The organism is Psychrobacter sp. Rd 27.2, assembly GCF_001921755.1.
In the GTDB taxonomy this organism is placed as follows: Bacteria; Pseudomonadota; Gammaproteobacteria; order Pseudomonadales; family Moraxellaceae; genus Psychrobacter; species Psychrobacter celer.
Window position 1 is genome coordinate 519,042 of sequence record NZ_MRYB01000001.1, and the last position, 57,671, is coordinate 576,712.

A 57,671-nucleotide genomic window follows, 5' to 3' on the forward strand; every position below is an offset into this window, starting at 1 on the left:
TCCATGGCTGACGTCCTGTTTCGGTGACAAACCAACCAGCCAGCAATGCGATAAAACCAAGCGGCGTCATCATCATCCACGCACGGTGAAACCAGACACTTTGTGGATCATACTGTTGTTTTTTAAAGTATTTATACAGACTAAATAAGCCGACCAACACCATGAGCATGCCAATACCGACCATAATACGAAACGCCCAAAATACAATAGCCACAGGGGGCTGATCTTCAGGTGCCCAGTTTTTGAGACCCTTAACTTCACCATCAAACGAATGGGTGAGAATCAAGCCTGAAACATAAGGGATGGCTACCTCGTACTTATTGGTTTGGTTTTCTTGATCAGGCAGCGCAAACAAGCGCAGAGCCGCGCCGCGCTCATCTTCCCAGATACCTTCCATAGCAGCGATTTTGGCTGGCTGATGCTCTAAGGTGTTAAGACCGTGCTCATCACCAATCAACACCTGTGCTGGCGCGACAAATATTGCCATAATCATCGCCATACCTAACATGACACGGCCATGCTGACGGTGCTCTTTGTGCTTTTTAGATTGCAGATAGTAAGCACCGATACCGCCAACGACGAAGGCGGTGGTCAAAAACGCCGCCGTCATCATATGGGCATAACGGTAAGGAAAGGATGGGTTAAAAATAATCTCAAACCAGTTGGTAGGATACAAGATGCCATCCGCGCCCAGCATAAAGCCCTGCGGCGTCTGCATAAAGCTGTTGGCAGACAAAATCCAAAATCCTGAAATTAGCGTACCGATGGCAACGATGGCTGTCGAAGCAAAGTGCATCCGCTTACTCACGCGGCCCCAGCCAAACAGCATAATCCCCAAAAAGGACGCCTCTAAGAAAAACGCAGTCAATACCTCATAGGCAAGTAGAGGGCCTAAAACGTTACCGGCTTTGTCCGAAAACACCGCCCAGTTGGTACCGAACTGGTAGGACATCACCACGCCCGAGACCACCCCCATACCAAAGACCACGGCAAATATTTTGACCCAATGCTTATAGACTTCAGCATAAATAGGCTCGCCGGTCTTTAACCAACGGAACTCAAGCACCGTCAGCCAGCTGGCCAGACCAATAGAAAAGGCGGGAAAAACAATATGAAATGAGATAACAAAAGCGAATTGGATACGCGCAAGCATCAGCGCATCGAGCTGGTCAATCATAAACGTAGCGAACATAAACGGTTACCCTTATCTGTTAGCTGAATAGCGCAGGCTTCCCTCACACGCTCAAATAACAGTCTGCATACTGTCTTTATTTATATATAGGCAATAGGCAGATTGTGTCTCAGTATGGATTAGCGCGCGACCTAAATGATACATGGTGGCTAAGCTAACGACTGTTTAGCTGAATTAAGTAATTTACATCCTTATAAATTAATACATGACTGTTATGTGCTGTCAATATATTATGCGCCTCCCTCGGTACACACGCAAGCGATGCAGCACCCTGACGACCTACCTAGTAGTCACGAATATTTGGGGTAAAAAAACAGATAGATTCTTTAAAAACAACAATAAAAACAATGATTTATTTAAAAAAATCTGCGCTGCTATCAGGGCGGCTATCATGCCTATCTGTCACCGAGTGGGGTACAAATAAGCAACATGTTATCAGTTTGTAGCGTTTCTACTTTTCCTTACAGTCAGCTGCTCATTATCTGCGGCAACGGCTTGAGTATTATTCTTGTAATTGCTTGTGCAAGATCCGCCGTAGCGTCAAGATAGTCTGGGGGTTGCTCTGAATACTATGACCCCCATTTATAATGGTCTCAGAAGCTGCACCGTCTAAGTGCGCACTGGTATAAGGCACGATGCCGTCTGATAGACGTTCAGTCAACGCTTGGCTGATGTTTTTATCGACGGTGACTGCGGCCACCAGCGGCTGTGTCGATGCTTTATTGTTAGCAGTATTGGCGGTGTCAGTAGCGCTAGTGCTGGTAGCGTGACTGTCTTTTTCTTCTTTTATGGCTTGTGATAAGTCGATTTTGGCATTGCCTGGCTGCATCTGTGCCAGCCCTTTGGTGATATCTGAATCGTTATTGGCGATGATGGAGTGATAAGTAATACGGTCATTGATGGAGATATCTCGGGTCAATTGAATAAATGAGGATTTGTCACTCAATTGGCTGGCACCGTTTTGTAGGTATAAAGCGCCAAGTGGGTTTTGTGCCAAGTCGCCTTGGGTGGCAATGGTCGCCAGATTGTCTGTGACCGTCTTGACCAGCCCAACGGGCAGATACACAATGCGGCGCAGCGCACGGGTAAACCAGCGGTCTGCATAATCGGTGCCGCGAAACGGCGCTGATAAAAACACCGCTGTATCCACTTGCGGTAAGGTTATGAGCTCAAAGCGCTCTTTGAGCTCGGTCTCACCAAATGAGGCTTTAAGAGCATCGCGAATTTGCCGCTTTTCGCTATTAGAGAGCAGGTTTTGATCGTCTAAGCTGTCTAAATCCTCGACCAGATTGTCGTCTGATAGCATCATACGGGCGATGACAGCGCCCATGCTGTGGCTGATAATCACGCTGTTTTTGCTGGCGCGGTTCTGTCCTTGTGGGTCGGTTTGGGCATAAGTGCTATTGATCAGGCGCTGGATTTGATAGCGGTTTTCTAAAATCGGTAGATTGGTGGGATAAAATATCTGCCAGACTTGATAGTTATCGCGCAGCTTATCATCGTTTAAGATATCGTTGGTCAAGTTGACCCACGTTGCAGGACTAGAGGCGAGGCCGTGCAGCATAATCAGCACGCGCTTATCAGGGTCATAGGGCTCGAGCATAAACAGCTTGGGCAGTCGGGCGTCAGGCTGGCGAGTGATGAGATTAAGATAACCGACACCGTCCAGCTGGTTTTCTGCCAACCAAAGACCATAGCCTGCCGAAAAATTGGCCGCGATGGGGTAGTTATCACCCAAGATATTGACATGCTCTGTTTGATACGGGTTATAGAGGTGGATATCGAGCGTGCGGCTGCTCAGCGCGTCTAAAACGCTATCGCCGCTGGGCTTGATAAGGCCGGTCAATAACAAATGGCCTGTAGGATAGATACGCGAGCTTGGATTACTCTCATTCTCATTGACGCTGTCGCTGTTTTGCTCATAGGACAAGCGCCCCGCCAACGACGACGCCAATAGTTGCCGAATCGTTGTGGTATAACGATCATCTAACGATGCCACTAGGCTGATGCCGAGCCCCGGGCGTTTGCTGATAGAGTTTAGGCCAGAGAGGCGCAGCTCGTAAGTGGAGACTAGGTCGGCAAGTGCTGAGGCTTGCTTGTGCGCATTTTGTAAGTAGCTGTTTTCGTTTGGCAGATAGACGCCAAGCTGATAGTCATCAACGGCTATTTTCATCACTTTGATTTGGTCAGTGGGTTTGCCTGTGATCGGTGATAAATTGGCGATGGCTGCTTGCTCGCTGCTATCACGCTTGCTTGAGGTGATGGGGAGGTATTCTATCTGTGCCTCGCCCATCAGTTTGTCCGTGCCATCAGCGGACTTATACAGCTGAGTGATGATATCGTTGCTGGCCGCGTTATATATGTCTTGGGTCTGAATATCTGTATCATTGGGAATACGGTTTTGTTGCTGCGACTGCCCGCTGGCCTTATCCGCTCCCTCAAAATCGTGTACGAGCGCGTCATAAAATAAATAGGTGTAGCTCGATTTTACCGCATCAAATAGCCGCTCTTGATAGTCATTGAGACAGCGACTGGTGTTTTGTTGCTGGACTTTGGCGTCTTCTGCACTTAGCGGCGCATTGGCATAATAGGGATCAAGCGGCGGACGAGACAAGGCGTCGCGGCAGGCTTGCGAGCGTGCCAGCTGACGGGCTTTGGCATAGTGTAGCTCGGCAAAAATCGCTAAAGCAGGGCGGTAGTGTTTATTTAGTATGCTATCGGTCAGCTGCGTCAAGCACAGATCAAACTGCTGCATACAGGCTTGCTCGTTTAGCCCTGCAGATAGCAGCGCTGAGGCGGTGTCGCTACTCAGTTTTTTATCAGTGACGATATTGCCGCGCTGGTCGGCGATGGTTTTTGCGGAGGTTTGTTTGTTGACAGACACCGTGCTACAGGCAGGCAGTAGCGCTACTGCGGCAAGCAAGACTGCTAGGGTCATCGACCGCGTTTTTTGATTGGTGTGCATCATCGGTTTGATAAGGCTAAGCGGCGTCATAAGTCAATCCCAAAAACGAGTATCAAAAAGGCGAAGGAGTGCCGGCAGGCGTGCAGATAAGTGTAGCGTAACTTTTGCGATTAGACTATTTATTATCCAGCAAAAAAACACCTTCATTTTTAGTGAGAAAATGAAGGCGCTATAAGGGCTATCGGTCAAACAAGCTGATGTACAGCAGATTAGACGCTTGGTTTGACATTGATGTCAGGGGCAGGGATGTCCCAGATATAAAACTTACCTTCTTCGATAAGTTTGATTTGCTGAGGAATAATGTCGTTGTCGGGGTTCTGACTTTCGAGGCGACGCAGACGCTCCAAGGCTTTGTCACGGCGATCGCTAAGAAGGTCTGATTGTGCCAAGCTTTGCTCTGCTTCGGTGTAGCCCAACGAGACGGCACGGTCTAAGTACTTTTGACCTTCTTTAAACCCGCCACCTTCTGAGAGCATCATGCCATACAAGAAGTTGGCTTCGCCGCTGTCTGGCTGAATTTTGATGGCGCGATCCACATACTGCCCACCGCGGATAGTATAGTCCGAGCCCAAATCTAGGTTGCGGCCCATGCCATTGAGCTTCGCTGCCCGAATCAGTACATCATAAGACGCGTTCGGCGCTTTGGCATAAGGCTCAATCCACTCTGCCAACACCTTGATTTTTTCGCGGGTGTAGTGACGCTGTGAGCGATTAGGGAAGTTGGGTGGGTAATGACGAGCGTTGGGTGAGACATCTTTGATAAAGTCATCGAGTAGGCTGACATCAAGCTTGTCATTATTATCGCCCGTCTGCTGCGGAATCAGTACCGTTGGTACAAAGCTGATATCAGACAGTTGTACTTGCGGAGTGGGGATGTTGGTCAGCTGACCACTACGAAGGTCGATGCCAGTGGCATTCATCGGACCTGGATCGTAGACACGTGTGGTACCAGTGAATTCAGGCGTCGCTGGTGGCCTGACGTCTTGTGGCTGCAACGTACTCATCGGCGGGCGGTTTTGTACGGTGGGTGGCTGCGGTGCGGTGACGGTTTGCGGCGCGGCAGCTTGAGAGGCTGGTGCATTGTTTGTGTTAGCCGCGTTATCCGCCTTTGGCTGAGCCAGACGAATGATACGTTTGCTTGAGTCGATGGGGCTCGGTACAGAGGCGGCGTTAGTGGCATCAGTCGCGCTGCTAGCAGCTTGTGCTTCGGCTGCATGAGCAGGCGCAGAGAGCATCATGGCGCAAGCGGCAGCAACGGCTGTCAGAGTTGCCAGCGCTGGCGCTTTGGGAGATACGCTGGTCGATAACGTAGTGGTTTTCATAAAAATAGATACCTTATTAGTAAGTCAATATTAGTAAGTTAGTGTTTATTAGTATTCATAGGTCGGTTGTTGTATGATTTTATAATGTAGCTGATGAGCAGTATTTACTCATCTGAAGATACCAGATACCAGATATCTGAGACATCTCAGGGCAAAATCGTACAAATTTTTCATACCCTAGCAAATTAAACTGAGCGCTATCAGTAGTAGGATTGTTAATACGATAGCTTTTATAAGTGGTAAGCGGTGGCCTTCATACGGTTGGCCATCCAGCGCATCGTCTGGCGTACAGCGGGTGACAGCGTTGCACCCCCATTTGCGAGCGCCAGCTCACGGTGATGCAGCTCTTCGATATCCATTTGTGCCAATATCTCTTTTGAGCGCTGGTCTTGCTCTGGTAGCTGGGTGATATGATCTTGTAAATGCTCGCTGACTTGCGCTTCTGTCTCGGCGACAAACCCCAAGCTAAACTCATTGGAAATAGCACCTGCCACCGCACCCAGACTAAAAGACATGCCGTACCACAGCGGCGTAAAAATACTGGCATGGCTACCCAGCTCGTCTAGCCGAGTCTCACACCATACCAGATGGTCGACTTCTTCTTCGGCAGACTGCTGCATGGCTTGTTTGACGCCGTCGTCTTTTGCGCTAAAGGCTTGACCGTGATACAGGCCTTGCGCGCATACTTCGCCTGTGTGATTGATGCGCATCAGCCCTGCGACATGACGCGCCTCAGTGATGCTCAGCTCAGGAATCTCATCACTACTCACTGGTAAGGGGCGCGTGCTAGGATTTGAATGTGGGACGACAGCTCGTAACGCCTTATCGACCCCAACTAACAACTGGTCGACTTTGGACAAAGGACGTGGGGCCATAATTCACTCCTCATGACTTATAATCAAAAACAACAAACATTACTATAGCAAACAATCCAAAATATCAGCACCACTATTTATTATGCACGTGCCTACATATCGTCTGCGAAATGTATTATAAAACGCTCGCATCATGGGTTTGGATGACCGCCGCTTTGATATGTTTATGCAGCTTGATGTACAAAAACACGCCAAAGGCGATATTTAGCAGGCTTGTCACCAAAAACAACTGCGGTAGCGTCAAACCCAAGGTGTTTAAAATAACAATCGAAAAAATCGCTGAGGTGACCATAAATATCGCATTAAAGATATTGTTGGCACCCACGATACGAGCACGATGGCTTTTTGGCGCATATGCCTGCATCGACGCATACAGTGGTACGATGTACAAGCCGCCACTAAAACCCAAAAAGAATAAATCGGCAAAGACGCGCCACGTGCCTCTCATCCCAACCAACTCACCAATACCCAGCAGTGTGCCATCAGCGACAGCCATATTTAGGCTAGATAAGGACCAATATAAGTCGACAGCAAAAATACTCAAACCTGCGATACCAAACGGCAGTAGCCGCAAGCTGACTTGGTTTTTGGTCAGTGACTTACATAGCAGCGAACCGATCGATACGCCAACTGAAAACAGCGTTAATAAAAAAATCACCACCGACTCATCACCGTGCAAGATGACCTTGCTAAACTCTGGCGTCTGCGTCAAAAACGTCGCTCCATAAAACCAAAACCAGCTGTTGCCAAGAATGACAAAAAACAAAAAAGGCAAGGAGTATAGATAGCGTACTGTACTCAAACTGGTGGTGAAGATATTCCAGTTGATTGTCAGCGCCGGCTGCATTGCAGGCATCAGCGGGATAAAGCGTGCGGCCAAATAGCCGAGCATAGCCACTAGCAGCACCGTCGCACTGATCCAATAAAGCGATGCGGAGAGCTGCGCCAATACCCCAGCGACTATCATCCCCAGTAAAATCGCCAGTGAAGTGCCCATCTGAAACAAGCCATTAGCGCCGACCAGCTCATTTTCTTTCATCGCTTGTGGTAGATAAGCGTACTTGATCGGCCCAAAAAACGTCGAATGCGTGCCCATCAAAAACAGCGCCACAAACAGCAAGCCATACCATTCAAAGACAAAGCCCACGGCTGCCACCGCCATAATCACCAGCTCAAGCAATTTAATAAACTGCGTCAGCTTGGACTTTTCAAACTTATCAGCGATTTGGCCTGCCAATGCCGAAAATAAAAAATAAGGCAAAATAAACAGCATGGCGGCCAAGTTATTTAAGATACTGACTTCCATACCCAGCTTGCTTGCCGCCGTATACGTCAGTACCAATATCAGCGCTTGCTTAAAAATATTGTCATTAAAGGCGCCCAAAAACTGCGTAAAAAACATGGCACTAAAACGGCGATGCTTAAATAATTGAAACTGATTGGCCATGAAAATTCCTACCGATGGGTCGCGGTTGGTGAGTAAAAAACCGTCAAATAAAACAGTCGGGTGATTATGATTGTTATTAATATCAATAACTTATAAAAATACAGCATGGGGCTTGTAGCCATTAAGCCGTATAATAGCAAGGCTTTGCCAAAAATACATGCGTACAACGCTATGATTTCATAATTATCTAAGTTATGATTTGTAAATTTATATGGCTATATTGCCAAATATAGTGATAATTCAGACCACTGCGATAAGTTTATTCACCGGTAATGCTGAACAATGGCCATCGTTGTTGATACGGTACCGCGTGAGCTGATAGGAATCAATTATGAAGCACCAGCCATCAACTCTAACGCACAACGTATCGCTGACGCCGCAGGATACCTGTGGTCATAGTGCGATTGCCCGTAGTATTATCCGTTCTGATGACAGCGCTCGACCTCACGCCGTGTGCGCGCACGTTACGCGCTCAGCATTATTTACCGCGCTGACGACCAGCTTGGTGGGTTTTGGGGTAGCGCCTACGGTATGGGCTGATGCGCCGCCTACGGTCATGGTCAAAGTTCCTGCCACTCAGTCTGCTAATAGTCTTTCAAGTGCTAGCTCAGCGCCGCGTGAGCCGTTAGAGGACGGCTCGCAAGTAGATGCTGCACTAGACGCGCTACGCCTAAAAAAAGCGGTGGAGCAAGGTATTATCGATCAATCTGTGCTCGATGAGTATAGTGAGCAAAGTCTAGGCCTCAAAAAGTCAGACGTTAAAAAATCAAACACTGAAACATCAAATGCTGTAAATAGTAACTCTTCAATTAACGACCCTTCAAACCGATCGAATAACCAGACGAATAACACAAACGGCGCTGATCGTCATCAAAAAGATCAGACCAGCATGATAGATGGTGTCGATAACGATGCGCTGAATAACAGTTCACTTAATGACAATTCACCTAACGACAATTCACCTAACGACAATGCCCTAAACAATGATGCGCTGGCTAGTGATATGTCTAATACAGGCGCGAACGACAATCTGTTGCAGCAGGCCGCTGAGGTACAGCAGCAGGGTTATCAGATGATGACGCCTGCGCAGATAGAGCGTGAGCTGGCAGCTATTAATCGTCAAAATAATGACATGCTAGAGAGTAATAGTACGGTGACTGGCAATAGCAATGTCAGCACCATTGACGGTGCTGGCCGCTATGACAGAGACTTTGACGCGCCGATTGCCAGTTTGGACGATACCACTCCGCCCGTGGGTTTGGATGTGGCACTGGATGCCACCAATTTGCCAATCCCAAGTAACTTGGAGACGCTGGGTAAAAATGAGAAAGATGAGCGCGCGGCAACACAAGCGCAGACAGACGAAGTGATGTCACGTCCGATCGATGTTAGTGATTCGGTCAGCAGTGGCCGCACTAATGAAGCGACTGATAGCGAGATTGTGGCCAATACCAGCGCCGCTAATGGAGAAAGTGCCGCAGCACAAAACATCAATCCTGATGACTATTTGCCAGATTATCAAACCGATACGCAGGCAGTCAGCCAAAGTATCGAGCAAGCTGATGAAACAAGACCGCTAGCCCGTAACAATGGTAATATCATCAAGCGCCTTTATAATCGCCTGTTTAATGGGGGGGTGAGGGCGTTGCCGCATGTCGACACCACTGTCTATCTACAGCAGGCAGCGGGTACAGACGATGGCAAACCAAAGCTCAAAAAAGCCGATGACGATACCCAACCGATAAAAAACATCAAAGCGGCGCTGGATGATACGACGGTTCAGTCAGTCGTTGACTTTACTGCAGCTTTGCCTCGCCTGCGTCAGACGGCATTAGATGCGGCAAAAGCGGTGGGGTATTATGATGTGACTTTGCGCTTGCGTCAGTCTAACAGCGATAGGATTGATGTCATCATCGAAAATCTGGGAGAGCCTGTGCGTGTGGATAGCCGCATCGTCGAGATTCGCGGCGAAGGGGGTGAGCAGCCGGAGTTTGCTGCGCTCGAAACGGACTTGCCACCACAAGAGGGCGATATCTTTAACCACCGCGTCTACAAAAACAGCAAAGCGGCTTTGGAGTCGTTGAGTAACACTTATGGTTATTTTGATGAGTATTGGCTAAACAAATCGGTCGATATCATCTTGCCAGACAACACCGCCGACGTCGCTTTGGTTTATAACACAGGCGATCGTTACGAGTTTGATGACGTGGTGTTTTTTACTTATGATGAAGCGACCAATACTCTGACACGAGACCCTGACAAGCTGCCAGTTGAGATGTCATTGTTACAGCAGCTCATCGGCTTTGAGCCGGGCGACAAGTTTTATCGGCCAGCGGTGACCAAGTTTAGTAACGATTTGTCGGCGACCCGTTATTTTAACACCGTCAACGTAGAGTCCATCTTGCCACCTGATGAGAGCAGTGAGGCGAGCACTTTGGCTTTTGACAATGCGCCTACTGCCAATACTGCGCCTACCGCCAATGGTAATGAGATATTGGACAGTGATGTCAATAATGGTGCGACCAACAATGCCGCTACGGCAGCCAGCACAGCCAGTAATGATGGGCGTATGAGTGCAGAAAGCGGCGGTGTCGCAAGCGAAAGCTCGGCCAGTAATAGCGGCGCGACAGTCGACCCTGCCGATATCGCGGCCATCGAGTTTGAGGCAGATGAAGCCACGCTGGATAAACTACAAGCCATCAAACAAAAAGCTGAGCGTTTAAGCCGCTTGCCAAACGATCGCGTACTTGATGAAAAAGACCAAGAGGCGGACAGCATCTTGGGTAAAATCAGTGACTCCATCAGTAATGTGGCGCAAAAGATATTTCCAGACGAAAAAAACTTACTGGCCGACGAAAACTTTGTGCCGCCCACGCTGGCAGGACGTAAAACCCCGCAAGACGTGGCTGAAAGCAAAAAAGTACCGCTGTATGTTTTTGTGTCCTCCAACAAGCCGCGTGATGCCCAAGTCGGTCTAGGTTATGGGACAGATACAGGTGTCAGGGCCACTGCCAAAATAGATTATAATTTGCTCAATCGTCAAGGCTATCAAGCAGGGGTAGAGACTGAAGTTTCGAGAATCACGAAAAATGTCGCTGTCTATGGCAGCAGGCCTTGGAAACATCCGCTCAATGATAAGTTAGATGGGCGTCTGACCTATGAAGAAGAGGTCATTGATCAAGGCGAAGGTAACTTTGATTTGTCCACCAAAACGCTAAAAGCGGCCATTGCCCGTAACATCCGCCGTGACAGTGGCTGGAACCGCAGCTACTCTATGCGTTATCGCTTAGATGAGCTAGAGACGGGCGTAGATGAGACAGAGCTTGATGACCTGCCCATTCGCTTTACGTCTTCTAAGCCCAAGCAGCAAGCATTACTGTTTGGCTATGGCATGAACAAAACTGACGTGGACAGTACGACCAACCCGACTCGCGGTATCCGCCAGTATTACTCGCTCGAAGCTGGGACTGACAAAGCGCTGAGCGACACCGATTTGGCCATCGTTCGCGCTGGTGTCAGTGGTATTTATAGTTTTGGTGACGATAAAAAACATCAGGTATTAGGCAGTCTCAATACAGGCTATATTTGGGCAGATGATTTTTATGATGTGCCTTATAAGCTGCGTTTTTTTGCAGGCGGCGACCAAAGCATTCGCGGCTACGACTATGAGAGTTTATCCCCGCTAGATAAGGGCTACTTGACAGGCGGGCAGGTGCTGGCAGTCGGTAGCGCTGAGTATAACTATGAGTTTAGACCAGGGTTTCGCGGTGCTTTCTTTACGGATGTGGGCAATGCCTACGACAAAGACTTTGAGACAGATACCAAGGTCGGCGTCGGTGTCGGTATCCGCTGGGCTTCCCCTGTCGGTGTGGTACGGGTGGATGTCGCCGCGGGTGTGACAGAGGAGAGTATTCCGGTTAGACTGCACTTCTTTATTGGTTCGCCCTTATAGCTTTATTGTCATTTTTCGTATTTATCGCGCCGATTGCTGGTCATCATTCTTTAACGTAGTTGAGTGTCATGCTGACAAAAAACACCCCGCCCAATAACGCACCAGATGAAGATCCAGCACAGCGCGATGCTCGTGCTGTCAGGCGTTGGTATCCACTGTCTTTTTTGCTCAAACTGCTGGTGCTCATCACCATCGTCTTGGCGATTATGTTTGTGGCGTTTTTTTATGCTGCAGGTACCGAGTCGGGCACGAAGTTTATTTTAGAAAAAGTCAGCGCTGAGACAGGCATTGATTTTAAATATGGCCGTGGCAATCTGCGCGATGGTATTTGGGTTAGCGATATCGATATCAACGCGACTGACGACCTTGAGGTTTTGGTCGATAAGGCGTATGTCAAAATAGGCTGGCGTGCGGTGTTTGCTAAAGAAGTGCATCTGCGCGATGCAGACATTCATACCATCGAGATCATCAATAACCAGCCGCCAACGGGCGAGCCATTTGATTATAAAACCCTGCAACTACCAGTGAACCTGCGTTTTGATCAGGCCAAAATAAAAAACATTATTTATAAACAAGTGACCAAAGAGCCTATCGTGGTGCATGATATCGCCGCCCGTGATTTGACATGGGTTGGTACTCAGGTCACCGTGGGTCGTGGCGACTTGCAGTATGCTGATATCGTCAACGTCAGTGCATTGCAAGGTGAGATTGAGCTGCAGGGTGATTACCCGCTAGATTTGAGCGCTATCGTAGAGGTCAGCGCGCTAGAAAAAGCCTATGTTGATCCGCTCGATGTCACGGCCACAGGTACGCTAAAACGCACCGTTGGTAAAGTGCGTAGCCGCTATAACGACAGCGATGTCAGCGGTAGTTTTGTCGCTCAGGGTTTAGATGACGGCTCGCCGTTTCAGGCAAAGCTGCAATGGGATGATATTTTGATTCCGTATGCTGAGAGCCAAAACATCCGTCTACAAAGCGGTACAGCGACAGCCACAGGCGTCATCTCCGAGATACGCCTGCGTATCAATACCGAGCTGACTGCCAAAGACATCCCATCAGGACATTATCAAGGCCGCGGTATCATTGCCAATAGTCAGCTGCGCGTCGATCGCTTAGATGCTCAAGTACCCGCGGGTCATCTTGTGTTACAAGGTATCTTAGACTGGCAAGACAGCTTTGATGCCAAAGTGCGCGCCACTGGCAGTAACTTTGATATTCGCCGTGCCATTCCAGATGACTACGCCGACTTTAAAGCATATGCACCGCAAAAACTAAATGGCAGACTGTCAGTCCATTATCAGCATCAAGACAGTAATGGTAATCTACAGATAGATGCTGATTTGCGCCAGCGTGATGGCGAGCACGTCAACGCCAATATCGCTCGTGGCAAAGCATCGGCCAAATCCACACAGGCCGCGCCTTGGTATATCGATGCCAATTGGCAAAGCCTTATCCGCCGTGATGTACCAAGCATCGGCAATATCGACAGCCCACGTGGGCAAGCAGACGTCATCATCCGCGGCTCGCGCCTGTCGGTCGATGCCGATGCCAACATCAATGAGTTAAACGCTGCCCCTAAAGGCAACTATGATGTACGCGTACGTAAAGTCGGCGACGTCATTGATATCAATCGCCTCAACTACAATGGCGTGGTGGGCGACTTGTCTGGTACCGGCCAGATCCAATTGGCGCGCAAAAACCGTCCGCTGACATGGCAGATAGATGCACGTACCAATGGCTTGCTACCAAAAGCGTATCGTAGCGATTTGCCGCTAGAGCGCCTGACTGGCAGTATCAGCGCGCGCGGTCGTTTGCTCAATATCAATAAGGGCGGCGCGCGCGGCCAGCGTCATATCGTCACCCTAAACAATACTGACTTACAAGCAGCGCTTGATACCACACAAGACGGCCGTCGTATTGGGCTGACAGGCACAGGCGATGCCAGTGTCGATATCGTCGGAGGTGAGCTGTCGGTGTTTGACGCTCGTTTTGCTGGTCAAGTCGATACCGCTGATGTGCCAAAAGGTCGCCTCTCAATTGACGCAGCGGGCACGCCAAAACTCATCAGCATTCGAAACGTAACCTATAACGGTGAAGCAGGGGCGGTCAATGCCAAAGGTGTCGTCGACCTGCGCAACCATATCGGCTGGACAGTAGATGGTCGTTTTGACAAGTTTAATGTGGGGTATTTTTTACCCAATAACCCAGCGATTATCACAGGCGACTTGACCACCAGTGGTGCGTGGCAAACGGCTGCCAAAAACACCCCCAACGCCTCAGGAAAGCTGCAGCGTTTTGCCTTAAACTTCGATGGCGTGTTAGACGCCGAGCAGCTACCAGCGGGTAAGCTGACGATAGATGCCAGCGGCGATGCTCAGTTGATTCGTATCAAGCGTCTGCGTCATATAGGCGCTGCGGGTAGTATCGATGCGACAGGTACGGTTGATGTACGTCAAGGCATCGCGTGGGATATCAAGGCGGTCATGGATCGTTTTAATATCGGATACTTCCTAAAAGATACGCCAAGCCTCATCACTGGCACGATCGATACGGATGGCCGCTGGGGCGACAATCAGCAAACCGTCAATATCAGACAGGTAAATTTAAGTGGTCGACTAAAAGGCCAGCCGCTCAGTGCCAAAGGCAGCTTGACGGCGAAAATGCGGTTGCCAAAAGATATAGCAAGCTACTTTAAGCGTTTACAAACGCAGGATGCGCAAGCGCAATATAAACAAGTCAATGCGCTAATCGATAGCTTAAATGCCGATAATTTGGTGCTACGCTGGGGCGACAACTACGTCACTGCTGATGGCAACGCCCAGCAGCTACAAACCAAAATCAATATCACAAGCCTTGATCAGCTATCAGACAAACTTGCGGGTAAAGTCACAGGCGGCGCAACCTTATCGCAGCCAGCAGGACAGGCACTGCCCACCATTTATATCGATTTGGTCGGTGAGCGCATCGCGCTGCCAGGATTTATCCTGCGTCAAGGCCGCGTGCGCGGCAAGCTTGTCAATTTAGCAAACAGTCCAAGCCAGCTTATCGTGACAGCAGAAGGTTTGGATGCGGCAGGGCAAAGCTTTAAAAGTGTCAAAGCGTCCTTTAATGGCACCGAGCAAGCTCATGTGGTCGATCTGGAGGTGGCTAATGAGCAGCTCGATATTGGTGCTAGACTCAAAGGCGGCTTTAATCGTGACAATCTCGTCTGGTCAGGGGTCATCGGTAAAGGGCGTATAAAGTCTAAATACGCCACCCTAAACCAGCTGCAGCCTGCTCAGCTGATTGTCAACTTGCCTCATGAGCAAAACGGCAGTCGCAACGACTTTAAAGTACAGCTGGCCGCACATTGCTGGCAAGCGTCTGACCAAAGTGGCAAGCTGTGCCTACGCGACAACTTAATTGCCTCACCAGACAAAGGCGAAGTCAATATCGCCTTACAAAACCTTGATACCACGCTGTTTTCAGTATTTTTGCCCAAAGATATTGACTGGCATGGCAAGATAAATGGTAAGGCCATCGTCGGCTGGCAGCGTGGTCGTCCACCGACTATCAATACCACGCTATACTCGGACAATGGCAAAATCGGCTTGATTCAGGATGGTGATAGTGCGCCAGTGACATTACCGTACAAACGCGTGTCCCTGATTGCACTGTCGGTGCCTGAAGGTATCAAGCTACGCACAGATATCAATACAGGGCGCGGCGCCCGTGGCTATGCTGAGGTGGTTGTAGACCCCTATAAGACCCCCAAGCCAATCTCTGGCGCGCTGGTACTCAATGAGCTAAATTTAGCGATATTTAAGCCATTTTTCCCCGGCATGCGAGTATTGGAGGGCAATGTCACGATGGCAGGTGGTTTAGGCGGTACATTGGATAAACCGCAGTTTTATGGTGATGTCAAATTGGCAGATGGCCGTATTGCCATGCTTGATTTGCCCGTCAATCTGACCAATGTCAATACTGAGGCCAAAATCCGCGGCACCCAGGCGACCATCGATGGTACCTTTAATAGTGGCTCAGGCACAGGTACCTTGACAGGCACGGTGAATTGGCAGCAAAAACTGCAAGCCAAGCTCAGTGTCGTCGGTGAGCGCTTGGTCATCACCCAGCCGCCTTTGCTCGTCGCTGAGATCAACCCTGACATCGATATCATCGTGCGCCCAGGCGATCGTTATGTCGATATCAAAGGGGCGGTGAGCGTGCCGTCAGCGACCATCCGTCCGCCAGAAGCCAGCGAAGATATCATCACTCAGACAGAAGATGCCGTCGTTCTTGACCGCCGCTTGATTGGCAATATCGATGAGGTATTAGCAGTCTCCAAGCCTTGGTCGATCAATGCCGATATCGGTGTCGACTTGGGTGACGATATCAACTTCCGTGGCTTTGGTGCGGTCATTCCTTTGGCTGGGGCGATTAACATCAATCAAAATGGCACTGGTATCATGCGCGCAAAAGGGGTAGTGCAGGTGTCACGTCGCACCAATATCAACGCTTTTGGTCAAAGTCTGGAGCTAAATTATGGGCAAGTACGCTTTAATGGCGATGTGATGAAGCCCAACCTTAGTATCGAGGCGGTCAAAACCATCAGTGGTAAGACAGTGGGCTTACGGGTTAAGGGTAATACAGAAAACCCAAATATCATCGTCTTTAATAATGCAGGACTCACCCAGCAGCAAGCGATGAATGCTCTAGTCACCGGTAGAATCAATAACAAGAGCGCCACCCAAATCAGTGAGCAAGGCTTTAAGTCGCAGGTCACCAACAACTTGGCGGCGGCTGGCTTGAGCTTTGGCCTTAGCGGCACACGCAGCTTGACCAACCAGATAGGTCAGGTGTTTGGTTTGCAAAGTCTGACCGTAGATGCCTCAGGCAGCAGTGAAGACACTAATGTCAATGTCACAGGTTATGTGACGCCGGATCTGTATATTCGCTATGGCGTGGGGGTGTTTAATGCCCAAAACAGCCTGTCTATTCGTTATCAGCTGACACGGCGCATCTACGTCGAGGCTACCTCAGCTGCAGAAAACGCGGTGGATGTGGTATATAGTTGGCAGTTCTAAAATGGATGTAGTTAATTGAACATAAAACAGTTATAGATTGAGAGTCGCGACTGGTATAAATCTTCCTTATTTGGCTGCAATCTATCTCACTGCTATCCCTATTTTTAAAATAGGGACACGCTGCAATAAAAAACGCCTTTGATACAAGGCGTTTTTTATTATCGGGGATGTCTGATAACAGGCAGATGTCAATTTATTTGGTCAAAATCAAACGGTTATTACGAGTTAGGCGCAGGCGATACTCTTCGCCTTCATGTTCGATACGGACTTCTTTGGTTAAGGCAAATAGGTGCTGCGACTGCAAAGTAGGCAGACGATTTTCGCGACAGTTTAAGTAACGAGAGATGACCATGCTCATAATAAATTCCTTTTGATAAAGTGATAAAACAATAAGTGGCAATAGAACTACTACCTTTAACGATAATAATTATCATTTAGATTTAATGATTTTGCAAGCCAATTGATAAAATAAAATGCAGTTATTATGTAAACTTATATAAATCCCTTGTCATCAACCACTTTTTTGTGTTCGCAGAATATAGAAAACCAGCCGTTTGCTAAAATCAGTGCACCGCTAAAGGCAGTCAGATCGCAGTCAGTATTTCGTCATCAATATCATCCATCACTACTATTATTACTATTTTTAAGTAGCTATTAATGCCCTCAAGGACCCTCATGACCCACACAAACCATCCTTCGCTCATTACCAACACTGCCCACATGCCTGCCAGCACCAAAGCCAATGCTAGCGCCAACGTTGTCAATGTCGCCGTGGCTGTCATTTATTATAAAAACTGCTATCTCCTTGGGTTTCGTCATGCCGCGCAGCATCAGGGCAATCTTTATGAGTTTGTCGGTGGCAAGATCGAAGCACAGGAGGGTGCCGAGCGGGCGTTAATACGGGAAGTCGCCGAAGAGACAGGCATCGACGTCGCTGACAACCTGATGGTCAAGCTTGGCCGTATCCATCACGACTATGGTGATAAGCAGGTCAGCTTGCAGGTATATCAAGTTGAGCTGACAGCAGAGCAATACGAGCAGCATAAACTGGCTGAGTATGGTCTAGAAGGGCAGGCGCTCAAGTGGGTGGATAGGCGAGCGTTACTGGCAGGTGAGTACCCGTTGCCAGCGGCCAATCGTACGATTCTACAGTGGCTGCAGCTGCCACCTGCCATCACCACCACTTATCCTTTAGCGCATTTTGGCGGCCACACCGATCCAGCGGCAGCATGGCTGGCCTACCACGAGCAGCATCTTTTGCCCAGCGCATGGGTGTATGTACGGCTCAAAGACGCAAGTGTGTCGCGCGCTGACCGCACAATTACCCAGCTTATGCAGCAGCGACCAGATATTCAGGTTATTTTGCCATTAACTGATGGTAGCCTTAGTAGCGCTGAGATTAGGGATACGCCCACTTCTCAGGTGCTAATGGTACACCAGTCCATCAGCGCATACCATCTGACTCACACGGAGCTGCTGCACTGGCAACATAGCCAATATGGTCAGGCGGCAGCTGCCGACTCAATACCCGCAGGGCAGCCACTTATCGTCAGCTGTCATGATGCCGAGAGCATCGCCGCCGCCAATCAGCTGGCACGCATGCGCATTCAGCAGCAACTGCCGCCCATCATCGGTATTTTTGTATCGCCCGTCCTGTTTACCCAAACCCATCCTGATACTGCGCCACTTGGCTGGCAGGCATGGTCTGCACTGACCAAACTGGCTGACATGCCCGTCATTGGTTTGGGCGGATTGTCGCCGTCAATGATCGATAAGGCCAAGCAATACGGCGGCGTCAGTGTGGCGGGTATTCGTCAGTTTTTATAGGCCCAAAACAGCAAAAACACAACAAATATTAAGTCGGCTAAACCACTGATTTTTTTAGCGTATTTATCTGCTTGGTAAACATGTATTTATATTGCATCATAAACACATATTTACTTACAAACCGTTGCGTTTCCCTACATTGCGACACTGTTTTTGTGGGGTGGCTGGTCTTAATATATACCGTCTAACAAAGTCAATTAAATACCGATTAAAACGCGTCTAGGCAGCTGATTGTTCATCGCTTATCCAAACGATACCTTATTATAAAAACAGTATGGCAGACACAGCATTTAGTAAATAGTATTTAATAAAAAGGCGCGTTGATGCTTACCTAAATTTTCAGGCATTTAGCTTAATCATACATAGAAAGCCGGGCGATAGAGAACAACGCCTTTATAAGCTCAGGGTAAGACCACGGTTACACCCATTAGGTGTTATCTATAATGTATAAAATTGACAGTGTATCAAGCACATTTAACAGACATAATAAATACGGTATATCTATGAAAACCAATAAGTTACCTAAATCAGCTTGGTCTGATTCACAGGAAGCTGGTTCTCAATCTCAGCAGAGCAGTTCATTTAGTGACTGCTATTTACACAGTGAATTGACCAAAAGCAGCGCACAGCAAACAGACAATGTCAGTCATGCTGCCAGCAATGATGCCAGCTATCGTGATGATCTGGTAGATGAGATAGCGAGCAGCAGGTATTCGCAGCCAGCGCCTACTCAGGTGTCTTTACAAGACAGTTATTTTGGTTATAAAAAGGTGAGCAAAAAACCTGCCAAAATAGAAGACTCTGCCATGATGGATGACATCCAAGTAACCTCGCCGCCAAAAGATAAGCACACAACGTCAAAGTGCCTGACGGGTCATGGACAAACGCCTGTGGATGCAATCATGCAGCAAGGCGCCCTTAATGTCTATGACAAGTCTAATAAAGTAGGCGCGTCATCAAAGCCTAGCTCATCAACAGCCGATGGACAGACATCCTACGGCTCTACGTCTTATACAGACTCATACAGCGAAATACCGGAGCGCGTATTTATGAATGGATTGATCAAGCACACAGGCATAGCATTAGCGATTATCATACCTTTGGCGGCGTTTTCTGCTTATGCTGCTTCGCCTGAGCCAAACACCGCGGCAAAGGCCAGCAGTGCTGAAATGACAGAGACACTGGCTGTGCAGCCAAGTGATATCATCCATAAATCTGCGACCACGCCGACCACAGTCGATAGTGTGGATCTAAACAAATACGCGGGGACGTGGTATGAGATAGGCCGCTTGCCGATGTATTTTCAGCGCAACTGTGCAGGCGATGTGACGGCCAACTATACGCAAAAGACGGATGGCTCGGGCGTTATCGTCACCAACAAGTGCTTGGATAGTGACGGCGCAGAGATCGTTGCCGAAGGTTTGGCCAAACCTGCCGATGCCACTGGTAGTAAACTCAAGGTTACGTTTTTGCCATCGTGGATACGCTGGCTGCCAGTGGGCCGTGCCGACTACTGGGTGCTGGCACGTGATGGCGAGTACAAAACTGCCTTGGTAGGGACGCCTGACAAAGACTATCTTTGGTTGCTGGCACGCTCACCAGATATCGCTCAAGAAACATACGCCAAATATCGTCAAATTGCTCAGCAACAAGGCTACGATTTAAAAGAATTTAAGCTGACACCGCAGTCCAAGCAAACGGTCAACTTGGTCCCATAATACCGTTCGCGTGGTTAATGACTGGCAAAATAGGGCGTTTTAGGCTAAAATCTAGGCGCTCTACATACTCTAACGCAAATAACCAAAAACGAGAGTCTAGATGACTCCATAAGTGTCAACGCTTAGAGCCTATACTGCCCATCTATTTATTTTTCTTCACACTTTACTGATCATACATTACTGACCATAAGGATGTTTCTCGTGAGCAACGCTGATACCTTACGCCAATTACATCAAGACCACTTGAGCAACTACAATACCCAAGAGCAACAAGCCATTGAGCTAATGGGGCTGCTAAATAAGCTGTATAATGAGCAAGACGTACAAGTGACTTTGTTCGGCGAAACGCTAGATACCAGCTCAGTGGGTCAAATATTGGCACTGCATCAAAAAGTAGCATTGCGTGAGCAAGGCGCAAAGACTATTCAGGTCGCTGACACCTTGACCATGGTAAAAACTTTGGCAGAAAATAAAAGCCTTCAAGCCGCTCGTATCGATGTCGGCCAGCTAATCGCCTCTGACACTGACGTACAGGCTGCTCTGCAAGCCGTCAACCATGAGCAAGGCGCGATGAACAGCGCCACTGACGTGGTACTATACGGTTTTGGCCGTATCGGCCGTATTTTGACTCGCCTATTATTATCACAAGCATCTAGCGCCAAAGGCTTGCAGCTAAAAGCCATCGTCGTACGTCCTGCAAAAGCAGGCGATCTGGCCAAGCGTGCGTCGTTGTTAGAGCGCGACTCTATCCATGGTAGTTTTGCTGGCGGCGTGACGGTTGATGAAGACAACAACGGCCTGATCATCAATGGTCGCTTTGTACAAGTGATTTATGCCAATGATCCAAGCACCATCGATTATACCGCTTATGGCATCGCTGATGCGTTGGTGATCGACAACACGGGTATCTGGAAAGACGAAGATGGCCTTGGTAAACACTTGCAATCTACTGGTGTCAAAAAAGTACTCCTAACCGCACCAGCAGGCGGCGATATCAAAAACGTCGTGTATGGTGTCAACAATGACACAGTCGGCGATGATACCATCGTTAGTGCAGCCAGCTGTACCACCAACGCTATTACCCCAACGCTAAAAGTACTAAACGATGAGTACGGTATCGAAAACGGTCACGTCGAGACCATTCACTCATTTACCAATGATCAAAACCTAATTGATAACTATCACAAATCAGACCGCCGTGGCCGTAGTGCAGTATTGAACATGGTCATCACCAGCACAGGCGCTGCAAAAGCAGTCGGTAAAGCGTTACCGGAGCTCAGTGGTAAGCTAACTGGCAACGCCATTCGCGTTCCAACCCCCAACGTTAGTCTTGCGATTTTGAACTTAAATCTAAAAACCGCGCCAGAGAGTGCTGATGCGTTAAATGCGTTTATGCGCAAAATCGCCAATAGCCACACTTGGCAGTCGCAAATCGCTTATACAGACTCGACTGAAGCGGTGTCGACCGACTTTGTTGGGACCACTCATGTCGGCATCGTCGATGCGCAAGCAACTATTTTGACTGATAATCATGCTATCGTATATATCTGGTATGACAACGAAGTAGGCTACAGTACTCAAGTCTTGCGTTTGGCTACCCAGATGGCTGGTATTAGCTATACGCAAATTCCTGCATAAAACGTAAGCTAAGCGCTGCAAACTCAAATATAATATAAAGCACCCGATAGTCCGATTGGTTATCGGGTGTTATTGTCATCATGAAGGCTAAGTGCTAACTACCAAATGCTAAGTGCTAACTACCAAATGCTAAGTGCTAACTACCAAATGCTAAGTGCTAACTACTCAGTGCTAAGCACCAACAATAGGACTTTGGCAGTCGTCATGACAACACCCCCTAGCAAAAACCTAAAATACAGCCGCTGGTTGTAGCCCAGTTATAGACTGGATTGTAAATTAAGGAACGTAAGATGCGATTTATTGATGAAGCCGTCGTAACGGTAAAAGCAGGTGACGGTGGTAACGGAATCGCCAGTTTTCGCCGAGAAAAATATGTCCCACGTGGTGGCCCTGATGGCGGTGATGGTGGTAGCGGCGGTGATGTCTATGTCATTGCTGATGACAACACCAACACCCTAGTGGACTATCGCTATACGCGCCGCTATGATGCAAAACGCGGTGAAAATGGACAAAGTAAAAACTGTTCAGGCAAAGGCTCAGAGGATATTTATCTGCCTGTGCCGATCGGTACGACGGTGGTCGATACCGAGACTGATGAAGTATTAGGAGATTTGGTCGAAATTGGTCAGACGCTATTGGTTGCTAAGGGCGGCGATGGTGGTCTGGGCAATACCCATTTCAAAAGCTCGACCAACCAAGCACCGCGTAAGGCAACTTCAGGTTTTGAGGGCGAGTTAAAAGTACTTAAGTTTGAGCTAAAAGTCGTCGCTGACGTGGGATTGGTCGGTTTGCCCAATGCGGGTAAATCCACCTTTATCCGTCAGGTTTCGGCTGCCAAACCAAAAGTAGCGGATTATCCCTTTACCACGTTGGTGCCAAACTTAGGCGTCGTCGATATCGGTCGCCATCGCTCGTTTGTCATGGCAGATATCCCAGGCTTGATTGAAGGCGCATCCGAAGGGGCTGGGCTGGGTATTCGCTTTTTAAAGCACGTGGCTCGTACGCGTCGTCTGCTACACTTAGTCGATGTTAAGCCCGTCGATGGTAGTGATCCGGTAGAAAATGCCCGCGTGATCTTAAATGAGCTTGAGCGTTTTTCTCCTGAGCTGGCCAACCTCCCGCAGATTTTGGTACTCAACAAAATCGATCAGGTCGCTGAGGAAGACTTAAACGAGCTGTGTACGCATATCGTGGCTGAGCTTGGCTGGACAGGTATGGTCTTTCGCACCTCTACCTTGACTGGAGAAGGGGTGGACGCGGTCAAATACCACCTGATGAACGATATTGAGCGTGAGCGCGAGCGCGAGATAGAAGACCCTATCTTTGCTGAAGCACAAAAAGAGCGTTTTGCGCGTTTAGAAGAAGAAGTCCGCCTAAATACCGAAGCCCAGCGCGAAGCATATAGAGCCGCTCGCCGAGCTGCGCGTGAAGGCATAGATAACAACGACGATCGTTTAGATGACGACGAAGATGGCGTTGAGGTGGTTTATGTGCCTTAAGCTATGACGCTTAAGCTGATATACTTAAATGTTTAGAGCAACCCCCGTAATCAATTGACACAAGACACAGGAGTTTATATGGCAGATGACATAGCAAATACGACCGAAGAAGCAAGGTTTATTAAGCAAACTCGCAACTTTGATATTCAGCGCGTTATTGTCAAGATTGGCTCATCGTTATTAACCAATAACGGCCGAGGGCTGGATCGAACTGCCATTTACGAGTGGGCCAAGCAAATTGCAAAGCTGCATAAGCAAGGCGTGGAAGTGCTGCTGGTGTCCTCTGGTGCAGTTGCCGAAGGTGTGGTACGTATGAACCTTGAGGAGCGACCACGCAAGCTTGCCGCCTTGCAAGCGTGTGCATCTATTGGTCAGATGGGTTTGATTGAGACCTGGTGGTCGGCTTTGATTCAACACGGTATCCAAAGCTCACAGCTTTTGCTGACGCACGATGATTTGTCCAACCGTAGTCGTTACCTAAATACCACTGGTGCCTTGACCCAATTGTTGGACTGGCGCGTCCTGCCGGTCATCAATGAAAATGATACCATCACTATCGACGAGATTAAGTTTGGTGACAATGACACGTTGGGCGCGATGGCAGCGGCGATGGTCAATGCGGATTTGTATATTATCCTCACAGACCAAGAAGGCGTCTTTACAGACAATCCGCGTGACAACCCCAATGCCAAGATGATTCGCCAAGAGCGCGCGATGGCAGATTATTTGTTTGATATCGCAGGTGATGGCGGCAAGCTTGGGCGCGGCGGTATGCTGACTAAGATCCGCGCCGGTCGCCTTGCTGCTATGGGCGGCTGTCCGACGGTGATTGTCAGTGGTGCGATCGATGATGTCATCACTCGAGTGGTCTCAGGCGAGGCGGTGGGTACGCTATTGACCACCAATGATGAAGATAAAATCATCGCCCGCAAACAGTGGCTGGCCGCCCATCTACGCATGTCAGGCACCCTGATCGTCGATGCTGGAGCGGCCAAGGCAGTGGTCGAGCATCATAAGAGCTTATTGCCTGTCGGGGTGGTGGAGGTACGCGGCGATTTTGATGAAGGCGATGTGGTAGAAGTGGTGCACCAAGACACAGGCGAGCGTATCGCGGTCGGCCAAGTCAACTTTTCATCTCGTGATGCGTGCCGTGTGGCTCGTGAGCGAACTGAGGAGTTTGATAAGATACTTGGCAATCATGAAGAGCGCGTGGTCATGGTGCACCGAGACAACCTAGCACTGACTGTCTGATCCTATTTAGCGGTCTGATCGCTATTTTTAATGACGAAGGTGTGTCCTTATTTTTATCGATAGATATCTAGCGATAGATATTTGATTGGGGACACGCCCTAATAATAAATGGCATTTAAGCTTAAGCTTTGGGCGCTCCTATCAACTCATGAGACGGTTTTTAGTATTTATATGCCGCCATCTATACGTTATCAGCGTTTATCATTTTTTATTCACTTTATTTATCCAGTACAGTATGCAAAGAGATATAAATACTGTGCGGTTTTGGAGATTTGTACATGAGTGCTTCAGACAATAATCATTCGGCTCAGCAAACGTTTGCGCCGTTAAAAAACGATAGATTGCTACGTGCCTTACGCTTTGAGCCTGTTGATACCACCCCTGTTTGGATGATGCGTCAAGCTGGCCGTTATTTACCAGAATATAAAGCCACGCGAGCAGAGGCTGGCGATTTTATGAGCTTGTGTAAGGACACTGCGCGTGCCACCGAGGTCACCTTGCAGCCACTGCGTCGTTACGATTTAGATGCGGCGATTTTATTTAGCGATATTTTGACCATTCCTGATGCGATGGGTTTGGGCTTGTACTTTGAGACAGGCGAAGGCCCAAAGTTCAAGTACCCGATTCGTCAGCAGGCAGACCTTGATAGACTACCAGTGCTAGATATGAATGACTCGCTTGATTATGTCATGCGTGCGGTGACCAGTATTCGTCAGGCGCTAAATGGCCAAGTACCCTTATTTGGGTTTTCTGGTAGCCCTTGGACACTAGCCACTTATATGATCGAAGGCGGCAGCTCAAAGGACTATCGTTATACCAAAGGTTTTTTGTATAGCAATCCTGAGTTTTTGCATCAGTTATTGGATAAGTTGGCTAGCGCAGTGGTAGATTATTTGGATGCTCAAGTGATCGCTGGTGCTCAGATTTTACAGATATTTGATAGCTGGGGCGGCGCGCTTGGTCATCGTCAGTTCGTTGACTTCTCTCATGCCTATAATAAGCGTATCGTCGCTGAGCTAAAGATTCGTCACCCGCAGATCCCAGTGGTGCTATTTACCAAAGGCGGTGGCCTGTGGCTCGATGTGCAAGCAGACAGTCAGGCGGACGCACTCGGGCTAGACTGGACCATGCCGCTAGATCGCGCGCGCCAAGTGCTCAATGAGAGCCAGCGTCAATTGACCAAGCAGCACAAAAAACTACAGAGCAGCAAAGCACTACAAGGCAACTTAGATCCAGCAACCTTGTACGGCTCGCCTGCCACCATCCGCGCAGAAGTAACGGCGATGCTCGATAGAGCCTATGCAGATGGTGAAAAAACAGGCTACGTGGCAAACTTAGGTCACGGTATCACGCAGTGGGTCAACCCTGACAATGCCAAGGTGTTTATTGATGCGGTTCATGACTATAAACTTTAGTTTATAGCGCATGAGCCATGCTTTGATGCGAGAGCAAATGCTTATCGCCAGTCGAATCCTGCAACGGGTACTGTCAGCGAGCTTGATGAGAGTAGAGCGATACTTGCGTTTGTTTTCTGGCTACTCTATTTTTAGGCATGATGTTACTCAAGTAAAAAACAAGTAAAAAAGGATGTCTTATGATTTCAGCAGCTATTGTCGGCGGTACAGGCTATACAGGTATTGAGCTTATTCGCTTATTGTCTGCCCACCCCAACGTGTCTCTTGATTTGCTAACGTCACGTAGCGAGGCGGGTACGCGCGCTGATGAGATATTCCCAAGCTTACGCGGTATATCAGACATCGTTTTTAGTGATTTGGGTGAAGATACGCTCGGGGCGTTACAAAAGTGCGATGTGGTGTTTTTTGCGACCCCTCATGGGGTGGCGATGAAGCAGGCCGAGGCGCTCACGCAAGCGGGCGTTAAGGTCATCGATTTGGCTGCTGATTTTCGTTTGCAGTCCTTGACGGATTTTGAGCACTGGTATCAGCAGTCGCACGCCTGCCCTGAGCTGCTAAAAACGGCTGTTTATGGCTTACCTGAGGTCAATCGTGCCAAGCTTGCCGAGGCGCTGGTCGTGGGCAACCCTGGTTGCTATCCTACCACAGCGATTTTAGGTCTCAAACCCATTATCGAAAAACAAAACGCCCAAGCAGATAGACTGATCGAGCCGCGTATCGTCATCGATGCAAAATCTGGTGTCTCAGGCGCTGGACGTCAGGCAAAACTTGCGCTCAATTATGCCGAAACGACAGATAATTTTAAGGCTTATAGCGTTGAGGGGCATCGTCACCTGCCTGAGATCGAGCAGGGGGTGGCACAGTTACTAGGCAGTCAGTTTACGCATCGCATTCGTTTTTTACCGCATTTGGTGCCGATGATACGCGGTATGCTCAGCTCCATTCATATGGAGATGACAGAGGCTGGGACGGCTATTGACTGGCAGCAAGCCTTCGAGAATGCTTATGCAAGTGAGCCATTTATCGATGTCATGCCCAAAGGCAATTATCCAGATACCCGCAGTGTCCGCGCCAGTAACCGTCTGCGTATAGCGATACATCAAGACAACGAGCGCGCTGAGCTGACAGTGATCGTGGTACAGGATAACCTCGTAAAAGGAGCAGCAGGACAAGCGGTACAAAATATGAATGTCATGTTTGGGCTTGAGGAGTCATTGGGATTGAATTTTGCACCCATTGTCCCTTAAGGTGTTGTTTTGTTCGCTTTTTTCTCACCTTATCATTCACCTTTATGGTGCTAGGTATTGATTATAAATTCCGCTATACTAACTTGCCCTTACTATTAAGAGATACTGTCTAAATGCGTATTCAGATCGCACTACGCCTTAGCCCGCAGCCAGCATGTGTATCATGCCAAGCCTTTGCTCCATGTGATATGGAGCAAAGGAAGCAGTCTTTTAAAACCAGCGTGGCGAGCAATATCGGGCGCACGCAGCAAGGCGCTTCGTCGTTGGTATTGGCTTTGTTTGTGGTGGTGATTCTGGTCACCGCGATTGTGGGGCTGATGTTTGGTCACAAGCTTGGCTATCAGCGCGGTACTCACTCGATGCAAAACGAAGCCAAACAGGCGATTATTGATAGCAAAAAGGCCAGTAAAGAGCTGGAGGATTTGCGTCTAAGTAATAAGATTGCGACCAATCAAGCCGCCACTGCCAAGCAAGAGCTGGCAATTAGCTTAGCAAACTTACATGAACTGCGTGAAAACCATCAAACTCTGACAGTAGAAAATCGCCAACTGACGCAGCTAAATGAGGTGTATGCAGAGGCGCTCACTGAAAAAGGCGGCATGCCACTAAAAGTACTGGGGGCTAAGATTGAGCCGCTACCTGAGAATGCTTTTGAGTATGGGTTTGATATTGGTATGCTCAGTGCGGATGGCTCAGCCAAACGTCTAAGACCGACTTTGACCTTGCTCAATGATGGCGAGCTGGTCGAAGTGCCACTTGAGCCGGCAAACCATATAATAGAAGGTATCGTACGTATTCGCGGTCGCTTTATGATGCCATCAGGCTTTAAACCTCTACAAGTCAAACTCAGCTTGCAAGCAGGCGATCAGCAAGTAGAGCAGCTGTATGATTGGAAGCTGGGCGACAGGGTGGACAATATGCCGCTGTCTTTATTGGATCTGCCTGAAGTGGATGAGAGCCCGATTGAGACAAAGAGTGCGACAGACTAGCGGCCGTCTGTCTGTTCAGAACGACATCAATAACAGACGATAATAGTCTGCCTGCTTGTTATCACCTTTATCACTTCTATAACTTCAAACTTACCTTATAATTATACTTTGATTATGATGAAACAAACGACACTACAAGATGCGCCAACGGTATGCGATTGGCACTTTCCAAACCTGCCCGCCCACCGTGCCCAAGATGGTAATACAGAAGAGGAAACCTCACCGCAAGCAGACGTACTGGTGGCTGAGCCAGAAATCGCTAAGCCGCCGATGTATGCGGTGGTCATGTACAACGACAACTACACACCGATGGAATTTGTGGTGTATGTCCTGCAGTCGGAGTTTCGTCATAGTATGGATGCTGCTGTGGAGATTATGCTGACTATTCATAATAGTAGCAAAGGTATCGCGGGCATCTACCCGAAAGATATCGCTGAAACTAAGGCCAAAAAAGTCAACAGTCTGGCTCACCGCGAAGGGTATCCGTTATTGACCCAAATCGAACCACATCAAGGGGAAGGATAATAGCGACGTCTGATGCCCACACCTTTACGGAAGCCTCAAATTAATAGGTTTGGTTGTTGATGGTGTTTATCAGTCATTCCCCCATCACCCCATTACCATAGTCAAATCCAAGTAACTCAAATATAGGGCTATCCAGTCGCTCAATGAAACAGTGAAAACATGAAGCAGTGAGATAATAAAACGATGTTTTATCTCACTGTACTGTTTTTATAATGAATTCACTATCACGTCCCCATTCTTCACCTTACTTCTGTCTCTCTGCCTCTTTGTTGTTTGTTTTCCATTCTGTCTGTTTATCTATCTTGCTGTCTTGACGCAATATGCTTCGATACATTTTAGTCGATGTTAATAGATTGACTATGGGTAAATATCGTGTTGAGATAAAGAAAAGCGAATATGAGTCATAATGCCCTGTACTTGACTGCTCGGCGCAGGCTTAATCGTCGATAGATGACTCTTTTTATCGGTAAGGGTATCCAAAACAGGGAGGTTGTGGTCCGCATTATTGATTGATATCAAGCAATTATGCCGCCATTGCCCTTGAACAATCCATCTATCGCCCTGATTTACTTACTAACTCATTCATAAAGCTATCAATTATAAAGATAGGTACAACCGTAGGAAGTCCTTATGTTAAGTCGTCATCTTGAAGTTTCTTTGCGTTTAGCAATGACGCTTGCGCGCCAAAAATCGCATGAGTATCTCACTGTTGAGCATCTATTGTTGGCACTACTAGAAAACACTCATGCCGCCAACACCCTAACGGCTTGTAATGCCAATGTTTCAGCGCTACGCACCGAGCTTGAGGCTTATATTAATAAGCACACGCCGACGGTGGATGCTGATACCGAGCAATCCCCGCAGCCAACCCAAAGCTTTGATCGCATCTTGCAGCGTGCTATCTTTCATGTACAGTCTATCGGCGGCGGCCGTCTGGTAGAAGGCTCGGATATTCTTGTGTCGATGTTTTCAGAGCACGACACCTATGCAGTATATTTGCTCAAAAAGCAAGGCATCAGCCGTCTTGAGCTGACGCAGTATCTCTCGCATGGTCAAGATAAAGATGAACCATCAGAGCCGCGTGCATCGATGACAGGTGAGCGCCGCGGTGCCTCAGAAAAAACCAGCAAAGATCCGCTAGTCGAGTTCGCTACCAATCTAAACCAGCGTGCCGCGGAAGGTAAGACCGATCCGCTTATCGGCCGCGCGTCTGAGATTGAGCGGGCGGCACAAGTGCTATGCCGTCGCCGCAAAAACAACCCGCTATTGGTGGGCGAGCCAGGCGTAGGTAAGACCTCTATCGCTGAAGGTTTGGCGTGGCTTATCATCAACGAAAAAGCGCCAAAGCCACTGAACGGCTGCGTGATTTATAGTCTAGATATCGGCGCGCTCATCGCTGGCACCAAGTATCGCGGTGATTTTGAGAAGCGCATGAAATCCTTGCTTGATGCACTAAAGAAAAAGCCCAATGCGATTTTGTTTATCGATGAGATTCATATGATTATCGGTGCAGGGTCATCGATGAGTAGCAATATGGATGTCTCAAACCTGATCAAGCCTGCCCTTGCCAACGGCGAGCTACGCTGTATCGGCTCGACCACCTTTACCGAGTATCGTCAAGTGTTTGAAAAGGATCATGCTCTTTCTCGTCGTTTCCAAAAAATCGACGTAAAAGAGCCAAGTGTCGACGATACTATCGATATTTTACGCGGGCTTAAACCGCGTTACGAAGAGTTTCACAATGTTGAGTATAGTGATGAAGCTTTGGTCACAGCAGTTCAGTTGTCAGCCAAGCACATCCATGAGCGTTTTTTGCCAGACAAGGCGATAGATGTCATCGATGAGGCAGGTGCCTATAAGCGTTTGGGTGTCGTCCCTGATGCTGATGCTGTCGCGGCAGAAGAAAGCTTCATCGCTGATTTAGAGCAGGATTTTGATACACCAGTTGCAGCAGCGGACGATGTTGATACAGACTATAGCAGCGAGATGCAAGCGGAGGCAAACACTGCCAAAGCCGATGATCAAGCCTATGCGAACGAGAAGTCTCATGAGGACTCTCAAGCCACTAAAGTGAAAAAAGCCCCGATGAAAATCGATGTGGCAGATATCGAAGCCATCATTGCTAAGCTTGCCCGTATTCCGCCCAAATCGGTGTCCAGTGATGATAAGAGTATCTTGGAGCACTTGGACCGTGACCTCAAGCATTTGGTGTTTGGTCAGGATGAAGCCATCACGACTTTGGCAGATGCCATCAAGCTGTCGCGAGCTGGGCTCAAAGCGCCAGACAAGCCGATTGGCTCGTTTATGTTTGCCGGCCCAACAGGGGTAGGTAAGACAGAGGTATCGCGTCAGTTGGCCAACCTGCTCGGCGTGGAGCTGGTACGTTTTGACATGTCAGAATACATGGAAGCGCACACCGCATCACGTTTGATTGGCGCGCCTCCTGGCTATGTTGGCTATGATCAAGGCGGTTTGCTGACCGAAAAAATCAATCAGCATCCGCATTGCGTGTTGCTACTAGATGAGATCGAAAAAGCCCACCCTGATGTCTTTAACTTGCTACTGCAGGTGATGGACCATGGTACGTTGACGGATAATAATGGCCGCGTTGCTGTCTTTAAGCAGGTGATTATCATCATGACGACCAACGTCGGTGCGGAGAGTATCAGCCGCTCGTCCATGGGCTTTACCCAGCAAGATCATAGCCGTGACAATACTGAGGCGTTAAAGCGGGTCTTTACCCCTGAGTTCCGTAACCGTTTGGATGCGATTATTCAGTTCAACCCATTAGATACGTCGGTTGTGGTATCAGTGGTCGATAAGTTCTTGGTTGAGCTACAAGTACAGCTCGATGACAAACAAGTGACATTAGAGATCGACGATGACGTACGTGACTATCTGGCGGACAAAGGCTATGATCGTCTAATGGGGGCTCGTCCGATGCAGCGCTTGATACAGGATGAAATCAAGAAGCCGCTTGCGAGTATGATTTTGTTTGGTGACTTGGTCAATGGCGGGGTCGTACATCTGACCTTGGCACCTGAGGCACAAGATGAAACAGACGAGAACGCTGTCGCATTAGAAAAAGATCAGAGCGCCAATAAAGGCTCAGCAGACAGTCGTATCGTGCTGACGGTGGTGGAGACGCACGAGCCACACCCAGATTCTGAGTCATTAGCCAGCTAAGGCTTTGCTACTAATATAATAAGAACGGTTACCATATTCGTGCGGTAGCCGTTTTTTTATTGTTATAATTCATCATCTCATTTTTATTTATGTTGATTGACTTTACTAAAAGTAAGGGTCTTGTAGGTAGTAGCCAGCCAACTTTTATACATAGTTAATTCATTTCAAAATAAGTACCAGTCGTATATAACAACTAAAAAAGGACACAGTATGGAACCTCTCGATGCAAAAGCGCCAAAAACAGCCGCACAAAAAAAGGCCATCTTAGACAAAGTACGTTTGCCAGAAGACTGGAAGATGGCCTTGGCAGATGAGCTGACTTCTGAGAATATGGACAACCTACGGGCTTTTTTAAAGGAAGCTTATCAGTCGCCAGATAGCATCTATCCACCAGCGCCACTGATGTTTAACGCCTTTAATCTCACGCCATTATCTCGCGTTAAAGTGGTCATCTTAGGGCAAGACCCTTATCATCGCCCAGGTCAGGCCATGGGATTGTCGTTTTCGGTACCCAAAGCCATTCCAAAACCGCCGTCACTCAATAATTTGCTAAAAGAGATGGCCGATGATATCGGTGTTCAGCCATCAGCGCATGGGGACTTGACCTATTGGGCGCAGCAAGGTGTATTACTGTTAAACAGTGCGTTGACTGTGCGAGAAGGTGAACCAAACAGTCATCAAAATCAAGGCTGGGAGCAATTTACTGATGCAGTGATCGATGTGGTCAACGAACAAACAGAGCATACGGTGTTTATTTTGTGGGGTAGTAAAGCCCAGAAAAAAGGTAAATACATCCATGCTGATAAACATTTGATTTTAACCGCTGTCCATCCATCGCCGCTGGCGGCAAACCGTGGTGGATTTTTTGGCACCAAGCCGTTTTCGAAGACCAATGATTATCTCCGGCAGCATGGCCGTACACCCATTGACTGGCAGTTGCCGCAGTAGCTATCTATGACCATTCCTTTTTTTGCCGCAGAGACACTGCAGGCGCATCATTGTTGTCTGCCTGATGGGGTTAGTTACCACTCAGGCCCTGATAGCTTGTCTGTGGACGCTGCTGGTAGCCATGCTCGACATCAGCTTGAGCTGAGCACTCAGCAGTTTTGGACGCTAGAAGATGTACAGTGGATGCATCAAGCATTGGCATTGGCTCAGAGCGGCGCTGAGCTGGGCGAGGTGCCAGTGGGCGCGATACTGGTACATGAGCAGCAGATGATTGGTAAAGGCTTTAATGAGCCAATCGGCCGACATGATGCCACCGCCCATGCCGAGATAGTTGCTCTAAGAGATGCCTGTAGCCACCTAAAAAACTACCGTCTGCCATCAAACACCACCTTATATGTGACCTTAGAGCCTTGCACCATGTGTATGGGCGCGCTAATCCATGCGCGAGTGGCGCGGCTGGTGTATGCGGCAAATGAGCCGCGAGCTGGCATGGTGGGTAGTCAGATGGATCTGTCGGCACAAGATTTTTATAATCATATCATTACTGTACAACGGGGTTTGTGCAGTGAGCATAGCAGTCAGCTACTTAAGCGGTTTTTTCGAGCGCGTCGTCAGCTGGCCAAGCAAAAAAAATTAGATGTTAAAAAATAAGGGCTTTTGCTTATCTACAAAATATACTGCCTGCAAATATAAGCATCAGTCATGGTGATGATAGGGTTTTCTTGCTATAATATCGCCCTATTTGGCGCTGCGATTATCAGATGGCTGTTAAGTATTTGATAAGGTGGTGAATATCGCGCTGTCCTTAGCAGTGGGCGATATATGTTGTTTTTATAATTGAGTAAACATGATGACTGTCTCTACACCTGACTTTACGCCTGATAATGCTTTGCAGGACCGTGATCCCTCTGAGCAAGCGGTACAGCGTTATCCCGTGATATGTATTGATGGTCCAAGCGGGGCGGGTAAAGGCACAGTCACATGGCGCTTAGCGCAAGCACTGGGTTATCAGTTATTAGACTCAGGGGCGCTATACCGCATCGTCGGGCTCAAAGCCTTTGAAGCAGGACTGCTCGGTGCCGACGGTTGTCAAGACATTGACGAGCAGGCAGTACTGACATTAACCCAAGGTTTAGATATCGTGTTTGTGCCCAATGAGGCATCAGGCCGCGTAGATATCATCGTCAATGGCGATGCCGTTGGCGAGCAAGTACGTAACGAAACCGTTGGTGGCTATGCCTCAAAGATCGCGGTATTCCCTAAAGTGCGTCAGGCGCTGCTCACGCTACAGCAAAAAATGGCCAGTCGCTCAGGGCTGGTCGCTGACGGCCGTGATATGGGAACGGTGGTATTCCCTGATGCGGATGTTAAGGTATACTTGACAGCCAGTGCCAAAGCGCGTGCTGAGCGCCGTGTCACGCAGCTATTAAGTGCAGGGCAAACCGCAGATTTTGAGGCGATTTTGGCAACGATCAAAGCGCGTGACGAGCGTGATGAAAACCGCGCGACGGCACCATCGAAGCCTGCCAAAGACGCTTTATTGCTGGACAGTTCATGTCTGGATGCCGACAGCGTATATGAACAAGTCAAAAAATACTGTCAGGACAAAGGTATTTGTTTTAATAATTAATAAAAACAATACAGTAACTACCAACTCACTACCAAAAAATTTGCTACAGGCTTTGGTTTTAGTATAAAATTGTATAAGTAGAGATGTGCAATAAGCCAAAGCCAACATTGGAGCAATAGTAAAAATGTGAGCGGGTAGTAAAGACAGTTGTTGCTAATGAGTGTGATGAGATGCTCGCTTATTAGCAACAAAGGTTTTTTATATGACTGCATAAGATATAAAACCAGTATTCTCGTTTTATGCAATCATAAATTTGATCCGTACTGTGCTGGACAGGATACGGCTATACAAAGGTAGACATAATGGAATCATTTGCTGAACTATTTGAAGCGAGCATTGAAGAGCAGGGTCTGGATATCGAGCGTGGCTCGGTTATTACAGGTACTGTTGTGGCCATCGATAGCGATTGGATCACAGTAGATACTGGTCTTAAATCTGAAGGTATCGTCGCTCGTGAAGAGTTTTTAAGCGAAGAAGGCGAACTTGAAGTTGAAGTTGGCGATAGCGTTGATGTCGTGGTTGAAGCGGTTGATAATGGTATGGGTCAAACCCTACTATCACGCGAAAAAGCCAAGCGCGTCGAGACGTGGAATGTCCTTGAAAAAATCTATGATAACGATGAGATCGTAAAAGGTATCATTTCTAGCAAAGTAAAAGGTGGTTTTACTGTAGACGTGGGTTCAGTACGCGCGTTCTTACCAGGCTCATTGGTTGATGTACGTCCGATTCGTGACACCACACATCTTGAAGGCAAAGAGCTAGAATTCAAAGTCATCAAACTTGACCAAAAACGTAACAACGTTGTGGTTAGCCGCCGCGCAGTAATGGAAGCTGAAAACTCAGCTGAGCGCGAAGAGCTATTGAACAAGCTTGAAGAAGGTATCGAGATCGAAGGTATCGTCAAAAACCTAACTGATTACGGTGCGTTCGTTGATCTTGGTGGTATCGATGGCCTGCTACACATCACTGACATGGCATGGCGCCGTATCAAGCACCCATCTGAGGTGGTTGAAGTCGGTCAAGACCTAAAAGTTAAAGTATTGAAGTTTGACCGTGAGCGCAACCGCGTAAGCCTAGGTCTAAAACAACTTGGTACCGATCCTTGGGACAACGTTGGCGGTACTTACCCAGTCGGTAGTATTGTTAAAGCTCGCGTTACCAACCTAACTGATTACGGTTGCTTCGCTGAAATCTCTGAAGGTATCGAAGGTCTAGTACACGTATCAGAGATGGATCACACCAACAAAAACATCCACCCATCAAAAGTTGTACAAGTGGGTGACGAAGTTGACGTGATGATCCTAGATATTGATGAAGAGCGTCGTCGTATCAGCTTGGGTATCAAGCAAACCCTAGCAAACCCATGGGAAGAGTTTGATAAGAAACATGAGCGTGGCGATAAAATCACTGGTACTATCAAGTCAATCACTGACTTTGGTATCTTTATCGGTCTAGACGGCGGTATCGATGGTCTGGTTCACTTGTCTGATATCTCTTGGAACGAAACGGGCGAAGAAGCAATCCGCAACTACAACAAAGGCGACACTGTAGAAGCAATGGTATTGTCTGTAGATGCAGAAGCGAACCGTATCAGCCTAGGCGTGAAGCAGTTAAGCTCAGATCCATTTAACGAATACCTAGTCGCCAATGACCGCGGTGCTATCGTCAATGGTAAAGTAAAAGAAGTAGACGCTAAAGGCGCTACTATCGAGCTTGCTGATGAAGTTGAAGCGTACTTACGTGCCTCTGAGATTCAGCGTGACCGTGTCGAAGATGCCACCAAGCATCTAAGCGTTGGTGATGACGTTGAAGCGAAGATCATCAGTGTGGATCGTAAGACTCGCAACATCAACTTGTCTATCAAAGCAAAAGACGAAGCTGAAGAGCGTCAAGCGATCAAAGATCTAGGTAGCAATGCGCCACAAGCAGCTGATGCTCAACCAAAAACCATTGGTGATTTGATCAAAGAGCAAATGCAGTAAGCGACAAGTTATTGATCTAAAAGTAATATAAAAAAAGCGACTTCGGTCGCTTTTTTTATGATTGAGTATTTGGTATGCGTTACATCTTCAAGGTTTTTGCGGAAACAAAGCAAACTCTTATTTCCATTTATGATAATATCCGCTATCATTTGCAACATTGAGTAACGAGATGTAAATCACTGCTTACTGATGAGAGCTGTATTAGCACTACTGACCGGTATTTTGCTTTTTGTTTCGATTTTCAGTATGGTCTTATACGGCTATATGAAGGGTTAAAACCTTTAAAAACCTTTAAAAAATAGTAACTTGGTTTACAATCATCTTATCCATCAATTAACAAGGCAAGCGTAACGATGCAGCAAGCGATTAATAAGTCTGAATTTATTAGTAATTTGAGTGCGAACTGTGACAATATGACTGATAGCGTGGTCGATGATGCAGTGCGTGAAATATTAAACTTAATGACCGATACACTGGCCAATGATGGCCGAGTAGAAGTACGTGGGTTTGGTAGCTTTTGTTTACATCATCGCCGTGCCCGTATGGGCCGCAATCCTAAGACTGGGGAGAGCGTACCAGTACCTGCCAAAGCCATTCCGCATTTCAAGCCAGGCAAAGCCCTGCGCGAAGCGGTCAATGACAAAGTGGCTAATGGATAGATAATACGATCATCATGGCAGCGTTGGGTAGTATTCATTAACAGTAGCGTGAAAAGTAGCATCGCTGTTTGTGACAAAACGTGGTCTTTGAGTCCTTTGCAACCCATCAAACCAAGGTATATGTCTTATGCGCTTTTTACTGTTTGTACTACTGTTTTTAAGCTTCGCGTATTCATTAGGGTTGGTATTGGCCAATAATACCGAGGTTGGCGTAAATTTACTGTTTTCACAAGCGCCGACGATGAATTTGGGCTTATTACTGATCTTATGTCTGATACTAGGTATTGTGATTGGTATGCTACTGGCGCTGCTGCTCTTTCGTGTTTTACAAAACAAATGGGAAATCTCACGTCTACAAAAAGCCAATACCAATCTGCAAGAACAACTGACGCAAGCCAATGTGGTCATCGATCGTCAAGCGACTGCGCCTTCGGTAGAAGAGGCAGTGTATGGTTCGACAGCGACCAACGTGCACGATAATCACGCCGCTAAAGATGAAGCGGCGACACTGACCAAACAAAAACGTGACTAAATCTGACTAAGTCTGAAGAGAGCGTCAGCTAGGCACCTTATGATACAAACTTGCGAGACAGGTGAGTTGGTAGCCATCCGTTTGGTCGCTGTTTGGTTTTTTTAACTTCGATATAAATGTGGCAACACTATGAATAATGCAATCAAATCTCCTGTCGTTGTCGCCTTAGACAATATGACAATGGAAGCGTCGCTCGCGTTGGCTGACAAGCTCGATCCAGCGCTGTGCCGTTTAAAGGTAGGCAAAGAGCTGTTTACGCGTTGTGGCCCTGATATCATCAAGGTACTGCACCAACGTGATTTTGAAGTGTTTTTAGATCTTAAATTTCATGATATCCCTAATACTACGGCACAGGCGGTACTCGCGGCGGCTGATTTGGGTGTGTGGATGGTCAATGTGCATGCGAGCGCAGGCTTAGAGGCGATGTCGCTTGCCAAACAGCGCTTGTTGGAAAATAACTTAGATACCTTGCTGATTGCGGTCACGGTACTGACTTCTATGGACAATCAAGCATTGACGCAGACGGGTATTACCGATGGGCTGGATACACAAGTCAGTCGCCTAGCACAGCTGACCAAGCAAGCAGGTCTCGATGGCGTGGTCTGCTCAGCACGAGAAGCCCAGAGCCTAAAGGCGCTATGTGGTCAAGATTTTAAGCTGGTGACGCCTGGTATTCGCCTCGCTGAGGACAATGCTGACGACCAAAAACGCATCTGTACGCCTGCCCAAGCGCTACAAGATGGTGCTGACTATCTGGTGATCGGACGTTCTATCACGCAGGCGGCCGACCCAGCGGCCAAGCTGCAACGGATACTTGAGGGTATCTAGCCTAAGTCAAAGACAAAGAAAAGAGACAGCCTAAGCCGCTGTCTTTTTGCTTTTTGCGGGTAGATAAAAAGGTGCTACACTACTTAAAATTTATGTTGATATCTATGACAAAAAATACGCTATGCTTCTATGCATCGTCTGATTGATTTTTGTCCTTGATGTCCTAAGACACTATTGGAAGATATGAAATTACAGATTTTAAGTGACCTGCATATTGATAGCTATGCACGTCAGTCGCATCCGATGGGGCATATCCCCAAGACTGATGCCGACGTGGTGCTGGTCGCAGGCGATACGGCCAATAGCGACAGCGGTATGCCGTGGTTACAAGCGCAAGCGGCCCGTCTGCAGGTACCTCTGATCACCATCGCAGGCAATCATGAATACTTCAATGAAGACGTGCTGCATTTTGATAAAAAGCTGGCCATTTGGGATAACTATGATGCCAAGTCGCAGCAAGGCGTGCGGGTTTTACAGTGTCAACACATCGATATTGGAGACGTACGTATCTTGGGCTGCACCTTATGGACGGATTATCAGTATCAGGCCAATGAAGAAACCATGGCAGCGGCCAAGCGTTTTATGCGTGACTATAAACAAATCTATGCCGGTAGCGAGTTGTTTTCCCCTGAGGTGTCCATGCAACTGCATGCTAAGCAGCGTCAATGGCTACAGCAAGCATTAAAAACCGCTCAATCGCTTGGCAAAAAGACCATCGTCATGAGCCACCACAGCATCAGCCCGTTGTCGGTATCTGAGAAATATGCCAGTCTACCCAGTAATGCTGCGTTTGTGAGTGACTTGTCAAGCTGGATGCAGGAGGAATGGGCACCAGCGCTATGGGTGCATGGCCATACCCATGAAGCCTTTGATTATCGTATTGGTCGTACCCGAGTGGTTGTCAATCCACGTGCGTATCCCAACGAAGTCAGTAGTACCGAGATAGCATTTGCTTGGGATAAAGTGATTGAGCTTGATTAGATAGCATACTCTCGCTTGAGATAAAGCGCATAGCAGTGCTGGGCGGTTTTCATTTCGGTTTTGCTTATTTGCAACTGAATTTATATTTTGTTCATTCTTCACAAAAAATCTGCTACGCTTGCTGGCATGAGCAAATACTTCCACAACACTTTATCGAAACTATCTGCAGAAAGGCGTGCCAGTCATACGCCAAGCGCGCCCGCGCCGTCGCACCTGCCTGATAGTATGATCTCTTCAGTAAGCTTGTTGCCTGAAGACAAGCGCCTGATTTTATTTACCAGACACTCCCTGCGAGAGCGCTCTGACGGTAATGGCTTTGCCAGTTATCAGTTGCCATTGACTCCTAAAGGTCGCGTCTTGGCCAAGTCTTGGGGGCGCTGGTTGGCAGGTCATCTGCCATACTCTCTAGACGTGGATAGCATCTCAAGCCCTATCGGCCGCTGTATTGATACCGCGCAGCTTATGCAAGCAGGTGCAGGGTTACAGCGTGACATCATGCACCAGTCGCTGTTGGTAGAGCCTGGTAGCCTCGTCACTGACCCTGAGGTTGCCAATCCAGTATTTAAAGAAATCGGCGTGCTCAACTTTATCAATCGTTTTTTACAAGGCAATCTTGCTGGCACCAAAAATGCGTATCAGGGTGGCTTGGATATCTTGTCGCTTTTTTATCAGCATCAGCCGCAGTCTGGGCATCTTATGCTGGCGGTCAGTCACGATACGTTGCTGTCAGCATTTTTGGCGGTGATGTTTGATGTGGTAGAGATTGATTGGAATGATTGGCCAAAGATGATGGAAGGGGTGTTTTTGTGGTTTGATGATAAGCCATTTGAACAAGCCAGTGCCCACTTCGTCTGGCGCGGTGAGGTCTATATACGGCCGATTGCGACGTTGTTAGAAGGGTACCGTGCAGCAGGGTTTCATCCAAATACATTGCTGTTGCCACCAGAGGTGAGGTGGGACTAAGCTTAGCATCAGCAGTGCCATGGTTGAATGTTCAACACGCCCTATAAACGAGGCATTGTTTTTATGGTTTTTGGGCATAAAAAAACCTTGCCTCAGCATAAGAGCTAATGACAAGGTTTTGATCATCACCCAAACAGAGTGATGCGGTCTAAACGCGACCTATCTTAAGCTTGTAAGCCTTTGATGGTTTTGTTTAGGCGGCTCTTACGACGAGCAGCTTTATTCTTATGAATAATACCTTTGTCAGCCATACGATCAAGAACAGGTACCGCTTTTTTGTAAGCTTCGGTAGCCGCGTCATAATCTTTAGCTGCGATAGCCGCATCAACACGTTTTAAGTAAGTACGAACCATAGAGCGTTGTGACGCAGAGTTCTGACGACGTTTGGTGTTTTGACGGGCGCGTTTACGAGCTTGTGCAGTATTAGCCACGCGTATCTCCTTGATAAAGACAGATAAAAATATGAATGTTGATTGCAATAATGGGTTTAACAATCATCGGTGACGAGCAGCCGTCTCGTCAAACATGATGTCGATGTCCAATACTAAAGTATCTAATATCGGTAGTCATCGCAAGCGTCAGAACTGTTTGGAATAATTAAACAGCGTTGACGTGTAAAGCCGGTTATCTTAGCAAATTATTGCGCTTAGGACAATATATTTGATGGTTAATCGGTAAAGAAGTTATGCTATTTTATCAATATTCGGTTTTTTCATGTATCTACTCTCAAAGGTTGCGGCCAGTAAAAGGCTTGACGGATAAAATCTCTTACAATAAATTCGCTATAATACCCTCACCGCCGAGTGATTTTAGGTATGATACGCAAGCGGTAAGTTAAAATAGCGCCCAGATATGCTGGCGGATAAGCGACTACGATAAATAAAGAGAATGCTTTGTATAAGAGTGCTCTCATATCTCATACGATACGAATGGATAAGATATGCAGCGAAAAGCAATTGTGATTGGCGCGACAGGATTGGTAGGGCAATATCTTGTCAAGCAGCTGAGTGAGCTTTATGACACGTTGATTGTGATTGCACGGCGTCCGCCACGCTATATCAATGCTAGCATGAGGTTTTATCAAGTCAATGATTTTGACAACTTGGCTGAGGTGTTTGCCAGTGTCGGCGCTGATCGCAGCACCGATGCTTTTAGCTGTCTTGGTACGACCAAAAAGCAAGCTGGCAGTGATGAAGCCTTTCATAAAGTGGATCATGACTACAATGTGACGTTTGCTACGCTGTGCCGCGAGAAAGGGGTAGAAAACTTCTTTTTATTGTCTGCGATGAATGCTGATATCGACAGTCGGTTTTTATACAACCGAGTCAAGGCGGAGACCGAGCAGTCCATCATGGCGCTAAACTTTGCCCATTTGGTGATTTTTCGGCCATCGTTGTTGCTCGGTAAGCACAAAGGTCGCCCGCTTGAGAGCCTAGGTCAAAAAGCCTTTAAGCTCGTCTCGCCTTTGGTGCCGGAGTCATTACCCCTGCATCCTATTTCTGCAAAACGTGTTGCTAGCGCCATGGCCATGAGCGCCCATGATATCTACGAGCGTAGTAAGTACCGCCGTGAGCCTGCGATTACCACCACAGATATCATCGAAAATAAACAAATGCTGGCAATGACCAAAGTCAAAAAATAGCCTCAGTAAAAAACACCAATCATACTTTTTATACCGTTTAATTCTAGCCAACAACGAACAAGGAGTGTACTCATGTCAAACGCAGCAGCAGAGCCTACCATGAACCAAGACAATTTTGTGACGTGTGATTTATTGGATGCCAATCCTGAGTCGCAAGTGTGTCTGCCAAATATCGAAGGTAAGTCGTTTTATAGCTTTGGTGGCAAAGATCGGTTTTGCGGTGAGATTGTGACGGTTAAGTGTTTTGAAGACAACAGCCGCGTCAAATCGCTATTAAACAGCGATGGTAAAGACAATAAGGGCAATGGAAAGGTACTGGTGGTCGATGGTGGTGGCTCGATGCGCTGTGCGCTGCTCGGCGATATGATTGCTCAGTCGGCGATTGATAATGGTTGGGCTGGGGTCATCGTGTACGGCTGTGTCCGTGATGTCGATGATATGGCACAGATGGATATCGGTGTCATGGCGCTTGGCTGTATCCCGCGTAAATCGACGCGCCGTGATGAAGGTCAAACCGATCTCGAGATTAGCTTTGGGGATTTGACCCTAAATTCAGGCATGTTTGTCTATGCAGACAATAACGGCATTATCGCGAGCGACAAGCCTCTGCTTTAAGCCGACTGCCAAGCCTAGTCCAACCATTAATATAAAACCTCGGCTTAAGCGTTGAGGTTTTTGTGCGTGATGTGCTGAGTGACAAACCGTTACGGCATAAATTTTGGTAATTGCATAAATATTCGTATAATAGCTTTCTGACTCTTAACTTTGATCTTATCCTCTATGCCTATCACTGCTTTGACTGACGCGTTCGATCCTATTAACCAGCAGTTGTTTCCTATCGCTCATGCCGAGCGGCGCTGGCTGACCCCTGTTTATGGTGCGGTTAGTAGTCTATGGCTGGCAAGCTTGATGCAAGCGCTGGTATGGGACGTGTCCGAGCGTCTAAAAGTAGTGGTAACGCGCGATCAAAACCAGCTCAATCAGATAGAAACCGAGCTGGCGTTTTGCGGCGTCGATGCCTATGTGTTTCCTGATTGGGAGACGCTGACCTACGATGAGCTGTCCCCGCATCAAGACATCGTCAGCGAGCGTATCAACCTATTGACCGATATGCCCACTAAAGGCGTGCTGCTCATCTCGGTGCAGGCGCTCATGCACCGGGTCGCCCCGCCAAGCTGGCTGATAGGGCAGCATTTTGATTTGAGTGTCGGTGATCGCTTTGATATCAATACCCAGCGCGAGCTGCTTGCAAAGGCAGGCTACCGTGCGGTCGAAAACGTCTTTGAGCCAGGCGAGTTTGCGGTACGCGGTAGTATTGTCGATATCTTTGCCATGGGGCAGCCATTTCCGCTACGTTTAGACTTGTTTGATGATGAAATCGAAACCATTCGCTTTTTTAATCCGCAGACGCAGCGTACGCTGACCGTCGACGATCTAAAAAATATGATGAGTGGTAACGACAGTAGCATCGGCAAAGAGTCACTGTCGCTACTGCATAAACTGCCTGATATCTCAAAACCTATTCAGCAGTTTCAGATACTACCTGCCAAAGAGTTTCCGCTCGATGAAGGGCGCGAGACGTTTCGGACCAACTTTGCAGCGATGTTTCCCAATACCAGCAGTCGTAAGTCTGAGCTGCATAAAGATGTGATGGCGGGTATCGCCAGTAGCGGGCTTGAGTACTATCAGCCATTGTTTTTTGATTTGGATGACTGGCAAGCTGACAGCAGCTTGTTTGCTTATTTGCCAGATGACGCTCTGTTTATCATCGATGAGCGAATCCACGAAACACAAGCGGATTATTGGTCGCAGATTCAGCGCCGTTATGAAGAGCGCAGGCACGATATCGACAAACCTATTGTCGCCCCAGAATTGTTATATTTATTATCAAATACCTTAAACGAGCATCTTAACCACTATCCGCGAGTGATGCTCAGTGCGCATGAGACGCGCGCGGCGATAGACAATGATGCCTCATCGACCGCACAGGCTGCCTCTAATCGGCAAGGGTTGGTCACACTCACGGCGCAACAACCGCCGCAGCTGGCGGTCAATCACCAAAAAGCAGAACCATTGGCCGATTTGCTAGAGTTTTTGCTACAGCAAGCACAAACAGCGACGCCGGTGCTGATCGTTGCCGAAACAGCAGGGCGCCGTGAGATTTTGATAGAGCTGTTTAAGGGTAAGGTAGATACCAAAGCGTATGATAGCTTTGAAGCATTTTTGGCCGCTGATAAGGTCACAACCCTTAATGACAATAACTTGCCGCAGGTAGGGCTTACGGTGGCGCCTATCGAGCGCGGGGTGTATATTCCTGAGCGCCTGGTGGTGATCAGTGAGACTCAGCTGTTTGGTAGGCAAGTGCTACAAACACGTCGCCGTCGCCAAAGTGGGGTGTCAGAAGAGTTTTTGGTCAAAAGCGTCACAGAGATTACCGAAGGCAGCCCAGTGGTGCATATCGAGCATGGTATCGGCCGCTATAATGGGCTGATTACCTTAGATGTGGGCGATGGCGAGCAAGAGTTTATTCATCTAAAATACGCGGACGACGCCAGTATTTATGTACCCGTTGCCAATTTACAAATGATCAGCCGCTACAGCGGTGGTGACCCCGCGCTTGCACCACTCCATAAAATAGGTAGCGGCAAGTGGGACAAAGCCAAACAAAAAGCGCTGGAGCAAATCCATGATGTCGCCGCCGAGCTGCTCAATATGCAAGCAAGGCGTGAGGCCAAAGTCGGTATTCATTTCAAGATTGACCCTTCACAATACGAGCTGTTTGCCAGTCAGTTTGCCTTTGAAGAGACCGCCGATCAGGCCAATGCTATCCATGCGGTGATGGAGGACATGAGACAAAACCAGCCGATGGATCGCCTCATTTGCGGTGATGTGGGTTTTGGCAAGACAGAAGTGGCGATGCGCGCGGCGTTCATTGCGGTCAGTGCCGGTTATCAAGTGGCGGTATTGGTGCCAACGACGCTGCTGGCAGGTCAGCACGAAGACAATTTTCGCGACCGTTTTGCCGATTGGCCAGTACGTATCGAGACATTATCGCGTTTTGGTGGCAAAAAACATCAAGAGACGGTATTGGCAGACCTTGCCGCGGGTAAGGTGGATATCGTCATCGGTACCCATAAACTGTTGCAGCCGGATGTAAAGTTTGCCAATTTGGGACTGATGATCGTTGATGAAGAGCACCGCTTTGGTGTACGCCATAAAGAGCGTATCAAAGCCATTCAGACCGATGTAGACAGTATGTCGATGACAGCGACGCCGATTCCGCGTACGCTTAATATGGCACTATCTGGCATGCGTGATATGTCGATTATCGCCACGCCGCCTGCTCGTCGTCTGGCGATCAAAACCTTTGTTATGCAAAAGACCGATGCCTTGATGAAAGAGGCTATCTTGCGTGAGCTATTACGCGGCGGGCAAGTCTACTTGCTGCATAATGATGTGGCGAGCATTGAGCGCATGGCAGAGACGATACGTGAGCTGGTGCCCGAGGCTAGAGTGGGGGTCGCGCATGGGCAGATGCAAGAGCGCCAGCTTGAGCAGATTATGGAGCAGTTTTATCATAAAAAGTTCAATGTGCTGGTGTGTTCGACCATCATCGAGACCGGTATCGACGTACCAAATGCCAATACTATCATCATTGAGCGCGCGGATAAGTTTGGTCTGGCGCAGCTGCATCAGCTGCGAGGCCGCGTAGGCCGTAGTCATCATCAGGCGTATTGCTACTTGCTCGTGCCATCTATCAAAGGCTTAAAAGGCGATGCCAAGCGCCGTCTGCACGCCATCGAACGCGCCAATACATTGGGTGCAGGCTTTATGCTGGCGAGTGAGGATTTGGAGATTCGCGGGGCAGGTGAGATACTGGGCAAGCAGCAAAGCGGTAACATGCAAGCCATTGGCTTTAGCTTGTATATGGATATGCTAGAGCGTGCGACAAAGGCCATCAAGGCGGGCAAAGAGCCTGATTTGAATACCCCATTGTCACTTACCAGTGAGATCAATCTGCACAGCTCAGCGCTGATACCAGAAGAATACTTGCATGATGTGCATCAGCGTTTGCTATTTTATAAGCGCATCAGTAATGCTGATGATTTTGAGGCGCTCACCGATATCCGTACCGAAATGATTGATCGTTTTGGCACACTGCCAGATCAGACCAAGCATTTATTTGCCATCCATAGACTGCGCATACAGGCCGAGCCATTGAAGATCAACAAAATCGATGCCAATAGTAGCAGCATGACGTTAGAGTTTGCCCCTGATACGCCAGTTGACGCCTTGGCAATTATCCAGCTTATTCAAAAAGATGGACAGCGCTACCGGATGAATGGCGCCTCTGGCATTCGCTATCAAGATGCCAATAAGCTGGCCACGCCGCAGCAACGCGTGACTGTGCTTGAGGAGTTGCTACGCTACTTTAGCGAGCATATGGTAGCAGAGCCTGCTTAGCACTTCGAGTGACGTCAATCATCATATCAAGCGCCGCATCTATTAGGCAGCAGCACAGTAAAACAGCAGCCAATCTATCAAGGCGCTATTTTATCTACTGGATAACTGATAAAATAGCAGATACTCTGTGTCTGCTCTATGACCTATAACGTCCGATAGGTCTTGGCCACCCTTATTTTTAGTATCTAAGTATTATCCCCTTCATAACAAGAGAACCGTCATTATGTTCCAACTTCATCATAAACTTGCAGCCGACAGTTTTTTGGTGGGAGATTTCCCATTATCGACCTGCCGTTTAATCAATGATTGTCAGTTTCCTTGGTTGATATTGGTGCCACGTGTCTCTGGTATCAAAGAATTGTATGAGCTGTCTGAGGCCGACCAAGCGCAGTTTTTGCGCGAGTCGAGCTGGTTGTCCAGCCAACTTGCCAAGACTTTTCAGGCTGACAAGATGAACGTGGCTGCGCTGGGCAATCAGGTGCCGCAGCTTCATTTTCATCATATCGTTCGTTATCAAAACGATATGCAGTGGCCCAACCCAGTGTGGGGCGTCCCTGCTGTACCTTACACCAAAGAAGTACTGGCGCAAATGCAGCAAACTTTGATGATGGCGCTGCGTGGTCATCATCAAATGCCGTTTGATTGGCAGATGCAGTAGGTCTTTTAGCAATAAGCCTTTGGTAATAAACAGTTAAATACGCATAGGCGTGAGCGTTCGTCTGTAAGCATAGCTCTCTGTGTTAATGAGTTTATTGTACGGCTTTACGAAAAATATTTTACATTTGTCTGTCAGTCGTTATATTAGAGTGTAAGTTGGCTAAATGGATATAGCCAGCTTGTCAGATCAGTGTCTTTGCTGCGTCACATCAGAGTAGATGCGGTGCGGTACAAAGTGCTGAGACCTTCAATTTTAAATCAGGATTGTTTGATTTAAAGTTTCACTCTATGTTAAGGACAACAAATGGCTACTTCCTCTATCTCACTACCCTCGTCACGACGACCTACTATGTTGTTTCTTTCGATTTGTACCGCGTTGCTGGGTATGACGGCCTGTGAAACAGACTCTACTGAACCTACCGCCATGTCGCCCGCGGCGACACAAACCATCACGGCTGATGCTGACCCATCTAACCGCTCTATTACGTCGAACTTTAGCGCCAGCGCTGCTGCTAAATCGGTCGCGCCCCGTTATCTCGTCGGTACTGGTAAAGCCGACATCACAGGAGCTGCAGCCGAAACGGGCATGTTTGGCTATGCTGCAGGTCAGGTGGTGCAGGGTATCAATGATCGTCTATATTCTCATGCTTTTATTGTCGGCGAAGCGGATAGCAATGCAGGCAACCGAGTTGTCTATGTCTCAGCGGATATGGGTGCGATGTTTACCGCGGTCAAACTTGAGGTCATCAAACGCTTGCAAGCAGATTTTGGCGACTTGTATAACGACGATAACGTGATGCTTGCCGCCACGCATACTCACGTGGGAAATGCTGGCTATTCGCATCAGCAGCTGTATCAAATCGCCAGCACGGACGACACACTAGCGGGCTATAGTCAGCAAAACTTCAACGCTATCGTCGGCGGAATTGTCACTTCGATCAAACGCGCTCATGAGTCATTGACGCCAGGGACGTTGTCTGTGGCACAAGGCAAGTTAAAAGGAGCGACTGTTAACCGCTCACAGATTGCGTATAACAACAATGTCGATGCGCAAGAGTTTGATAGTAATGTCAATGAGACCATGACTCAGCTGCGCCTAGATGCTGCCGATGGCACACCGATGGGACTGATTAATTGGTTTGCCCTGCACCCGACCAGCTTTAGCAATCAGTTTATGCATCTTAGCGCGGACAACAAGGGCTATGCTCAGCTTGGCGCCGAAAAGCTGTTTAATAACAACGCGGACAGACCTTTTGTCGCGGCCTTTGCCAATGCTGATGAAGGGGACGTATTGGCGGCAGGCGGTAATGCCAACTCAAAACCCGGCTTTCAGGGTAGTGATGACGAATGGGAAAACGTCCGACGCGATGGGCAACTGCAGCTTGATAAGGCCGCTGAACTATGGCATCAAGGTGCCCCTGTCGCGGGGCCGGTGGATGTCCGCGCGCGCTGGGTTGATCTAAAAGGCTATCAGGTCGAGAGCAGGTTCACCAGTGGTGCGGGTGACAAAGTCTTATGTACGCCTGCCCGAGGTTATTCTTTTGCTGCAGGCGGTGAAAACGGGCCATCAAATATCCCTGGCATATACGAAGGCATGACGCGCGCGAGCTTTCGGATCAATGATGATATCAATAAAGTCGATCAGTCGCTTTTGGCCAGTTTGACACGCGGCGCCTTTGGTATCGTCTCAACTGTCAATCAAGATGACTGTCAGGCAGAAAAACAAGTGCTATTGCCAACTGGCAAGTGGGGCTGGATAAATACTGAGCAGCCTGTCCAGCTCATGCGTATCGGCAATATCGCTATTGTGGCTATTCCTGGCGAGCCGACCACCATGGCGGGGCGGCGGATACGAGCCGCTGTACTGGCCCAGCTAAAAGACGCAGGGGTCGATACCGTCATTGTCAATGGCTTGGCCAATAACTATAGCGGCTATTTGAGTACGCGTGAGGAGTTTGCCGCCCAGCATTATGAAGGTGCCTCTACGGAGTATGGCCCTTATCAAACGGCGGCGTATATACAGGAGTATAGCCAGTTAGCTGAAGCGCTACGCACCGGTACAGACGTGCCTGACAGTGCCGCACCACCTGATCGCTCACACAAGGCATTTCATGAGCGTCCAAGCGTGGTATTCGATGACAAACCCATACATCAACGCTGGGGGCAAGTACTCACGCAGCCAAACCCTAGTTACCAAAGCGGGGAGGTCGCTACGGCGGTGTTTCGCGCAGCGCACCCCAAAAACAACCTACGTACCGAAGACAGCTTTCTTAAGGTGCAGCGTTACCAAGATGGTCAATGGATGGACTATCTGAGCGACCGTGACTTTGAAACCACCTACACGTGGCAACGAGAAGGAGCGGCCTATAGCAAAGCGATTATCGATTGGCGCATCAGTGCCGATACGCCAGCAGGGACATATCGACTGACCCATGCTGGCGACTGGAAGAGCGGCTGGACAGGCAAGATTAAGCCTTACTTTGGTGCCTCAAGCAGCTTTAGGGTGCAGTAAGACAGCCTAGTATCAAGTAAGGCTATAAACTTGCTCATTATGGCTTGCTTATTAAGTGACCAACGGTAGGGTTTTGCGTATCAGTAACGTAGGTTTTATAAAAATGAAAACGTATAATAGTCTTTTAGCTTGACTTATACCAAATCTAAAGTGTCATCGGTGCTGGCGAGTTGCGGTAGTCGGCTAAGGGTTTGTCTGCCTGTTGCTTGGGTTTGGAAAATAGTATGCTCATAACAAAATTAACTGTCACTGTGCTATCTTCCTTCTCCTAATATTTATCGATCGTCTGCTTTATTAAGCGAACACTTCATATGCCTCTTTTAGATACGTTGAGACCGAAATTTCCATCGCAGACGAATGGTATCTATCGATTCGACTATCCAGAAGTGTTTGTCTTGATCCTAACGGTTGTGCTTCTTGCCCTGCATTTTGACTTTAGTGCCACCTCGATGGCACTGCTGATCGTCGTTAGCCTGCCAAGCTTGCTGATTTTGATATATAACTATCGCCGTCAGACCAGTTTTTGGACCTCCAATATCGTCATTATTTTGCTGTCTGCAGTCATAGGCTCGATACAGCTGTGCACGGTCATGTCGATCAGTCTGGCAGCTTTGATTGCATTACGTATTATTATTAGTAGTCCTGAAAACCAAATTAGACTGGTCATTGTCTCGATAGTGACTGTGATTGTTTTTTATTATGTCAGCGTGATTTTAAACAGCACGCAGATGGACTGCCATGACAGTTGGCTGCCGCCAGTGGTGCTACTGTCCAGTATGGCGGTGATGCTGTGTCAGTTTCGCTATGTGTATCAAAAGTACATGGGTCACCAACAGCGTGCGCAGCAAGCGGTAGGGCGTTTGGGTACCATGGTTTCAGTCATCAATAAGTTGACCCGTTTTGTGCCACCGCAGATTTGGGAGCCAATTGTAAAAACAGATGCGCCCGTTAGTGTGTCAAACAAACGTGCCAAGCTGACGATTATGTTTTCGGACATTGTGGGTTTTACAGAGCTGTCTGATAGTTTAAGCTCGGACAATCTGGCAGATATTTTAAATACCTATATGCACTGCATGACGGTCATCGCCAATAAGCATGGCGCTGTGCTTGATAAGTTCGTCGGCGATGGGATGGTGTGTTTTTTTGGAGAGCCTAGCAGTCAAGGCGCGCGTCAAGATGCGCTTGACTGTGTGGCAATGGCGCTAGACATGCGCCGTGAGATGCGCACCCTGAGGCATAAGTGGCGGCTTATGGGTTTTGCAGGGCTGTATATACGCGTTGGTATCACGACAGGCTATTGCCATGTCGGCAACTTCGGTAGCAATAATCGCTTGAGCTATACATTGATTGGCAAAGAGGCCAATCTCGCGGCGCGGCTGGAGAGTAGCGCAGGCAAAGATGAGATACTGGTCAGCGAAAGTACTTATGATTATGTTTGTCACAATTATGAGTGTCAGCATGCAGGTGCGTTTCAGCTCAAAGGCTTCGACGAAAAAGTCAATGCTTGGCAAGTCCTCGATCCTGATGCCAATAAAGGTCAGCTATCAAAATGGGTGGACCATACGTTACCAGGATTTAATTTGCATCTAAACTTCAAAGACATGAAAGATCAAGACTATCAAGACATCCGAGAACGTCTAAACCTCGCTCTCGAGCGTATCGAACAAGAGCAAGAAAAAGTAGCAAATGCTATTGCAGCAGAGAGCCAGCGTCACAACGATTAATAGCGACTCTTTTACTGATTTGACATCTGTATGACCATATTTAACCTCATATTTAATATGCCAGCACCTTCGTAAGCAAACAAAAACGCCAACCATGATATGCAGTCATCGTTGGCGTTTTATAATGGCTTTGACTGTATATTATCAGTGGTTTTCTTTAGCATGGTTGAGCGTGTATTTGGGAATCTCGATGGTCAAGTCGTCGTCTTCGAGCATCACCTGACAAGACAAACGTGAGTCTGGCTCCAGACCCCAAGCACGGTCTAAAAGATCCGCTTCGATATCGTCCATCTCATCTAAGCTATTAAATCCTTTACGCACCACCACATGACAGGTAGTACAGGCTTTTGACATCTCACACGCGTGCTCTATCTTAATGCCTTTTTCTAGTAGGGCTTTGCATAGGTTCTGGCCAGCTTCTAGCTCGACTTCAGTGCCTTCGGGGCAAATCTCATGATGAGGTAATACGGTAATCTTTGGCATAAATTATCTGTCCGGTGCTAATCAATTAAAAAATAAAAACTCAAAAATATATCAGGTCTGTTACAGGTCATCACATCTATCATGGCTAAGCCGTATATAGATAGACTCTATACGCGCTTTTACCAATCTTGAGCGCTGGTACCTGCCATGCTGGCCTTGACGCTTTGATTCATAATGCGAGCAGCAAATGCATCACTATGCGGTTTTAATTTGGCTTGTTCGGTTTCAATGAGAGTTAGATCATCAGTGCTTAATGCCGTTTGTAGTGCTTGTATTTGCTGCGTTAGAGCTTGCTGCTCATCAGAGGTCAATAAGGCTGCAAACTCTTGCAGCGCAGACTGTAGCGCCAATACTTCGCGTTCTGCTTCTACTTTTGTCTCAATCAAAGAGCGAGCGTTTTTGTCTGCTTCTGCATGCTCAAACCCTGCCATCAGTAGCTGCTCTTTTTGCTCATCAGACAAGCCATAAGAGGGTACAATCTCGATTTTGCTTTCAGTCTTAGTCGTGGTTTCTTGCGCGCTGACTGTCAGCTGACCATTGGCATCAATGCTAAAGGTGACCTCGATACGGGCAAAGCCCGCTTTCATCGGCGGGATGCCATATAATTCAAAACGTCCAAGCGAACGGCAGTTTTCGACAGTTTCGCGCTCGCCTTGAACCACATGAATCACCATGCCTGTCTGACCGTCCTGATAGGTGGTAAATACTTGGCGTTTTTTGACAGGGATAGGGGTGTTACGGGGAATCAGCACCTCAACCAAGCCGCCCATAGTTTCAAGGCCGAGTGACAAGGGAGTGACATCTAATAATAAAAGAGTGTTGTCGCTATCGCCATTGACCAGTTGATGCGCGGTTTGTGCAGCCCCTAGAGCGACGACTTCATCTGGGTTTAAGCGACAAAGTGGCTGCTTGCCAAAAAACGTGGTCACCACTTGTTGCACAGCTGGCATACGGGTTGAGCCGCCCACCAAGATGACTTCATCCAAATCGTCAATAGATAGCTTGGCATCGCGTAATACCTGCTCGCAGACGCTAAGCGTACGGCGATTGACAGGCTCAGCAATGGCCAGCAAATCGTCACGGTGCAAGGTGCCTTGATAAGAGTGGCCGTTGACCGTGATGTCGATAGCGACCTGCTCGGCGTCCGTCAAAGCTTGCTTATACGCTTTGGCTTGCTGGGCAAGGATTGATTTGTCATGCCGAGTGACGTCTTTTGGGTCGATACCTAATTGTTTGATCAACCAGTTGGTCAGCAAGCGGTCGATATCATCACCGCCTAGCGCACTGTTGCCGCCAGTTGCCAAGACTTCAAAAACCCCATCGGTGAGCTTTAAGATAGACACATCAAAGGTACCGCCGCCCAAATCATAAATTAAGTAATGGCTTTGCGTGTTATCTTGATTGGGCTTATCAAGGCCGTAGGCGACAGCGGCAGCCGTGGGCTCATTTAACAGACGTAGCACATTGATACCAGCAGCTTGTGCAGCATCTTTGGTCGCTTGGCGCTGCGCCTCATCAAAATAAGCGGGAACAGTGATCACCGCCCCTTCGATACTGTCGGCAGGTAATGCGCTTGCGGCGCGCTGCTCGAGGGCGGCTAGGATACGTGCTGAGACTTCGACAGGGGATACCTTACCTTGGGCGGTGACAAAAGCTGGCATGTCGTCTGCATTGCCGCTTAACTCATAAGGATGAGAGAATTTAATATCTGCTTGACTACGACCCATAAAGCGCTTGGCGGATACGATGGTGTTTTTTGGGTCATCGGCCAAATGCGCTAGGGCATCATACCCTACCATGGGTTTGCCAGTGCTGGGGTAGTAGACGACAGAGGGCAGCAACGTATCGTTGTCAGCGCCTGCCTCTAAGACTTGCGATTTGCCTGAGCGTACGACTGCGACCAGTGAGCGTGTGGTGCCAAGGTCGATACCTAGACCAAAACGATGCTGATGAGGTTGGGCACTTTGATTGGGTTCGGCAATTTGCAATAAAGACATAAAATCACTCAAAGATAAAATAAATAAAGGAAATGGCGCAATTATGATGACGAATGATGATAAATATCAATCTTTAAATCTACATATTGAAGGTATGTTTATCTAGACACCCTAAACATATAAATCATCGTCATCAGAGTGCTCAGCACTGGCGACTTCATCGAGACCAGTCGTCACATCGGCATTGAGTTTTACCAAAAACTTAAGCTTTTGGGTGGCATCAATCGCGGTCTGCCAGTCTTGCTTTTGATAGGCACTGCTAAAGCGCTCAGATTGTTTGCTCAGACGAGTGGTAATCTGGGGTTGTAGCTGCGCAAGCGTTGTCCGATCCTTATCTTCGATCGCTTCATCTAGATCGATACGCATCTGCATGGCGTCTTCTAAAAAATCTAAATCGGCAATTGAGTGCTCAAGATTATGAGCCTGATTTGCCATCTCTAATAGGTAGCCGGCGCGGCTATCAGGAGCCTTTAAGGTTTGGTATGCTTGATTTATCAGCGCTGAAGCTTGCTCTGATTGCTGCTTGGCCTCCGTCACACTCCCCACGTCTTTTGTGCTATCTACCATCAGATTATCAGGATGATAGCGTTTTTGTAGTAGACGTAACTGCTGATCCAGACGGGTCTGATCAATCTCAAACTGAGCGGGCTGCTCAAATAGAGCAAAAAAGTTATCAAACTGTGCTTCTGCGGTGATGTCTGTCATATCATACGCCTTGCTTTTATTTATTATAAAGTGTCTGAGATACCAGTGCTTATCATATCCAGTGTGCTATCAAGCGCCAGATTGGGTGGTGTATAGCCTACCAACTGAATAATAGAAATGTTGCAAACGACATTTTTTATCAAAATACAACATGCTTAAAGGCCAGTAGGCCTCAGTCATAAAGATGGCCAATGGCTAAGGGTGGGCAACTTTAAACAGTAAACGACTCACCGCAACCACATTCGCCTTTTTGGTTGGGGTTGGTGAACTTAAAGCCTTCGTTCAAGCCTTCTTTTTCATAATCCATCAATAAGCCGTCTAAATAGACCAAGCTTTTCGGATCGATAAAGATGCTCACACCGCGGCTTTCGTAACGCGTGTCATTGTCATCAGGGGTATCTACAAACTCTAAGACATAGGCCAAGCCTGAACAGCCTGCGGTACGAATGCCCACACGGATACCTTCGCCTTTGCCGCGATTGTCCAAAAACTCTCGAACATGCTGAGCGGCGCGTTCTGTCATTTCAATCATGCCAACTCCCATTGACTATCAATAATAAAGATATCTTTCAATATGATGTCATCGACCATAAAATCAATGACGGTTATTCATAACAACTACTAATAGCAGCTATCAATAACGAATATGAGACTAGTAGCAAACCTACCAGACTTATGTGTTTGCGCCAGTTAGAAAATAAAAGGTGACAATTACAGTAGCGTTATTGTCACCTTTATGGCCTCAGTAGCGATCGATTAGAGCACTACTGACGCCTTGCTGATAAAACAGTGCATACGCCAGTAAGCTTAGCTGGTCGCTTCTTCAGCGGTACCATGCTTGCCTTTATAGTCGCTGATAGCCGCTTTGATTGCGTCTTCTGCGAGTACAGAGCAATGCACTTTTACTGGTGGCAATGCCAATTCTTCAGCGATGTCCATATTTTTAATCTCGCCAGCTTGGTCCAAGCTTTTGCCTTTTAACCACTCGGTGACAAGTGAGCTTGAGGCAATCGCTGAGCCGCAGCCATACGTTTTAAAACGTGCATCTTCGATGATACCGGCGTCATCTACTTGGATCTGTAGGCGCATCACGTCGCCACACGCTGGGGCACCGACCATACCTGTACCAACGTTTTTGGCATTTTTGTCAAGATTGCCGACGTTGCGTGGGTTTTCGTAATGATCAATAACTTGGTCACTATAGGCCATGGGGTTTTCTCCTAGTTAGGGGATGAGCGATAGATTGTTTACTACGTATCAGTCGCTCATCGATAATTGGGGTCAAACGCTTACTGTAATTGTCTGATCAATCGTTTTATAAATATTTAAAACAAAGCGCATAAAGGCGATTTGTTTGGTAAATGTTAGTGCTCAGCCCATTCTACTGAATCTAAATCCACACCTTCTTGATACATATCCCAAAGTGGTGATAGGGCGCGCAGTTTCTCAACCGCTTCGTGCATTTGTTTGATGACACGGTCGATGTCTTCTTCGGTGGTATAACGGCCAAAGCTGAAACGAATCGAACTGTGAGCCAACTCATCTGGACGACCAATAGCACGTAATACATATGATGGTTCAAGTGTCGCAGACGTACAGGCTGAGCCTGATGAAACAGCTAAGTCTTTTAGCGACATCATCAATGACTCGCCTTCAACAAAGTTAAAGCTAATGTTTACAATGTTTGGCACGCTATTCTCAAGATCACCATTTAAGTAAATCTCTTCGATGTCTTGCAGGCCATCCCATAGTTTTTGGCGGAGTTTGGCAACGTGAGCATGATCTTCTTCAAAGCGCTCGTTGGCTAGGGCAAATGCCGCTCCTAAACCTACGATTTGATGCGTCGGTAATGTACCTGAGCGCATACCACGCTCATGACCACCGCCATGCTGCTCAGCTTTTAGGCGAATGCGCGGCTTACGGCGGACAAACAATGCGCCGATACCTTTAGGGCCATAGGCTTTGTGTCCTGAGAAACTCATCAAATCGATTTTCATTTCTTCAAGATTGATTTTTACTTTACCGACAGACTGTGCGCCATCGACATGGAAAACCACGCCAGCGTCACGAGTGATTTCACCAATCGCTGCGACATCGGTGATGGTACCAAGCTCATTGTTTACCATCATCAGTGATACCAAAATCGTATCGTCACGTAATGCATCTTTTACTTGCTCTGGCAAAATAAGACCCGTACCGGCTTGTGGCTCTAAGTAAGTAATCTCAAAACCTTCTTGCTCAAGCTCACGGCAGGTATCTAAAACTGCTTTGTGCTCAATTTTACTGGTAATAATGTGCTTGCCACGCGATTGATAAAAATGCGCTGCGCCTTTGATGGCGAGGTTGTCAGATTCAGTCGCACCAGAGGTAAAGACGATTTCACGCGGATCAGCGTTGATGACTTCAGCCACTTGCTGACGCGCGGTTTCTACGGCTTCTTCTGCTTGCCAGCCGTAGCCGTGCGAGCGCGAGGCTGGGTTACCAAAGATGCCATCTACAGTCAGATACTCGCTCATCTTGGCAGCTACTGATTTAGCAACTGGCGTGGTGGCGGCATAATCTAAATATATAAGGTTGTTATGTTGGCTCATGCTGGGTTTGCCTCGCTGTTCGATAGGGTAATGGTATTAATGTCTTTTATAGAAACTTCTTTGGTGGAGGTGTGCTGTCGCTCTGAGACGGACTGCACATTTTCCATATCTAATAATTGCGCTAATGTTATGTTTTTCAAGTACTGCTCGATATGATTGGACAATGCACACCATAGATCATGGGTTAGGCACATTGTACCACCTTGGCAGTCGCCGCGTCCTTCACACTGCATCGCATTAACCGACTCATCGACCGCAGATA

41 protein-coding genes (2 of these 41 cut by a window edge) are annotated in these 57,671 nt (G+C 47.9%); 27 read left to right on the top strand and 14 right to left on the bottom strand.

Going from position 1 to position 57,671, the window contains the following annotated elements:
* The 5 genes from BTV99_RS02175 to BTV99_RS02195 all read right to left on the bottom strand — a co-directional run.
* Positions 1-1,192, bottom strand: the 5' portion of a protein-coding gene (locus BTV99_RS02175; RefSeq protein WP_075100685.1) for a cytochrome ubiquinol oxidase subunit I. It extends 305 nt beyond the left edge of the window; the window shows 1,192 of its 1,497 coding nt (coding positions 1-1,192); it begins with the start codon at positions 1,190-1,192; its stop codon lies off the left edge, out of view.
* A 502-nt stretch (positions 1,193-1,694) separates the two neighbouring features.
* A complete protein-coding gene (locus BTV99_RS02180; RefSeq protein ID WP_075100774.1) occupies positions 1,695-4,130 on the bottom strand; it encodes a triacylglycerol lipase in 2,436 nt (811 codons plus the stop codon).
* 236 nt (positions 4,131-4,366) lie between these two features.
* Entirely contained in the window at positions 4,367-5,479 is a 1,113-nt protein-coding gene (locus BTV99_RS02185; protein ID WP_075100686.1) for a hypothetical protein, read from the bottom strand.
* 230 nt (positions 5,480-5,709) lie between these two features.
* Positions 5,710-6,354: a 2-polyprenyl-3-methyl-6-methoxy-1,4-benzoquinone monooxygenase gene (gene coq7 / locus BTV99_RS02190; RefSeq protein WP_075100687.1), complete on the bottom strand. Its 645-nt coding sequence runs from the start codon at positions 6,352-6,354 to the stop codon at positions 5,710-5,712.
* Positions 6,355-6,469: 115 nt separating this feature from the next.
* On the bottom strand, positions 6,470-7,801 hold the full coding sequence (locus BTV99_RS02195) for an MFS transporter (protein ID WP_075100688.1): 1,332 nt from the start codon (positions 7,799-7,801) through the stop codon (positions 6,470-6,472).
* A gap of 331 nt (positions 7,802-8,132) precedes the next feature.
* Between BTV99_RS02195 and BTV99_RS02200 the strand changes: the two genes are divergently transcribed.
* Positions 8,133-11,753: an autotransporter assembly complex family protein gene (locus BTV99_RS02200; RefSeq protein WP_075100689.1), complete on the top strand. Its 3,621-nt coding sequence runs from the start codon at positions 8,133-8,135 to the stop codon at positions 11,751-11,753.
* A gap of 68 nt (positions 11,754-11,821) precedes the next feature.
* Entirely contained in the window at positions 11,822-16,816 is a 4,995-nt protein-coding gene (locus BTV99_RS02205; RefSeq protein ID WP_075100690.1) for a translocation/assembly module TamB domain-containing protein, read from the top strand.
* 193 nt (positions 16,817-17,009) lie between these two features.
* Here the strand turns inward: BTV99_RS02205 and hemP are convergent, their stop codons facing one another.
* A complete protein-coding gene (hemP, locus tag BTV99_RS02210) occupies positions 17,010-17,168 on the bottom strand; it encodes a hemin uptake protein HemP (RefSeq protein WP_227672156.1) in 159 nt (52 codons plus the stop codon).
* A 323-nt stretch (positions 17,169-17,491) separates the two neighbouring features.
* Between hemP and BTV99_RS02215 the strand changes: the two genes are divergently transcribed.
* The 19 genes from BTV99_RS02215 (at position 17,492) to BTV99_RS02305 (ending at position 40,634) form a co-directional block, all read left to right on the top strand.
* Positions 17,492-18,643 (top strand): NUDIX domain-containing protein, encoded by a 1,152-nt coding sequence (locus BTV99_RS02215; protein WP_241900739.1) that lies wholly within the window; start codon positions 17,492-17,494, stop codon positions 18,641-18,643.
* Between the two features lie 503 nt (positions 18,644-19,146).
* On the top strand, positions 19,147-20,361 hold the full coding sequence (locus BTV99_RS13170; protein ID WP_083608475.1) for a lipocalin family protein: 1,215 nt from the start codon (positions 19,147-19,149) through the stop codon (positions 20,359-20,361).
* 192 nt (positions 20,362-20,553) lie between these two features.
* On the top strand, positions 20,554-21,999 hold the full coding sequence (locus tag BTV99_RS02225; protein WP_075100691.1) for a glyceraldehyde-3-phosphate dehydrogenase: 1,446 nt from the start codon (positions 20,554-20,556) through the stop codon (positions 21,997-21,999).
* Positions 22,000-22,289: 290 nt separating this feature from the next.
* Positions 22,290-23,498, top strand: a complete 1,209-nt coding sequence (cgtA, locus tag BTV99_RS02230; protein WP_075100692.1) for an Obg family GTPase CgtA — start codon at positions 22,290-22,292, stop codon at positions 23,496-23,498.
* 78 nt (positions 23,499-23,576) lie between these two features.
* A complete protein-coding gene (gene proB / locus BTV99_RS02235; protein WP_075100693.1) occupies positions 23,577-24,749 on the top strand; it encodes a glutamate 5-kinase in 1,173 nt (390 codons plus the stop codon).
* A gap of 278 nt (positions 24,750-25,027) precedes the next feature.
* Positions 25,028-26,164, top strand: coding sequence for a uroporphyrinogen decarboxylase (gene hemE, locus BTV99_RS02240; RefSeq protein WP_075100694.1), 1,137 nt, complete (start codon positions 25,028-25,030; stop codon positions 26,162-26,164).
* A 179-nt stretch (positions 26,165-26,343) separates the two neighbouring features.
* Positions 26,344-27,411, top strand: coding sequence for an N-acetyl-gamma-glutamyl-phosphate reductase (gene argC / locus BTV99_RS02245; protein ID WP_075100695.1), 1,068 nt, complete (start codon positions 26,344-26,346; stop codon positions 27,409-27,411).
* 113 nt (positions 27,412-27,524) lie between these two features.
* On the top strand, positions 27,525-28,400 hold the full coding sequence (locus BTV99_RS02250; protein ID WP_075100696.1) for a hypothetical protein: 876 nt from the start codon (positions 27,525-27,527) through the stop codon (positions 28,398-28,400).
* Positions 28,401-28,514: 114 nt separating this feature from the next.
* The gene (locus BTV99_RS02255; protein ID WP_075100697.1) at positions 28,515-28,925 is read left to right on the top strand and encodes an ATP-dependent Clp protease adaptor ClpS; all 411 of its coding nucleotides are present in this window, start codon (positions 28,515-28,517) and stop codon (positions 28,923-28,925) included.
* Positions 28,926-29,555: 630 nt separating this feature from the next.
* Positions 29,556-32,111 (top strand): ATP-dependent Clp protease ATP-binding subunit ClpA, encoded by a 2,556-nt coding sequence (clpA, locus tag BTV99_RS02260; RefSeq protein WP_075100698.1) that lies wholly within the window; start codon positions 29,556-29,558, stop codon positions 32,109-32,111.
* 210 nt (positions 32,112-32,321) lie between these two features.
* Positions 32,322-33,059, top strand: coding sequence for a uracil-DNA glycosylase (locus tag BTV99_RS02265; RefSeq protein WP_075100699.1), 738 nt, complete (start codon positions 32,322-32,324; stop codon positions 33,057-33,059).
* Positions 33,060-33,065: 6 nt separating this feature from the next.
* Positions 33,066-33,710: a tRNA adenosine(34) deaminase TadA gene (gene tadA, locus BTV99_RS02270; RefSeq protein WP_083608476.1), complete on the top strand. Its 645-nt coding sequence runs from the start codon at positions 33,066-33,068 to the stop codon at positions 33,708-33,710.
* Positions 33,711-33,909: 199 nt separating this feature from the next.
* On the top strand, positions 33,910-34,689 hold the full coding sequence (gene cmk / locus BTV99_RS02275; protein WP_075100778.1) for a (d)CMP kinase: 780 nt from the start codon (positions 33,910-33,912) through the stop codon (positions 34,687-34,689).
* Positions 34,690-34,991: 302 nt separating this feature from the next.
* A complete protein-coding gene (gene rpsA, locus BTV99_RS02280) occupies positions 34,992-36,671 on the top strand; it encodes a 30S ribosomal protein S1 (protein WP_075100700.1) in 1,680 nt (559 codons plus the stop codon).
* Between the two features lie 353 nt (positions 36,672-37,024).
* On the top strand, positions 37,025-37,330 hold the full coding sequence (locus tag BTV99_RS02285) for an integration host factor subunit beta (RefSeq protein WP_075100701.1): 306 nt from the start codon (positions 37,025-37,027) through the stop codon (positions 37,328-37,330).
* Between the two features lie 127 nt (positions 37,331-37,457).
* Positions 37,458-37,862 carry a lipopolysaccharide assembly protein LapA domain-containing protein gene (locus tag BTV99_RS02290; protein WP_075100702.1) on the top strand — a complete coding sequence of 135 codons (405 nt, stop codon included), beginning with the start codon at positions 37,458-37,460 and terminating at the stop codon, positions 37,860-37,862.
* Positions 37,863-37,991: 129 nt separating this feature from the next.
* Positions 37,992-38,690, top strand: a complete 699-nt coding sequence (pyrF, locus tag BTV99_RS02295; RefSeq protein ID WP_075100703.1) for an orotidine-5'-phosphate decarboxylase — start codon at positions 37,992-37,994, stop codon at positions 38,688-38,690.
* Positions 38,691-38,873: 183 nt separating this feature from the next.
* Positions 38,874-39,671, top strand: a complete 798-nt coding sequence (locus tag BTV99_RS02300; protein ID WP_075100704.1) for a metallophosphoesterase — start codon at positions 38,874-38,876, stop codon at positions 39,669-39,671.
* Between the two features lie 126 nt (positions 39,672-39,797).
* On the top strand, positions 39,798-40,634 hold the full coding sequence (locus BTV99_RS02305; RefSeq protein WP_075100705.1) for a histidine phosphatase family protein: 837 nt from the start codon (positions 39,798-39,800) through the stop codon (positions 40,632-40,634).
* A gap of 164 nt (positions 40,635-40,798) precedes the next feature.
* On the opposite strand, the gene rpsT is transcribed toward BTV99_RS02305, so the two are convergent.
* Positions 40,799-41,065 (bottom strand): 30S ribosomal protein S20, encoded by a 267-nt coding sequence (rpsT, locus tag BTV99_RS02310; protein ID WP_010200097.1) that lies wholly within the window; start codon positions 41,063-41,065, stop codon positions 40,799-40,801.
* A 509-nt stretch (positions 41,066-41,574) separates the two neighbouring features.
* Here rpsT and BTV99_RS02315 point away from each other — a divergent pair.
* From BTV99_RS02315 to BTV99_RS02340, 6 genes are all read left to right on the top strand, one after another.
* Positions 41,575-42,276 carry an NAD-dependent epimerase/dehydratase family protein gene (locus tag BTV99_RS02315; RefSeq protein ID WP_075100706.1) on the top strand — a complete coding sequence of 234 codons (702 nt, stop codon included), beginning with the start codon at positions 41,575-41,577 and terminating at the stop codon, positions 42,274-42,276.
* 99 nt (positions 42,277-42,375) lie between these two features.
* Positions 42,376-42,891, top strand: a complete 516-nt coding sequence (gene rraA, locus BTV99_RS02320; RefSeq protein ID WP_075100779.1) for a ribonuclease E activity regulator RraA — start codon at positions 42,376-42,378, stop codon at positions 42,889-42,891.
* A 165-nt stretch (positions 42,892-43,056) separates the two neighbouring features.
* Complete coding sequence (mfd, locus tag BTV99_RS02325) at positions 43,057-46,740, top strand: transcription-repair coupling factor (protein ID WP_075100707.1); 3,684 nt, start codon at positions 43,057-43,059, stop codon at positions 46,738-46,740.
* Positions 46,741-46,963: 223 nt separating this feature from the next.
* Complete coding sequence (locus tag BTV99_RS02330) at positions 46,964-47,398, top strand: HIT domain-containing protein (RefSeq protein WP_075100708.1); 435 nt, start codon at positions 46,964-46,966, stop codon at positions 47,396-47,398.
* 303 nt (positions 47,399-47,701) lie between these two features.
* Positions 47,702-49,909 (top strand): neutral/alkaline non-lysosomal ceramidase N-terminal domain-containing protein, encoded by a 2,208-nt coding sequence (locus tag BTV99_RS02335; protein WP_256713707.1) that lies wholly within the window; start codon positions 47,702-47,704, stop codon positions 49,907-49,909.
* 311 nt (positions 49,910-50,220) lie between these two features.
* Entirely contained in the window at positions 50,221-51,633 is a 1,413-nt protein-coding gene (locus BTV99_RS02340) for an adenylate/guanylate cyclase domain-containing protein (protein WP_075100709.1), read from the top strand.
* Positions 51,634-51,777: 144 nt separating this feature from the next.
* Here BTV99_RS02340 and fdx read toward each other — a convergent pair whose 3' ends face one another.
* From fdx to BTV99_RS02375, 7 genes are all read right to left on the bottom strand, one after another.
* Positions 51,778-52,116, bottom strand: a complete 339-nt coding sequence (gene fdx / locus BTV99_RS02345) for an ISC system 2Fe-2S type ferredoxin (RefSeq protein WP_075100710.1) — start codon at positions 52,114-52,116, stop codon at positions 51,778-51,780.
* Between the two features lie 119 nt (positions 52,117-52,235).
* On the bottom strand, positions 52,236-54,113 hold the full coding sequence (hscA, locus tag BTV99_RS02350) for a Fe-S protein assembly chaperone HscA (RefSeq protein WP_075100711.1): 1,878 nt from the start codon (positions 54,111-54,113) through the stop codon (positions 52,236-52,238).
* 111 nt (positions 54,114-54,224) lie between these two features.
* The gene (gene hscB / locus BTV99_RS02355) at positions 54,225-54,818 is read right to left on the bottom strand and encodes a Fe-S protein assembly co-chaperone HscB (RefSeq protein ID WP_075100712.1); all 594 of its coding nucleotides are present in this window, start codon (positions 54,816-54,818) and stop codon (positions 54,225-54,227) included.
* Positions 54,819-55,029: 211 nt separating this feature from the next.
* Complete coding sequence (gene iscA / locus BTV99_RS02360; RefSeq protein ID WP_075100713.1) at positions 55,030-55,350, bottom strand: iron-sulfur cluster assembly protein IscA; 321 nt, start codon at positions 55,348-55,350, stop codon at positions 55,030-55,032.
* Positions 55,351-55,625: 275 nt separating this feature from the next.
* Entirely contained in the window at positions 55,626-56,027 is a 402-nt protein-coding gene (gene iscU, locus BTV99_RS02365; protein ID WP_075100714.1) for a Fe-S cluster assembly scaffold IscU, read from the bottom strand.
* A 155-nt stretch (positions 56,028-56,182) separates the two neighbouring features.
* A complete protein-coding gene (locus BTV99_RS02370) occupies positions 56,183-57,409 on the bottom strand; it encodes an IscS subfamily cysteine desulfurase (protein WP_075100715.1) in 1,227 nt (408 codons plus the stop codon).
* Positions 57,406-57,671: the 3' portion of an Rrf2 family transcriptional regulator gene (locus BTV99_RS02375; protein ID WP_075100716.1), read on the bottom strand. It continues 244 nt past the right edge of the window; the window shows 266 of its 510 coding nt (coding positions 245-510); the start codon falls outside the window, past its right edge; it ends in the stop codon at positions 57,406-57,408. Before BTV99_RS02375 ends, BTV99_RS02370 begins: the two co-directional genes overlap by 4 nt.

Excerpts from the sequence above, each read along its gene's own strand:
- BTV99_RS02180 (WP_075100774.1), bottom strand. The coding sequence starts at position 4,130 with ATGACCCTAGCAGTCTTGCTTGCCGCAGTAGCGCTACTGCCTGCCTGT.
- BTV99_RS02185 (WP_075100686.1), bottom strand. The coding sequence starts at position 5,479 with ATGAAAACCACTACGTTATCGACCAGCGTATCTCCCAAAGCGCCAGCG.
- coq7 (WP_075100687.1), bottom strand. The coding sequence starts at position 6,354 with ATGGCCCCACGTCCTTTGTCCAAAGTCGACCAGTTGTTAGTTGGGGTC.
- BTV99_RS02195 (WP_075100688.1), bottom strand. The coding sequence starts at position 7,801 with ATGGCCAATCAGTTTCAATTATTTAAGCATCGCCGTTTTAGTGCCATG.
- BTV99_RS02200 (WP_075100689.1), top strand. The coding sequence starts at position 8,133 with ATGAAGCACCAGCCATCAACTCTAACGCACAACGTATCGCTGACGCCG.
- BTV99_RS02205 (WP_075100690.1), top strand. The coding sequence starts at position 11,822 with ATGCTGACAAAAAACACCCCGCCCAATAACGCACCAGATGAAGATCCA.
- hemP (WP_227672156.1), bottom strand. The coding sequence starts at position 17,168 with ATGGTCATCTCTCGTTACTTAAACTGTCGCGAAAATCGTCTGCCTACT.
- BTV99_RS02215 (WP_241900739.1), top strand. The coding sequence starts at position 17,492 with ATGACCCACACAAACCATCCTTCGCTCATTACCAACACTGCCCACATG.
- BTV99_RS13170 (WP_083608475.1), top strand. The coding sequence starts at position 19,147 with ATGAAAACCAATAAGTTACCTAAATCAGCTTGGTCTGATTCACAGGAA.
- BTV99_RS02225 (WP_075100691.1), top strand. The coding sequence starts at position 20,554 with ATGTTTCTCGTGAGCAACGCTGATACCTTACGCCAATTACATCAAGAC.
- cgtA (WP_075100692.1), top strand. The coding sequence starts at position 22,290 with ATGCGATTTATTGATGAAGCCGTCGTAACGGTAAAAGCAGGTGACGGT.
- proB (WP_075100693.1), top strand. The coding sequence starts at position 23,577 with ATGGCAGATGACATAGCAAATACGACCGAAGAAGCAAGGTTTATTAAG.
- hemE (WP_075100694.1), top strand. The coding sequence starts at position 25,028 with ATGAGTGCTTCAGACAATAATCATTCGGCTCAGCAAACGTTTGCGCCG.
- argC (WP_075100695.1), top strand. The coding sequence starts at position 26,344 with ATGATTTCAGCAGCTATTGTCGGCGGTACAGGCTATACAGGTATTGAG.
- BTV99_RS02250 (WP_075100696.1), top strand. The coding sequence starts at position 27,525 with ATGCGTATTCAGATCGCACTACGCCTTAGCCCGCAGCCAGCATGTGTA.
- BTV99_RS02255 (WP_075100697.1), top strand. The coding sequence starts at position 28,515 with ATGATGAAACAAACGACACTACAAGATGCGCCAACGGTATGCGATTGG.
- clpA (WP_075100698.1), top strand. The coding sequence starts at position 29,556 with ATGTTAAGTCGTCATCTTGAAGTTTCTTTGCGTTTAGCAATGACGCTT.
- BTV99_RS02265 (WP_075100699.1), top strand. The coding sequence starts at position 32,322 with ATGGAACCTCTCGATGCAAAAGCGCCAAAAACAGCCGCACAAAAAAAG.
- tadA (WP_083608476.1), top strand. The coding sequence starts at position 33,066 with ATGACCATTCCTTTTTTTGCCGCAGAGACACTGCAGGCGCATCATTGT.
- cmk (WP_075100778.1), top strand. The coding sequence starts at position 33,910 with ATGACTGTCTCTACACCTGACTTTACGCCTGATAATGCTTTGCAGGAC.
- rpsA (WP_075100700.1), top strand. The coding sequence starts at position 34,992 with ATGGAATCATTTGCTGAACTATTTGAAGCGAGCATTGAAGAGCAGGGT.
- BTV99_RS02285 (WP_075100701.1), top strand. The coding sequence starts at position 37,025 with ATGCAGCAAGCGATTAATAAGTCTGAATTTATTAGTAATTTGAGTGCG.
- BTV99_RS02290 (WP_075100702.1), top strand. The coding sequence starts at position 37,458 with ATGCGCTTTTTACTGTTTGTACTACTGTTTTTAAGCTTCGCGTATTCA.
- pyrF (WP_075100703.1), top strand. The coding sequence starts at position 37,992 with ATGAATAATGCAATCAAATCTCCTGTCGTTGTCGCCTTAGACAATATG.
- BTV99_RS02300 (WP_075100704.1), top strand. The coding sequence starts at position 38,874 with ATGAAATTACAGATTTTAAGTGACCTGCATATTGATAGCTATGCACGT.
- BTV99_RS02305 (WP_075100705.1), top strand. The coding sequence starts at position 39,798 with ATGAGCAAATACTTCCACAACACTTTATCGAAACTATCTGCAGAAAGG.
- BTV99_RS02315 (WP_075100706.1), top strand. The coding sequence starts at position 41,575 with ATGCAGCGAAAAGCAATTGTGATTGGCGCGACAGGATTGGTAGGGCAA.
- rraA (WP_075100779.1), top strand. The coding sequence starts at position 42,376 with ATGAACCAAGACAATTTTGTGACGTGTGATTTATTGGATGCCAATCCT.
- mfd (WP_075100707.1), top strand. The coding sequence starts at position 43,057 with ATGCCTATCACTGCTTTGACTGACGCGTTCGATCCTATTAACCAGCAG.
- BTV99_RS02330 (WP_075100708.1), top strand. The coding sequence starts at position 46,964 with ATGTTCCAACTTCATCATAAACTTGCAGCCGACAGTTTTTTGGTGGGA.
- BTV99_RS02335 (WP_256713707.1), top strand. The coding sequence starts at position 47,702 with ATGGCTACTTCCTCTATCTCACTACCCTCGTCACGACGACCTACTATG.
- BTV99_RS02340 (WP_075100709.1), top strand. The coding sequence starts at position 50,221 with ATGCCTCTTTTAGATACGTTGAGACCGAAATTTCCATCGCAGACGAAT.
- fdx (WP_075100710.1), bottom strand. The coding sequence starts at position 52,116 with ATGCCAAAGATTACCGTATTACCTCATCATGAGATTTGCCCCGAAGGC.
- hscA (WP_075100711.1), bottom strand. The coding sequence starts at position 54,113 with ATGTCTTTATTGCAAATTGCCGAACCCAATCAAAGTGCCCAACCTCAT.
- hscB (WP_075100712.1), bottom strand. The coding sequence starts at position 54,818 with ATGACAGACATCACCGCAGAAGCACAGTTTGATAACTTTTTTGCTCTA.
- iscA (WP_075100713.1), bottom strand. The coding sequence starts at position 55,350 with ATGATTGAAATGACAGAACGCGCCGCTCAGCATGTTCGAGAGTTTTTG.
- iscU (WP_075100714.1), bottom strand. The coding sequence starts at position 56,027 with ATGGCCTATAGTGACCAAGTTATTGATCATTACGAAAACCCACGCAAC.
- BTV99_RS02370 (WP_075100715.1), bottom strand. The coding sequence starts at position 57,409 with ATGAGCCAACATAACAACCTTATATATTTAGATTATGCCGCCACCACG.